The organism is Sphingopyxis sp. CR5 (assembly GCF_059693785.1).
Window position 1 is genome coordinate 55,450 of sequence record NZ_JCATIE010000004.1, and the last position, 56,590, is coordinate 112,039.

General features: G+C 67.6%; 54 protein-coding genes and 1 tRNA gene (2 of these 55 running past the window's edge). 41 read left to right on the top strand and 14 right to left on the bottom strand.

Features of this window, described 5'->3' with window-relative positions:
* Positions 1-1,258: the 5' portion of a thiamine pyrophosphate-dependent enzyme gene (locus tag AC58D2_RS07055; protein ID WP_497388694.1), read on the bottom strand. The gene continues 944 nt to the left of window position 1, outside the view; the window shows 1,258 of its 2,202 coding nt (coding positions 1-1,258); the start codon lies at positions 1,256-1,258; the stop codon falls past the left edge of the window.
* 163 nt (positions 1,259-1,421) lie between these two features.
* Here AC58D2_RS07055 and AC58D2_RS07060 point away from each other — a divergent pair, with 163 nt between their 5' ends.
* From AC58D2_RS07060 to AC58D2_RS07100, 9 genes are read left to right on the top strand one after another with little or no spacing between them, the layout of a single operon-like run.
* Positions 1,422-2,075 (top strand): DUF4129 domain-containing protein, encoded by a 654-nt coding sequence (locus AC58D2_RS07060; protein ID WP_497388696.1) that lies wholly within the window; start codon positions 1,422-1,424, stop codon positions 2,073-2,075.
* Positions 2,072-3,301: a DUF4350 domain-containing protein gene (locus AC58D2_RS07065; protein ID WP_497388698.1), complete on the top strand. Its 1,230-nt coding sequence runs from the start codon at positions 2,072-2,074 to the stop codon at positions 3,299-3,301. The genes AC58D2_RS07060 and AC58D2_RS07065 overlap by 4 nt, the downstream gene beginning before the upstream one ends.
* The gene (locus AC58D2_RS07070) at positions 3,252-4,256 is read left to right on the top strand and encodes an AAA family ATPase (RefSeq protein WP_497388700.1); all 1,005 of its coding nucleotides are present in this window, start codon (positions 3,252-3,254) and stop codon (positions 4,254-4,256) included. The genes AC58D2_RS07065 and AC58D2_RS07070 overlap by 50 nt, the downstream gene beginning before the upstream one ends.
* Positions 4,253-5,584: a DUF58 domain-containing protein gene (locus AC58D2_RS07075; RefSeq protein WP_497388702.1), complete on the top strand. Its 1,332-nt coding sequence runs from the start codon at positions 4,253-4,255 to the stop codon at positions 5,582-5,584. Before AC58D2_RS07070 ends, AC58D2_RS07075 begins: the two co-directional genes overlap by 4 nt.
* Positions 5,584-6,612, top strand: a complete 1,029-nt coding sequence (locus AC58D2_RS07080; RefSeq protein WP_497388704.1) for a stage II sporulation protein M — start codon at positions 5,584-5,586, stop codon at positions 6,610-6,612. The genes AC58D2_RS07075 and AC58D2_RS07080 overlap by 1 nt, the downstream gene beginning before the upstream one ends.
* Positions 6,609-7,478 carry an RDD family protein gene (locus AC58D2_RS07085; RefSeq protein WP_497388706.1) on the top strand — a complete coding sequence of 290 codons (870 nt, stop codon included), beginning with the start codon at positions 6,609-6,611 and terminating at the stop codon, positions 7,476-7,478. Before AC58D2_RS07080 ends, AC58D2_RS07085 begins: the two co-directional genes overlap by 4 nt.
* Positions 7,465-8,166: a nitroreductase gene (locus tag AC58D2_RS07090; RefSeq protein ID WP_497388708.1), complete on the top strand. Its 702-nt coding sequence runs from the start codon at positions 7,465-7,467 to the stop codon at positions 8,164-8,166. Before AC58D2_RS07085 ends, AC58D2_RS07090 begins: the two co-directional genes overlap by 14 nt.
* Positions 8,166-8,681 (top strand): hypothetical protein, encoded by a 516-nt coding sequence (locus AC58D2_RS07095; RefSeq protein ID WP_497388710.1) that lies wholly within the window; start codon positions 8,166-8,168, stop codon positions 8,679-8,681. Before AC58D2_RS07090 ends, AC58D2_RS07095 begins: the two co-directional genes overlap by 1 nt.
* A gap of 58 nt (positions 8,682-8,739) precedes the next feature.
* The gene (locus tag AC58D2_RS07100) at positions 8,740-9,237 is read left to right on the top strand and encodes a hypothetical protein (protein WP_497388712.1); all 498 of its coding nucleotides are present in this window, start codon (positions 8,740-8,742) and stop codon (positions 9,235-9,237) included.
* A 175-nt stretch (positions 9,238-9,412) separates the two neighbouring features.
* Here the strand turns inward: AC58D2_RS07100 and AC58D2_RS07105 are convergent, their stop codons facing one another.
* On the bottom strand, positions 9,413-9,859 hold the full coding sequence (locus AC58D2_RS07105; RefSeq protein WP_497388714.1) for a hypothetical protein: 447 nt from the start codon (positions 9,857-9,859) through the stop codon (positions 9,413-9,415).
* Positions 9,860-9,957: 98 nt separating this feature from the next.
* Between AC58D2_RS07105 and gyrB the strand changes: the two genes are divergently transcribed.
* Both gyrB and AC58D2_RS07115 read left to right on the top strand, forming a co-directional pair.
* Positions 9,958-12,510 carry a DNA topoisomerase (ATP-hydrolyzing) subunit B gene (gene gyrB / locus AC58D2_RS07110; protein ID WP_497388716.1) on the top strand — a complete coding sequence of 851 codons (2,553 nt, stop codon included), beginning with the start codon at positions 9,958-9,960 and terminating at the stop codon, positions 12,508-12,510.
* Between the two features lie 135 nt (positions 12,511-12,645).
* Positions 12,646-13,080: a septal ring lytic transglycosylase RlpA family protein gene (locus AC58D2_RS07115; protein ID WP_497388718.1), complete on the top strand. Its 435-nt coding sequence runs from the start codon at positions 12,646-12,648 to the stop codon at positions 13,078-13,080.
* 10 nt (positions 13,081-13,090) lie between these two features.
* On the opposite strand, the gene AC58D2_RS07120 is transcribed toward AC58D2_RS07115, so the two are convergent.
* Entirely contained in the window at positions 13,091-14,017 is a 927-nt protein-coding gene (locus AC58D2_RS07120; RefSeq protein WP_497388720.1) for a glutaminase, read from the bottom strand.
* 99 nt (positions 14,018-14,116) lie between these two features.
* On the opposite strand from AC58D2_RS07120, the gene AC58D2_RS07125 reads away from it, so the two are divergent.
* From AC58D2_RS07125 to AC58D2_RS07180, 12 genes are all read left to right on the top strand, one after another.
* Positions 14,117-14,590 (top strand): VOC family protein, encoded by a 474-nt coding sequence (locus tag AC58D2_RS07125; protein WP_497388722.1) that lies wholly within the window; start codon positions 14,117-14,119, stop codon positions 14,588-14,590.
* Entirely contained in the window at positions 14,587-14,916 is a 330-nt protein-coding gene (locus AC58D2_RS07130) for an ArsR/SmtB family transcription factor (RefSeq protein ID WP_497388724.1), read from the top strand. Before AC58D2_RS07125 ends, AC58D2_RS07130 begins: the two co-directional genes overlap by 4 nt.
* Entirely contained in the window at positions 14,913-15,380 is a 468-nt protein-coding gene (locus tag AC58D2_RS07135) for an SRPBCC domain-containing protein (protein ID WP_497388726.1), read from the top strand. The genes AC58D2_RS07130 and AC58D2_RS07135 overlap by 4 nt, the downstream gene beginning before the upstream one ends.
* 71 nt (positions 15,381-15,451) lie before the next feature.
* Positions 15,452-16,270 carry a hypothetical protein gene (locus AC58D2_RS07140; RefSeq protein WP_497388728.1) on the top strand — a complete coding sequence of 273 codons (819 nt, stop codon included), beginning with the start codon at positions 15,452-15,454 and terminating at the stop codon, positions 16,268-16,270.
* Positions 16,271-16,412: 142 nt separating this feature from the next.
* On the top strand, positions 16,413-17,108 hold the full coding sequence (locus AC58D2_RS07145) for an RNA polymerase sigma factor (protein WP_497388730.1): 696 nt from the start codon (positions 16,413-16,415) through the stop codon (positions 17,106-17,108).
* On the top strand, positions 17,105-18,067 hold the full coding sequence (locus tag AC58D2_RS07150) for a FecR family protein (protein WP_497388732.1): 963 nt from the start codon (positions 17,105-17,107) through the stop codon (positions 18,065-18,067). The genes AC58D2_RS07145 and AC58D2_RS07150 overlap by 4 nt, the downstream gene beginning before the upstream one ends.
* A 78-nt stretch (positions 18,068-18,145) precedes the next feature.
* Positions 18,146-20,860, top strand: coding sequence for a TonB-dependent receptor (locus AC58D2_RS07155; RefSeq protein WP_497388734.1), 2,715 nt, complete (start codon positions 18,146-18,148; stop codon positions 20,858-20,860).
* Between the two features lie 8 nt (positions 20,861-20,868).
* Positions 20,869-22,230 (top strand): hypothetical protein, encoded by a 1,362-nt coding sequence (locus AC58D2_RS07160; protein ID WP_497388736.1) that lies wholly within the window; start codon positions 20,869-20,871, stop codon positions 22,228-22,230.
* Positions 22,227-23,549 carry a family 1 glycosylhydrolase gene (locus AC58D2_RS07165; protein WP_497388738.1) on the top strand — a complete coding sequence of 441 codons (1,323 nt, stop codon included), beginning with the start codon at positions 22,227-22,229 and terminating at the stop codon, positions 23,547-23,549. Before AC58D2_RS07160 ends, AC58D2_RS07165 begins: the two co-directional genes overlap by 4 nt.
* The gene (locus AC58D2_RS07170) at positions 23,546-24,514 is read left to right on the top strand and encodes an alpha/beta hydrolase (RefSeq protein ID WP_497388740.1); all 969 of its coding nucleotides are present in this window, start codon (positions 23,546-23,548) and stop codon (positions 24,512-24,514) included. Before AC58D2_RS07165 ends, AC58D2_RS07170 begins: the two co-directional genes overlap by 4 nt.
* Positions 24,511-25,545 (top strand): alpha/beta hydrolase, encoded by a 1,035-nt coding sequence (locus tag AC58D2_RS07175; RefSeq protein WP_497388742.1) that lies wholly within the window; start codon positions 24,511-24,513, stop codon positions 25,543-25,545. The genes AC58D2_RS07170 and AC58D2_RS07175 overlap by 4 nt, the downstream gene beginning before the upstream one ends.
* Before the next feature lie 26 nt (positions 25,546-25,571).
* Entirely contained in the window at positions 25,572-26,921 is a 1,350-nt protein-coding gene (locus tag AC58D2_RS07180; RefSeq protein WP_497388744.1) for an alpha/beta hydrolase family protein, read from the top strand.
* Between the two features lie 56 nt (positions 26,922-26,977).
* Here AC58D2_RS07180 and AC58D2_RS07185 read toward each other — a convergent pair.
* A tRNA-Cys gene (locus AC58D2_RS07185) sits at positions 26,978-27,051 on the bottom strand.
* 275 nt (positions 27,052-27,326) lie between these two features.
* Between AC58D2_RS07185 and AC58D2_RS07190 the strand changes: the two genes are divergently transcribed.
* The 3 genes from AC58D2_RS07190 to AC58D2_RS07200 all read left to right on the top strand — a co-directional run bounded on the left by AC58D2_RS07190 (position 27,327) and on the right by AC58D2_RS07200 (position 30,051).
* Positions 27,327-27,989, top strand: coding sequence for a protein-L-isoaspartate O-methyltransferase family protein (locus AC58D2_RS07190; protein WP_497388746.1), 663 nt, complete (start codon positions 27,327-27,329; stop codon positions 27,987-27,989).
* A gap of 43 nt (positions 27,990-28,032) precedes the next feature.
* Entirely contained in the window at positions 28,033-29,547 is a 1,515-nt protein-coding gene (locus AC58D2_RS07195) for a TolC family outer membrane protein (protein WP_497389305.1), read from the top strand.
* 75 nt (positions 29,548-29,622) lie between these two features.
* Entirely contained in the window at positions 29,623-30,051 is a 429-nt protein-coding gene (locus AC58D2_RS07200) for a DUF2497 domain-containing protein (RefSeq protein WP_497388748.1), read from the top strand.
* A gap of 4 nt (positions 30,052-30,055) precedes the next feature.
* Here the strand turns inward: AC58D2_RS07200 and nudC are convergent, their stop codons facing one another.
* From nudC to AC58D2_RS07215, 3 genes are read right to left on the bottom strand one after another with little or no spacing between them, the layout of a single operon-like run.
* A complete protein-coding gene (nudC, locus tag AC58D2_RS07205; protein ID WP_497388750.1) occupies positions 30,056-30,934 on the bottom strand; it encodes an NAD(+) diphosphatase in 879 nt (292 codons plus the stop codon).
* Positions 30,934-32,220 carry a serine hydrolase domain-containing protein gene (locus AC58D2_RS07210; RefSeq protein ID WP_497388752.1) on the bottom strand — a complete coding sequence of 429 codons (1,287 nt, stop codon included), beginning with the start codon at positions 32,218-32,220 and terminating at the stop codon, positions 30,934-30,936. The genes nudC and AC58D2_RS07210 overlap by 1 nt, the downstream gene beginning before the upstream one ends.
* Complete coding sequence (locus tag AC58D2_RS07215; protein WP_497389307.1) at positions 32,217-33,224, bottom strand: A/G-specific adenine glycosylase; 1,008 nt, start codon at positions 33,222-33,224, stop codon at positions 32,217-32,219. Before AC58D2_RS07215 ends, AC58D2_RS07210 begins: the two co-directional genes overlap by 4 nt.
* Before the next feature lie 59 nt (positions 33,225-33,283).
* Here AC58D2_RS07215 and AC58D2_RS07220 point away from each other — a divergent pair, with 59 nt between their 5' ends.
* The 4 genes from AC58D2_RS07220 to smc all read left to right on the top strand — a co-directional run bounded on the left by AC58D2_RS07220 (position 33,284) and on the right by smc (position 38,950).
* Positions 33,284-33,859, top strand: coding sequence for a DUF721 domain-containing protein (locus tag AC58D2_RS07220; RefSeq protein ID WP_497388754.1), 576 nt, complete (start codon positions 33,284-33,286; stop codon positions 33,857-33,859).
* A 20-nt stretch (positions 33,860-33,879) separates the two neighbouring features.
* Entirely contained in the window at positions 33,880-34,596 is a 717-nt protein-coding gene (locus tag AC58D2_RS07225) for a thioredoxin domain-containing protein (protein WP_497388756.1), read from the top strand.
* Between the two features lie 35 nt (positions 34,597-34,631).
* Entirely contained in the window at positions 34,632-35,381 is a 750-nt protein-coding gene (locus tag AC58D2_RS07230; protein ID WP_497388758.1) for a thioredoxin domain-containing protein, read from the top strand.
* A 125-nt stretch (positions 35,382-35,506) separates the two neighbouring features.
* Positions 35,507-38,950, top strand: a complete 3,444-nt coding sequence (gene smc, locus AC58D2_RS07235) for a chromosome segregation protein SMC (protein ID WP_497388760.1) — start codon at positions 35,507-35,509, stop codon at positions 38,948-38,950.
* On the opposite strand, the gene ubiA is transcribed toward smc, so the two are convergent.
* The 4 genes from ubiA to AC58D2_RS07255 are packed head-to-tail and all read right to left on the bottom strand — an operon-like array spanning position 38,951 to position 43,165.
* A complete protein-coding gene (gene ubiA / locus AC58D2_RS07240) occupies positions 38,951-39,859 on the bottom strand; it encodes a 4-hydroxybenzoate octaprenyltransferase (RefSeq protein WP_497388762.1) in 909 nt (302 codons plus the stop codon).
* 44 nt (positions 39,860-39,903) lie between these two features.
* Positions 39,904-40,560 carry a TadE/TadG family type IV pilus assembly protein gene (locus AC58D2_RS07245; RefSeq protein WP_497388764.1) on the bottom strand — a complete coding sequence of 219 codons (657 nt, stop codon included), beginning with the start codon at positions 40,558-40,560 and terminating at the stop codon, positions 39,904-39,906.
* Positions 40,551-41,147 (bottom strand): TadE/TadG family type IV pilus assembly protein, encoded by a 597-nt coding sequence (locus AC58D2_RS07250; RefSeq protein ID WP_497388766.1) that lies wholly within the window; start codon positions 41,145-41,147, stop codon positions 40,551-40,553. The genes AC58D2_RS07245 and AC58D2_RS07250 overlap by 10 nt, the downstream gene beginning before the upstream one ends.
* Positions 41,144-43,165, bottom strand: coding sequence for a TadE/TadG family type IV pilus assembly protein (locus AC58D2_RS07255; protein WP_497388768.1), 2,022 nt, complete (start codon positions 43,163-43,165; stop codon positions 41,144-41,146). Before AC58D2_RS07255 ends, AC58D2_RS07250 begins: the two co-directional genes overlap by 4 nt.
* Positions 43,166-43,370: 205 nt before the next feature.
* On the opposite strand from AC58D2_RS07255, the gene AC58D2_RS07260 reads away from it, so the two are divergent.
* From AC58D2_RS07260 to AC58D2_RS07270, 3 genes are read left to right on the top strand one after another with little or no spacing between them, the layout of a single operon-like run.
* The gene (locus AC58D2_RS07260; protein WP_497388770.1) at positions 43,371-44,120 is read left to right on the top strand and encodes a 16S rRNA (uracil(1498)-N(3))-methyltransferase; all 750 of its coding nucleotides are present in this window, start codon (positions 43,371-43,373) and stop codon (positions 44,118-44,120) included.
* Between the two features lie 52 nt (positions 44,121-44,172).
* The gene (locus AC58D2_RS07265) at positions 44,173-46,161 is read left to right on the top strand and encodes a proprotein convertase P-domain-containing protein (protein WP_497388772.1); all 1,989 of its coding nucleotides are present in this window, start codon (positions 44,173-44,175) and stop codon (positions 46,159-46,161) included.
* Between the two features lie 49 nt (positions 46,162-46,210).
* Positions 46,211-47,584 carry a glutamate--cysteine ligase gene (locus AC58D2_RS07270; RefSeq protein WP_497388774.1) on the top strand — a complete coding sequence of 458 codons (1,374 nt, stop codon included), beginning with the start codon at positions 46,211-46,213 and terminating at the stop codon, positions 47,582-47,584.
* On the opposite strand, the gene AC58D2_RS07275 is transcribed toward AC58D2_RS07270, so the two are convergent.
* A complete protein-coding gene (locus tag AC58D2_RS07275; protein WP_497389309.1) occupies positions 47,581-48,957 on the bottom strand; it encodes a methyltransferase family protein in 1,377 nt (458 codons plus the stop codon). The genes AC58D2_RS07270 and AC58D2_RS07275 overlap by 4 nt on opposite strands.
* Positions 48,958-49,208: 251 nt before the next feature.
* Here AC58D2_RS07275 and AC58D2_RS07280 point away from each other — a divergent pair, with 251 nt between their 5' ends.
* Positions 49,209-50,417 (top strand): peptidoglycan DD-metalloendopeptidase family protein, encoded by a 1,209-nt coding sequence (locus tag AC58D2_RS07280; RefSeq protein ID WP_497388776.1) that lies wholly within the window; start codon positions 49,209-49,211, stop codon positions 50,415-50,417.
* Between the two features lies 1 nt (position 50,418).
* Positions 50,419-50,823 (top strand): bactofilin family protein, encoded by a 405-nt coding sequence (locus tag AC58D2_RS07285; RefSeq protein ID WP_497388778.1) that lies wholly within the window; start codon positions 50,419-50,421, stop codon positions 50,821-50,823.
* 9 nt (positions 50,824-50,832) lie between these two features.
* On the opposite strand, the gene AC58D2_RS07290 is transcribed toward AC58D2_RS07285, so the two are convergent.
* Together AC58D2_RS07290 and AC58D2_RS07295 are read right to left on the bottom strand one after the other, a co-directional pair.
* Positions 50,833-51,948, bottom strand: coding sequence for a hypothetical protein (locus tag AC58D2_RS07290; RefSeq protein ID WP_497388780.1), 1,116 nt, complete (start codon positions 51,946-51,948; stop codon positions 50,833-50,835).
* Positions 51,948-53,456: a YifB family Mg chelatase-like AAA ATPase gene (locus tag AC58D2_RS07295; protein WP_497389311.1), complete on the bottom strand. Its 1,509-nt coding sequence runs from the start codon at positions 53,454-53,456 to the stop codon at positions 51,948-51,950. The genes AC58D2_RS07290 and AC58D2_RS07295 overlap by 1 nt, the downstream gene beginning before the upstream one ends.
* Before the next feature lie 167 nt (positions 53,457-53,623).
* On the opposite strand from AC58D2_RS07295, the gene AC58D2_RS07300 reads away from it, so the two are divergent.
* From AC58D2_RS07300 to AC58D2_RS07325, 6 genes are all read left to right on the top strand, one after another.
* Complete coding sequence (locus AC58D2_RS07300; RefSeq protein ID WP_497388782.1) at positions 53,624-54,325, top strand: TetR/AcrR family transcriptional regulator; 702 nt, start codon at positions 53,624-53,626, stop codon at positions 54,323-54,325.
* Positions 54,326-54,395: 70 nt separating this feature from the next.
* Positions 54,396-54,827: a VOC family protein gene (locus AC58D2_RS07305; RefSeq protein ID WP_497388784.1), complete on the top strand. Its 432-nt coding sequence runs from the start codon at positions 54,396-54,398 to the stop codon at positions 54,825-54,827.
* Between the two features lie 26 nt (positions 54,828-54,853).
* Positions 54,854-55,273, top strand: coding sequence for a DoxX family protein (locus tag AC58D2_RS07310; protein WP_497388786.1), 420 nt, complete (start codon positions 54,854-54,856; stop codon positions 55,271-55,273).
* Entirely contained in the window at positions 55,270-55,401 is a 132-nt protein-coding gene (locus AC58D2_RS07315) for a hypothetical protein (RefSeq protein ID WP_497388788.1), read from the top strand. The genes AC58D2_RS07310 and AC58D2_RS07315 overlap by 4 nt, the downstream gene beginning before the upstream one ends.
* A 48-nt stretch (positions 55,402-55,449) precedes the next feature.
* Entirely contained in the window at positions 55,450-56,394 is a 945-nt protein-coding gene (locus tag AC58D2_RS07320) for an alpha/beta fold hydrolase (protein ID WP_497388790.1), read from the top strand.
* A gap of 28 nt (positions 56,395-56,422) precedes the next feature.
* Positions 56,423-56,590 carry the 5' end (the start) of a glutathione S-transferase family protein gene (locus AC58D2_RS07325; RefSeq protein ID WP_497388792.1) on the top strand. The gene runs 507 nt beyond the window's last position, so 168 of the gene's 675 nt are visible here — the first part of the coding sequence; the start codon lies at positions 56,423-56,425; the stop codon falls past the right edge of the window.

A 56,590-nucleotide genomic window follows, 5' to 3' on the forward strand; every position in this document is an offset into this window, starting at 1 on the left:
CGATGATCTCCCGGTGCGCGAGCATCAGGTCGGCGAGCGCCCAGGAAAGGAGGCGCGCCATGTGCATCGGCTTGTCCATCGCCGCGGCATCGCCGCCGAACATCGCGGCGCGATCGTCCGCAGACGGGGTGTTCGCGCGCGGGCGGGCGCATGTCGGCGGGACCAGGCTTTCCATCACCGCCGCAGCGGTCGTCAGCTTCGGTCGCCGGATCGCGGCTTCGGCCTGCCGCGCGAGCGTGGCGCCGATGTCTTCATAGGCCTCCGCGATTTCGGCCGCCGACATCCAGCCCTGCTCCGCCATCAACGCCGCGCCCGCAAGCAAGGGATCGCGCGCCTCGTCCGCCTCTATCAGCACTTTCGGCAGATAGGCGCCCTGTACGTCCGATCCCGCATGACCATAAAGGCGGACCGTCGCCATGTGCAGGAATACCGGCTTGCGCATCCGGCGCGCATGATCGGCCGCGTCTTTCGCGCCGGCATAGGCCGAGACGAGATCGGTGCCGTCGCAGCGAATATAGTGGAGACCGGCGCGCTGGCGGAACTGCGCCTCGATCCACCCCGTCGGGGTGCGCGTCGAGATGCCGATGCCATTGTCTTCGCACAGGAAGACGAGCGGCATCGGCGTACCCTGGAACGCCGCCCAGCCAGCGGTGTTGAACGCCCCCTGCGCGGTCGAATGATTCGCCGAGGCGTCGCCGAAACTGGCAAGGATCACCGCGTCGTCGGGCAGCGGCCGGCCGGTCATCCCCAGCCGGCGCGCGATGCCGACCGAAAAGGCGGCGCCGACGGCCTTGGGCAAGTGCGAGGCGATGGTCGAGGTTTGCGGCGGAATCGCGAGCGGCTTCGACCCGATGACCTTGTGCCGCCCGCCCGAGATCGGATCTTCGCTCGACGCCGCAAAGCTGAGCAGCATGTCCCAGTTCGGCGTCTGGCCCGGGCATTGACGGGCGCGGTGAAGCTGGAACGCGTTCGAGCGATAATGGAGGAACGCCATGTCGGTCACGCGCAGCGCCGCGGCGACCGCGGCGTTGCCTTCATGTCCCGACGAGCCGATCGTGTAGAACCCCTCCCCGCGCGCCTGCAGCGTGCGCGACAGGCGGTCCATCTGGCGGCTGGTCAATTGCGAGAGGAAAATGTCGACAGCTTCGGCGCGCGACAGGCCGGCGGCGGCGGGGTCGGGCGCATTGGCGCGGCGTGCGAGCCGCCCGTTGCCAAGCGCCGCCAGAAACTTTTCATGTACCGCCTGCGCCGCGTCCACGCCGATCCTCCTGCCCGCCACCTGGTTGCACCCGCAACCATTGTCCGCGCGCTAGAACGGGGCAGGAACCGGTGCAAGCATCTCTTGCCTTGTCACGGCGGCTCACGCTACCAGCATCCGTGATGATCAAGCGGGGCGAGGCCGGAATTTCAACATGATGCCAATGGGTCTCGCCCAGGCAGCCGCTGCCGCAGCACCGGACGAGGGCTGGCTGATCGATCCCGAGCTGGTCGGTCCCGGATATAGCCAGACCATTGCCGGCGGAACGATCCAGACCAGCCTGCCCCCGCCGCCCGAGGCGCCGAAGAATCCCGACTGGCTGATCGACCTGCTCAGATGGGCCGAACCGGCCTTTAAACCGGCAATGTGGATCGCGGGCATCCTGCTCGCCGCCTATCTCCTCTATCATCTGGTGCCGGCCTTTGCCGCGTGGATCGACCGCCTGACCGGCCGCGCGCGGCCCGAGGCGGACGATGGCGTCGGCGTGATCGAAGCCGGCGCCGCGCGCGCGCTGCTCGTCGAAGCCGACGCGCTCGCCGCGGCGGGACGATTTGCCGAAGCGGCGCACCTGCTCCTCTATCGCAGCATCGAGGATATCGAGGTCCGGCGGCCTGGCCTGGTACGGCCGGCGATGACCTCGCGCGACCTCTCCGCCACGCACGACCTGCCCGCCGTCGCGCGCGGCGCCTTCGCCAGCATCACGCGTGCGGTCGAGATCAGCCTGTTCGGCGGACGCGCGATCGATGCGGACGGGTGGGAGCGCTGCCGCGCGGCCTATGCCGAGTTGACGGTGCCGAAGAACTGGGCGCGCGGATGAGCGGAACGGCAGCCAGCGAGAGGGCATTCGACGCCCGGCTGATTGGTGCGGTGATCGCGATCGGTATCGCGGCCTTCATCGCGCTGTGGGCGCTGATCGCGCTCGGCCCCGACCTGAAGAGCGGCAACGACGGCAAGGGCCATGCCCTGTCGCGCGGGGCGCCGGGCTATGCCGGAATCGTCGACCTGATGGAGCGCGCGGGGGCCGACGTCACGCTGCGCCGGCAGGTCGGGAGCCGCTATGGCACCACCCGCCCCCTTTTGATCCTGACCCCGACACACCAGACGCAGCCCGGCGAGATCGAGGAGCTGCTCGACGCGCAGCGCGGCGGCGCGACGCTGATCATTCTGCCGAAATGGTTCACGCTGCCGATCCCCGGCGAGGCCGAAAAGCCGGGATGGGCCGGCCCGTCGGTCGCCGTACCGCCGTCCAGCCGGTTGCTGCCGTCGAGCCGCTTCGGAACGGTGGAGGTCGGCAATGGCAAGGGTGCGCGGCAGGTGCGCGGCGATGTCGCCGGACGGACCATCGTGGTCACCCTGCCCGGCGAGGTGCAGACCGTGACCGGAGAGGCGCTCGAGACGCTGGTCGCCGCACCCGACGGCAAGGCCGTGCTCGCGCGTAGCAAGGACGGCGACCGCTATGTGCTCGCCGATCCCGACCTTCTGGACAATTTCGCCTTTGCATCGCGCGACCGGGCGCGCGAAGCCGCGCTGCTCCTCGATGCGATCGGCGAGGATGCGAATGCGGACGGTTTCGCCTTCGACCTGACGCTGGACGGATTCGGCGGCGGCCGATCGCTGCTGCGCTTTGCTTTCGTACCGCCTTTTATCGGCGTCACCCTGTGCCTGATCGCCGCCGGATTGCTCGCGTTGTGGCAGGCCTGGATGCGCTTCGGGCCCGCGCTCAAGCCAGGCCGGACGATCGCGCTGTCGAAAGCGGCGCTGATCGCGAACAGCGCCGAACTGATCGAACGGGCGCGGCGCCAGCTCGATGGCGCGGGCGCCTATGTTCGCAGCCAGCGCAGCGCGATCGCGCGGCGGCTGCACGCCCCCGCGGGGATGACCGAAGCCGACACCGACGCCTGGATCGACCGGCATATTTCCGACGGGCGCGAATCCTTTTCGGCGCTCGCGCGGCGATTGCCGCTCGCGCGCTCTTCGCACGCGTTTCTCGACGATGCGCAGGCGCTCCACGACATCAGAAAGGACTTATTGCGTGACAGCTAATCCCATCGAAAGTGTGGCGGCGCTCGGCACGGCGATCGAAACGGAAGTGGCAAAGGCCGTCTTCGGACAAGGCGATCTGACCCGCATGGTCACGATCGCGCTGCTGGCCGGCGGCCATGTGTTGCTCGAAGGTCCGCCGGGCACCGCAAAGACCCTGCTCGCGCAAGCCTTTGCGCGCGCGGTCGGGCTCGATTTCGGGCGGATCCAGTTTACCCCCGACCTGATGCCCGGCGACATATTGGGCTCGAACCTGTTCAACTTCCAGACGTCGAGCTTCACCTTGACCAAGGGGCCGATTTTCACCGAACTGCTCCTTGCCGACGAGATCAACCGAACCCCGCCCAAGACGCAGGCGGCGCTGCTGGAGGCGATGCAGGAGCGGCATGTCACGGTCGGCGGGGAGGCGCATGCGATGAGCCCGCGCTTCACCGTGCTCGCCACGCAGAACCCGATCGAACAGCAGGGTGTCTATCCGCTGCCCGAAGCGCAACTCGACCGCTTCCTGTTCAAACTCGTCGTCGACTATCCCGCCGCCGACGAGGAGCGGCGGATCGTCGCCGATCACGGCGGGCGCTTCAAAAGCCCGGCGGTCGCCGATTTCGGGGTCGAACAGGTGGCCGACGCGGAGACGATCGCTGCGGCGATCGACGCGATAGCGAGCGTCCGGCTCGCCGACGAGATCGTCGATTATATCGTCCGCCTCGTCCGCGCGACGCGCGAAAGCGCCGACCTGGAGTGTGGCGCGAGTCCGCGCGCCGCCACCCTGCTCGCGCGTGCCGCCTGTGCCGCCGCCGCGCTCGACGGACGCGACTATGCGATTCCCGACGACGTCCAGCGGCTTGCCGGCGGGGTGCTGCGCCACCGCGTCATCCTGTCGGCGGCGGCGGAAATCGAAGGCCGCAGCGTCGAACAGGTCGTGGCCGCATTGCTCGAACGCGAGGACGTGCCGCGGTGATCTACCCCACCCGCCGCGCGATCTTTCTGTTGCTCGCGGGGGCACCGGCGGCGCTGGCGCTCGGGCTGGTCCGGCCCGATCTTTGGCTCGTCGCGCCGGCGTGGATCGGAGCCATCGCGGCCTGCCTGCTGCTCGACCTCGGCCTGGGGGCGAGCCCTCGCCGGCTCGCGCTGGACGTGCAGGCCCCGAATCAGATCGGGGTGGGCGACCCGTTCACGCTGAGGCTGGCGGCGCACGGCCGGACCGCGGTCCCCGCCCGGGCCGAGCTGGCCTTGCAGGTCGACGAGCGGCTTGCCGAGGGCGGACGCGTCGCGGGACATATGCGCGCCGCCGACGCGGGCGAAGGGGCGCGGCACACGCTGGTCCAGACGGTCGCGCTGACCGCCTCGCGACGCGGGGAGGCGTCGATCGGGGCGGCATGGCTGCGCTGGCGCGGCCCGCTGGGCCTGGTGTGGAAGCAGCGGCGCTTCGCGCTGGAGCGCGCCATCAGCGTCGTTCCCAGCCTGCGCGCCGCGACCGAGGAAGGCAAAAGACTGTTCCAGCGCAACAGCCTGTTCGGCCTGAGGCAACAACGTCTGCGCGGCGAAGGCAGCGAATATGAATCGCTCGCCGAATATCAGCCGGGGATGGACCGCCGCGCGATCGACTGGAATGCGTCGGCGCGGCACGTGAAGCTGCTCGCCCGCGAATATCGCGTCGAGCGCGACAATCGCGTCGTGCTGGCGATCGACGCGGGCCGGACGATGGCAGAGGCGGTGGACGGTCTGCCGCGTATCGACCGCGCGGTGTCGGCCGCGTTGCTCCTCGCCTATGTCGGCCTGAAGCTGCATGACCGGATCAGCTTTTTCTCCTTTGCCGCGAAGCCGCATGCGTTGACCCCCGCCTATATGCACACGCAGGATTTTCCGGCCTTGCAGCGCGCGGCGGCGCGGATCGACTATTCGCATGTCGAGAGCAACTTCACCCTTGCGCTCGCGACGCTCGGCGCCGCGCTCGACCGGCGCTCGCTGATCATCCTGTTCACCGAATTCACCGACGCGACGAGCGCCGACCTGATGATCCGCGCGGCGGGACGGCTGGTGAAAAAGCACCGACTGTTGTTTGTCGTCATCAAGGACGAAGAGCTGGAGAGCGAGGAACGCCGCCGCCCCGAAGCGGCGATCGACGTGACGCGCGCGAACGTCGCGGCGGCGATGCTCGCGGCACGCCAGCTCGTGATTGCACGGCTGCAGCGGCTGGGCGTCGATGTGATCGAAGTGCCCTCCGATGCCATGGGCGCCAGCGCCGTCGAGGCCTATCTGGGCATCAAAAGGTCGGGGAGCCTGTGATGGACCGCGCGCCTCCGGCCGGCGACACCCCCGCCTTTTCGACCGCACGCTTCCGCGCCGAACGCGAGGCCGACTGGATCGCCTTCGATGCCCTGCTCACGCGGCTGGAAAAGCGGGGTGCCACCGCATTGTCGAGCGACGAGCTGCTCCGGCTGCCCATGCTCTATCGCGCCACCCTGTCGTCGCTGTCGATCGCGCGCGCGACGAGCCTGGACAAGGCGCTGCTCGACCATCTCGAGGGATTGTCGATCCGCGGCTACTTCCTGATCTATGGCGTGCGCGAATCGCGGCGCGACCGGCTGAAACGCTATTTCCTTTACGACTGGCCCGCCGCGGTGCGCGAACTGTGGAAGGAGACGCTGATCGTCGCGCTGATCCTGATCCTGGGTGTCGCGACAAGCTGGCTGCTCGTCGCGCACGAACCCGAATGGTATTTCCACTTCGTTCCGGAGGGCATGTCGGGGGGGCGCGATCCGCGGGCGACGGTCGAATTTCTGCGCGGCACGATCGGCCACGGCAAGGAGGCTGGCGACCAGGAAGGCATGTTGCACGTCTTTGCGACCTATCTTTTCACCCACAACAGCCGCGTGTCGATCATGGCCTTCGCGCTCGGCTTTGCCTTCGGCATTCCGACCATGATCCTCGAATATTATCAGGGACTCGGCCTCGGCGCGATGCTCGCGGTCTTTTCGGCGAAGGGGCTCGGACTCGATTTCGGCGGCTGGCTGTTCATCCACGGCACGACCGAGCTGTTCGCCGCGACGCTCGCCGGGGCGGCGGGACTGAAGATCGGCACCGCCGTGGTATTTCCGGGTGCCCGAGGCCGCCTGGAGGCCGCGGCCGAAGCCGGGCGCACCGCGGGCAAGGTGATGGTCGGGGTGATCATCATGCTGCTCGCGGCCGGTCTGCTCGAAGGATTCGGGCGGCAACTGATCACCGACACCGGCGCGCGCTATGCGATCGGCGGCGTCATGCTGCTCTTCTGGCTGGGCTATTATTACATTCCGCGCCGGGACAAGGCAGCATGACCGCGGCACGCGCCAACGCCGAGCTGCGCAGCGCGCAAGCGAAAAAGGTCCGGCAATTCGTCACGCCCGAGGGCGTCGACCTGGAGCTGCGGATCGCGAGCGCGGCGTTGCGGTTCGGGGCCCTGATCATCGACCTTGTCCTCATCGTCGTCGCGTTGATCCTGTTCACGCTGCTGATGGCGTGGGCGGGCATTTCGTCGCGGTCGACCGTGATGCTGACGATCTGGATGCTCGGCGGCTTCGTGCTTCGCAATTTCTGGTTCATCGGATTCGAGCTCGGGCAGCGCGCGGCCACCCCCGGCAAGCGGCTGATGGGAATTCGCGTCGTCGCGCGCGACGGCGGGCGGCTGACCGCCGATGCCGTGGTGGCGCGCAACCTGATCCGCGAGCTCGAGCTGTTCCTGCCGCTGACGATGCTGTCGGCAAGCGCGGTCGAGGATATGGCGAGCGCGTGGACAGTCTTGGCCGGGGTCGCCTGGGCCCTGACGCTCAGCCTGTTTCCGCTGTTCAATCGCGACCGGATGCGGATGGGCGACCTGATCGCGGGGACCTGGGTCGTCATGGCCGGGCGGCGCAAGCTCGACCGCGACATGGCGAGCGGCGAGGCCGCGCATGCGATCGAGTTCGGCGACGCCGAACTGGCCGTCTATGGCATTTTCGAGCTTCAGCAGCTCGAACAGGTGCTGCGGATCGCCGATGCCAGGCAAATGCGCGAGGTCGCCGACACGATCCGCGTCAAGATCGGCCGCACGGCCGCCGAAGAGGACAGCGTTTTCCTGACCTCCTATTACCGCCAGCTGAAACTGCGCCTCGAACGGCAATTGCTGTTCGGCAAGCGCCGAGAGGATAAATATGCAAGCGACTGACACCCTTCCCCGCACCGTCGCCGACGCACTCGAGACGCGCCGGTCGGTCCGCGCCTTTACCGGCCGCGCGGTCGACCCCGCGCTGTTGGAAGAGGTGTTCGCCGCGGCGCAGCGCGCGCCGTCGGGCGGCAACCTTCAGCCGTGGCAGGCGGTGGTGCTGACCGGCGCGCCGTGGCAGGCGGTCAAGGATGCGGTCGCGGCGCGTATCGCGATGGGACGCGAGGGGCAGCAGGCGGAATATGACATCTATCCCAAGGGACTGACCGATCCGTGGGAGGCGCGGCGCTTCGGTGTCGGCGAGGGGCTGTACGCCTCGCTGGGCATCCCGCGCGAGGACAAGCGCGGCCGGCTGGCGCAGTTCATGCACAATTATACCGGTTTCGGCGCACCGGTGATGCTGTTCCTCCATTGCTCGCGGATCATGGGACCGCCGCAATGGGCCGATATGGGCATGTGGCTGCAATCGGTGATGCTGATGCTGGTCGAAAAGGGCCTCGCCAGCTGCCCGCAGGAATGCTGGGCGATGTATGGCGAGACGGTGCGTGCGACGCTCGGGATCGACGACGGGCAGATCCTGTTTACCGGGCTAGCGATCGGCTATGCCGACGACGACGCGGCGGTGAACCGGTGGCCGGTGCCGCGCGCCGATCTGGACGAGGTCATCGAATGGCGGGGATTTGGCAAGTGATGGGCAAGAAGAGTCTGTTTCGGTGGAGCGCGGCAATCCTGCCGATGCTTGCGATCGCCGCCTGTACCGCGATTCCGGTGCCCGACACCCCCACGCCGGCCCCCGCGCCCGCTGTCGTCCCCGAACCGCTGCCGCCGGCCCCGCCGCCCGCAAAGCCGTGGGACGAACGCAAACTGGATGGCGGCGCGTGGCATTACGACGCAAGCGCGCGCGCTGCGCGCTTCACGGCTGCCGGCAGCGGGAACGCCCTTGTCAGCATGGCGTGCGCGGGCGGCCAGATCCGCCTGACCGCCGGGCTGGGCGGACCGGGGCCGCTCGACGTATCGCTGCGGACGAGCGCAGGGACCGACCGGCTGCGCTTCGAGAACGATGCCGCAACGCTTCCGGCGCGCGATGCCCGGCTCGACCGCATCGCCTTCAGCCGCGGCCGCTTTGCGCTGGAAGCGAGCAATGGCAGCACGCTGACGCTGCCGGTCCAGTCGGAGATCGGGCGCGTGATCGAGGATTGCCGGTAGGCTTTCGACGGCGATTTTGGGGGTGGAAAGCTGCCACAACCCCATCTACGTTCAAAGAGTGAAACAATTGCAATCCACAGCCGCCTATGAGGTAGAAACCGCGGGCGAAAGTGGGGGCAAATGTGATTGCTGTGGCAATGAGAGCTGGAGCGTTTGGGGCTATATCCATGAAGTGGATGGCGCGACGGTTGCTGCCTACTTCATGCACTGGACGGTTGGGCATCTGTACGACCGGGGCGCTAATCTCGATTTGGTTCTGGGACCGTGGGGCGATGGCACAACTCGCACTGAACGCTACTGCGTAGCGCTTTTACATCGTGAGCAGCATGATGGCTCGCCATCACTCATGGTCATCGATGCCGCAAGCAGGCCAATCGCTGACGGAACCTTAGCTGCAACTACGCTGACAAGAGATGAAGTGATCGGTACGCCTCTCGCGCCACAGGTCTTCGCGATTGTCGACGCCATTTACGAGCAGGACGGTCGCTTTTCTGATTGGCGCGACCCAACCGGTCGATTGCCGCCATTGCATCCAGATCGGCGCCGAAAGACCTAAATGGGGTGGGGAGCAGCTGCTCGCTCACAATCTTTCGTCACCCCGGACTTGATCCGGGGTCCATTCTTCCAACGCTGCGCCTAGTGGACCCCGGATCAAGTCCGGGGTGACGATGTTGAATAAGTCCGCCTCCGGTCGCAAGCGGTCGGCCTATATTCCCGGGCCGGCGACCGGGTCAGGCCCCCAGCCGCACCGTGCCGCCGCGAATCCAGCCCCAGCGGCACGGCCCCTGATATTCGCGGGCGTTGGCGACCGATTTGCCGACCCCGCACATATCCTTGTCGGTGCCCGGCGCCGCAAAGACGATGCCGAACCAGGCGTCATCGTCGGCGGCTTCGCACAGCGACACCGGCGTGCCGCCGGCGAGGCGCGCCTTGGCGACGCGCGTTTCGCCCGGCGCCCAATAGACATCGGTGCCGCCGTCCTTGACCCGGCTGATGCTCGAACAGGCGGGCAAGGTCGGGCCTTCGGTGCCGATCATCACCGCGCGCGTCGCGATCGGCGCGCCGCCGGCGAGCTTCGCATTGTCGGGCGGCGGCGCCGGCTGGGAGCATCCGGCAAGCGCGAGCGCCGACAGGCTGAAGAGGGCACAGGTGGGGCGAAGGGCAAAAAGCGTCGTCATGCCGCCGAAACTAGCCGCCGCGGCGCGCCGGCGCAACGTCCCGTCTCATCGCGCCCGAAGGCGCATTTTCGCTTGGGTTTTGCCCCCCTGGACCCTATATGATCGGCATGACGGATACCCCTGAAACCCCGGCGCCCGCATCGAGCGCCAAGCAGCCCAATTCCAATGCCTATGGCGCCGATTCGATCAAGGTCCTCAAGGGCCTCGACGCCGTGCGCAAGCGTCCCGGCATGTATATCGGCGACACCGATGACGGTTCGGGGCTGCACCACATGGTGTTCGAGGTGTCGGACAATGCGATCGACGAAGCGCTCGCGGGGCATTGCGACCTCGTCCTGATCACGCTGAACAGCGATGGATCGGTCAGCGTCGAGGATAATGGCCGCGGCATCCCGACCGACATCCATGCCGAAGAGGGCGTTTCGGCGGCCGAGGTCATCATGACCCAGCTCCACGCGGGCGGGAAGTTCGAGAATACGAGCGACGACAACGCCTATAAGGTGTCGGGCGGCCTCCACGGCGTCGGCGTCAGCGTGGTCAACGCGCTGTCCGAATGGCTGGAGCTGACGGTCTGGCGCGACGGCGAAGAGCATTGGATGCGCTTCGAGCATGGCGACGCGGTCGCACCGCTCGAGGTTCGCGGCCCCGCGCCGGCGGGCAAGAAGGGCACCCGCGTGACCTTCTGCGCATCGACCGACACGTTCAAGAATGTCACCGAGTTCGATTTCGACAAGCTCGAGCATCGCTATCGCGAGCTCGCTTTCCTGAACTCGGGCGTACGCATCAAGCTCGTCGATGCGCGCCATGCCGAGCATGTCACGCACGACCTGTTCTATGAGGGCGGCATCGCGGCGTTCGTCAAATATCTCGATCGCAACAAGACCCCGCTGCTGCCCGATCCGATCGCGATCAGCAGCGAACGCGACGGCATCGGCATCGACGTCGCGCTCGAGTGGAACGACAGCTATTATGAAAATGTCCTCTGCTTCACCAACAACATCCCGCAGCGCGACGGCGGCACCCACCTCGCGGCGTTCCGCGCCGCGCTGACCCGCACGATCAACAGCTATGGCGAAAAGTCGGGCGTCCTCAAGAAAGAGAAGGTCAGCCTGACCGGCGACGACATGCGCGAAGGGCTGACCGCGATCGTCTCGGTCAAGCTGCCCGATCCCAAATTTTCGTCGCAGACCAAGGACAAGCTCGTCTCGTCCGAGGTTCGTCAGCCGCTGGAGAGCCTGATGGCCGACCGCATGACCGAGTGGCTCGAGGAGAATCCCGCGCATGCCAAGGCGGTGGTGCAAAAGATCGTCGACGCCGCCGCGGCACGCGAGGCAGCGCGCAAGGCGCGCGAACTGACGCGGCGCAAGGGCGCGATGGACATCGCCTCGCTCCCCGGCAAGCTCGCGGACTGCCAGGAGCGCGATCCGTCGAAATGCGAACTCTTCCTCGTCGAGGGCGATTCGGCAGGCGGCTCCGCGAAACAGGGCCGCGACCGGCACGTCCAGGCGATCCTGCCGCTGAAGGGCAAGATATTGAACGTCGAGCGGGCCCGTTTCGACCGCATCATCTCGTCGAAGGAAGTCGGCACGCTGATCCAGGCGCTCGGCACCGGGATTCGCGACGAATTCAACATCGGCAAGCTGCGCTATCACAAGATCGTGATCATGACCGACGCCGATGTCGACGGCGCGCATATCCGCACCTTGCTCCTCACCTTCTTCTATCGCCAGATGCCCGAGATCATCGAGAACGGGCATCTCTACATCGCGCAGCCGCCGCTCTACAAAGTCGCGAAGGGGCGGAGCGAAGTGTATCTGAAGGACGATACGGCGCTCGAAAATTATCTGGTCGATGCGGGGATTGATGCGCTGCTGCTCGAAACCCCGGGCGGGGCACGGTCGGGCCAGGACCTGCGCGGGCTGATCGAACATGGACGCCGGATGCGCGCGTTGATGCGCTATGTCCCGCGTACGCTCGATCATGGTCTCGTCGAGGCCCTTGCCCTCGCGGGCGCGCTCGATCCGGCGCTCGACACCGCGGGCCGGCACAGCGCCGCCGCGACGGCGGCGAAATGGCTCAACACCGCCGAACGTGCGCTGACCGGCGGGGCCGAAGCGGTCTGGACGGTCGAAGCTGTCGAAGGCGGCGGCTATACGCTCGAACGGCGTTGGCGCGGCGTGAGCGATCATCATGCGATCGATGCCGCCTTTCTGGCGAGCCAGGAGGCGCGCCGCTTGCATTTGCTGGCGAGCGAGCAAGCCGAAACCTATGCGAGCCCCGCGCGGCTGGTGAAGGGCGGCGCCGCCGCGGCGGCGATCGAAACCGAAGACGAGGGCGGAGACGGCGAGGCGATTGCGGCCGCGAGCGCCAAGGCCAGCCCGGTGACGCGCCCGTCCGAATTGCTGGACGCGATTTTCGCGTTCAGTCGCCGGGGCCTGTCGATCAGCCGCTACAAGGGACTGGGCGAGATGAATGCCGAACAGCTCTGGGAAACGACGCTCGATCCCGCCAACCGCTCGCTGCTGCGCGTCGAGGCCGAACAGGCCGACGTGGCGCACGAGATTTTCGAACGGCTGATGGGCGACGAAGTCGAGCCCCGGCGTGATTTCATCCAGACCAACGCGTTAAGTGTCGCGAATCTGGACGTTTAATGCCATTCGCATCCCGAAAGGCGCCGTTTCGGGTTCCGCCATTAGGCGCGGATTCGGCGCGGCCGGACGCGCTTTGCTTGCGCAAGGCCGCGCGCGCTGCTGTTGAGCCACTCACCTGATGAGGGGGAGGGCGACATGCGCCGGTCGATTGCCATCACGCTGCCGTTTCTGCTCGCCGCGCCGGCGATCGCACAAGATCAGTTCACCGCGCCCGACGGCACCGATATCGGCAGCGGCACCGCAAGCTATTATGGCGACGAACTTGCGGGGAACCGAACCGCGAGCGGCGAACGCTTCGACCCCGACGAGCTGACCGCCGCGCATCGCACCCTGGCCTTCGGCAGCCGCGTCCGCGTCACCAACCTTGCCAACGGGCAAAGCGTTATCGTTCGCATCAACGATCGCGGGCCGTTCAGCCGTGGCCGCGTGATCGACGTCAGCCACGCCGCGGCGCGCGAAATCGACATGGAGCGTGCGGGTACCGCCAGGGTCAGCATGACGCTGCTCGACGACGACACCCAATTTGCGTCGGCGGACGACACTGGCGTTGCCGTGGGCGCCGCCAACTAGGGCCGGGCCCCTAGTCGAACACCGACCAGCCTGCCGCATAGGCGAAATGCTCGAGCGCGAACGCGCCGACGAGCGACGTGCCCGCCTCGTTGAGCCCCGGCGACCACACCGCGATCGATCCCTGTCCCGGCGCGATGCACAGGATGCCACCGCCGACTCCGCTCTTTCCCGGCAGGCCGACGCGAAAGGCGAACTCGCCCGAATTGTCGTAATGGCCGCAGAGCATCATGATCGCGTTGATGCGCCGCGCGCGGTGCGCGTCGATCAGCTGTTCGCCGGTTCGCGGGTCGCGACCCTCCATCGCGAGGAACAGCCCGGCGCGGGCAAGCTGGCGGCAGCTCATCGCGATCGCGCATTGGCGGAAATAGACGCCGAGCGCGGTTTCGACCGGATGGTGCAGATTGCCGAACGCCTGCATGAAATAGCCAAGGCTGCGATTGCGCGCGCCGCTGGCTGCCTCCGACCGCGCGACCTCATGGTCGATCGCGACCGAATCGTCGCCGGCGCGGGCGCGCATGAAGTCGACGATCTCCGCGATCGTCGCATCGGCGTCGCGCCCGTCGATCAGCCGGTCGGTGGTCGCGATCGCGCCGGCGTTGATCAGCGGATTGCGCGGGATGCCGCGCTCGCTTTCGAGCTGGACGATCGAGTTGAACGCGCTGCCCGACGGTTCGCGCCCGACGCTGTCCCACAGCGAACTGCCGACCCGGCGCAGCGCGAGGGCCAGCGTGAAGACCTTCGACACCGACTGGATCGAGAAAGGGATGTCGGAATCGCCCCGGGCATGGACGGTGCCGTCGGGAAGCGCGAGGGCGAAACCGAAACGGTCGGGATCGACCCCGGCGAGCGCCGGGATATAGTCGGCGACCCTGCCCAGTCCGCGGTGCGGCAGGGCGGTTTCATAGGCTTCGGCGACGCAGCGGGCGAGATCGGGCATGGGGCTGTTTTTAGCAACTTCGCTCACAATTGCATTTATTTTCATTTTTTCGAAAATGTTGTAGAAATGCAAAACGAATCGCAGCGAAGGAGAGTGGACATGGCCGAGCAGCATCGCCCGAAGGGGCTGGCGAGCGCGATCAGTTACCGGGACAGCAAGGCGGCGTTCCGCTGGCTGGAGCAGGCGTTCGGGTTCGAGCCGCTGTTCGTGCTGCTCGACGAGGACGGCAATCTGGCGCACAGCGAAATGGGCTATGGCGCGTCGGTGGTGATGGTCGGCAACGAATGGTCGGACGACCACAGGAGCCCCGCCTCGATCGGCGGCAAGAATACGCAGAGCGTCCACGTCCAGCTGGACGCCGGCGAGGATATCGACGCGCATTGCGACGCGGCGCGCGCCGCGGGCGCCGCGATCCTGGCCGAACCCGAGACGCAATTCTATGGCGACCGCACCTATCGCGCCAAGGACCCCGAAGGCCATATCTGGACCTTTGGCGTCACGGTCGCGGCGAAGACCGCCGCCGAGTGGGACGCCGAGGGCGGCTTTACCACCAAGACGCGGCTCGACGATTGAGCGCCGCGCTCGACCGCACCTTTGCCGCGCTCGCCGACCCGCGCCGGCGGCGCGCGGTCGAGTTGCTCGGCCGGCGGCCGCACAGCGCCGGCGAGCTCGCCGGGGCGCTGGGCCTCGCCCCGCCCGCGATGAGCCGGCACCTGAAGGCGCTGAAAGAAGGCGGGCTGATCGAAGACAGCTATCCGAGCTTCGACGCGCGCGTCCGCGTTTATCGGCTGAAGGACGGCGCGACCGACGCGTTGAAACGCTGGCTCGCGGAGACCGAGCGCCTGTGGGCCGACCAGCTCGCGGCCTTCAAGGCGCATGCCGAACGCGACCGGCCGTGAGCGCCGCGGTGATCGTCGCGCTGCGCGTCGCCGCGTCGCCGCTGCACGCCTTCGAGGTCTTCACGCGGGAGATCGGCGCCTGGTGGCACAGCCATCCGCTGTTCGAGCTGGCGCGCGGCGGCGACGGGGTGCTGCGATTCGACCCCGAGGGGGCGGACGGACGCCTGGTGACGCGCCTTGCCGACGGCAGCGAATGGGAGATCGGGCGGGTGCGCGCATGGCAGCCCGGCGAACGGCTCGCCTTCGACTGGCGGATGCCGAGCTTTGCGGAGGGCCAGAGCACCGCCGTCGAGGTACGGTTCGAGGCCGTGGGCGCGGAAACGCGCGTCACCGTCGAGCATCGCGGCTGGGACACGATCCCGCAGCGCCACGCCGCTCGCCACGGCTTCCCGCTGCTCCCGCTCCAGCAGCGATTGGGCGAGCATTGGCGCGGCCTGCTGGCGGCGATGGCCGGGCGGCTTTAGCGCCCCAGGTCCGGCCGCAGGGTCGCAGCGGGTCCTTGCCAGCGGCGCGGGGCGAGCCTATCCCCGCGCACATGTCGCCGCCGGGCCCCACGATCAGCGCTCGCCGCCGGAATTTCCTGTCCCTGATCCCGCTCACATCGACGCGCGACGCCGAGCCCGCCGACATCGGCGCGGGACCGCGGACGCTGGCGATCGCGCTGGCGCTGCTGATCACCGCGGGGCTGTTGGTGGTACTCCTGTCGTTCCAGCTTGGCGGGCAGGCCGACCATCGCGACGAAGTGGTCACGGTCGTTCGGCTGGAGGCCGCGGGCGATTCGGCCGAATCGCCCGAGCCCGACGCCCCCGAAAGCGCGCCGGCCGAAACGGCGCCGACGCCGCAACCGGCCGAAACCGAGCCGGAACCGGAAACCCCCACCCTGCCGCCGCCGCCGATCCCCCAGCCGGCGGCCGCAGCGCCGCCGCCGCCCAGCGAGCAACCCCCCGCGCCGCGGCGCCCGCGCGCGGTACTGCGCCCGTCGAACGGCCAGGTCTATGGCCCGCCGGGCAGCGGCGGGGCGTCGTCGGGCGACACCGAGCAGGTCGGGACCGCACCCAACGGCGAACCGCTCTATGCCGCCGCCTGGTACCGCGAGCCGAGCGACGACGAGCTGCGCGGCTATCTGTCCACCGCCAGCGGTCCGGGCTGGGGCCTGATCGCGTGCCGCACCGCGCCCGAATATCGCGTCGAGGATTGCGTGGGGCTGGACGAATATCCGACAGGATCGCAGATCACCCGCGCGATCCTGGCCGCCGCCTGGCAATTTCGTGTCCGCCCGCCGCGCCGCGGCGGACGGCCGATGGTCGGCAGCTGGGTCCGCATCCGCATCGATTACGCCACCGGGCGGCGATAGCCGCGGGCAACGCCCCACGCGCCGCGCGCCGCGGCTCCAGTCTGTGAGGCGACCGGAATGCACCGGGCAGACGTGCACCGCGTCATGGACAAGCGTCTGCGAAACAGTCGGCAGCGCCCCCAGATCAGGATGAGGTCCCTGCTTGCGCGCCCCCACCACCGGGTGTTCAACGGACTGGACGGCATCGTCGCATATTTTGCACCATCCGTGTTACGGCTTTCGCTGGTTCGATGGTCTTTCAGGAGGATGGAAGTCTTGGCCGCCTGCTGTCGCGATGATTGACGACGACGAACTCGAGCACTGGTTTTGCCAGGAGGTGTTGCCGCGCGAGCGGGCGCTCATGCGCTACGTCCGCCGCAACTGCCGCGATCCCGAGGAAGCCGTCGACGTCCGGCAGGACGTGTATGTCCGCGCGCTCAACGGGGCGCGGCGCGGCTTGCCGGACGAGCCGCTGTTCTATCTTCTCACCATCGCGCGTAATATCCTGATCAATCGCGCGCGCCGGGCGAAGATCGTCTCGTTCGAACTTGTCGCCGACGTCGAAAGCCTGAACTGGGACGACATGGCCTATTCGAGCGAACGCCAGCTGGACGCCCGCGACGACCTTCGGCGGGCGCAAGCCGGCCTCGACCAGCTGCCGCCGCGGTGCCGCGATGTGGTCCGGCTGCGTCGTGTCGAAGGATTGTCGACGAACGAGGTCGCCGACCAACTGGGGGTCAGCACGCACACCGTCGAGCGTCAACTGACCCTCGGGATGCGCGCGCTCGTCGATTTCATGCTGGGCGGATCCGGGCGCATCGTCCGCTGGGACGGCAAGCGCCGGAAGATATCGTCATGAACCGTGCGGCGGATATCGAAGCGCGCGCGGCCGAATGGCTGGCGCGCCGGAGCGAGCCCGGATGGTCGTCCGCCGAGCAGCTCGCGCTCGATGGCTGGCTGGCCGAAGCGATGGAGCATAAGGCGGCGTTCTGGCGCCTCGATCACGGCATGCGCCAGTTCGACCGCGCCGTCCCGGCCGCCGAACCGGCCCCGCCGCCCCCTTCCCGCGAGCGAGGTCGCTGGCGGCACCGGGTCGTGGCGGCGGCAGCGTCGATTCTGATCGTCGTCCTGATCGGCTGGTCGATCTGGCCGGGCGGAGGCCCCGCCGAACCCCGCACGCTTGTCGCCGAAACGGTGGTTGGCGGCCGCGGATCGATGAGCTTCAGCGACGGAAGCAAGGTCGAACTCAATACCGCGAGCAAGGCGCGGGCGCGCTTTGGCGAACGGCGCCGCGAGGTCTGGCTCGATCGGGGCGAAGCCTATTTCGAGGTGGCGCACGACGCGAGCCGGCCTTTCGTCGTTCACGCGGGCGATGCCCGGGTCACGGTCCTGGGCACGAAATTCAGCGTGCGCCGAGACGGCGACCGGCTTCGGGTAGCGGTTACCGAAGGGCGGGTGCGGCTCGACGGCGGAGCCGTCGACGATAGCGGCCGGCCAACGCTGATCGTTGCGGGAGACACCGCGATCATGCGCGACGATGCGGTGCTCCTGACATCGCGATCGATGCAGCGCGTCGAAGATGAGCTGGCCTGGCGACGCGGCTTGTTGCGCTTCGACCAGGAGAGCCTGGCCGGCGCTGCCGCCGAATTCAACCGGTACAATCATCGCCGGATCGAGATCGCTGATCCCGATGTGGCCGCGATCCGAATCGGCGGTTCCTTTCAGGCGCGCAACGCCGACGCGTTCGTGCGGTTGTTGCAGGATGCCTATGGGCTGCGCGTCGAGCGCAGGGAGGACCGGATCATAATTTCCGACTGACCCGTTACGGGAATCGGGCGGCCGATTGTCCTTCCTGATCGGGGGCCTCAAAAAGAGCTCCGAAGACAGGGGACGATTATGTCGGAGAGGATTCGAGCCGCGCTCGTCGCGAGTGCCTGCATTTACAGCTGCATCAGCGCGTCGCCGGCAATGGCGCAGGTGCGGGATTACAATATTGCGGCAGGCAGCCTGCAAGCGGCGCTCGATAGCTGGAGCCGGCAGTCGGGCCGGGATATCATCTATCGCAGCGAGGATATGCGCGGGCTGCGCAGCAAGGGGCTGCACGCCCGCATGGCTGCCGACCAGGCACTTGCGGCGCTGCTTTCGGGAACCGGCCTGACTTCGCGGATCGATGCCAGCGGCGCGGCCGCTGTCGTCCGCGCCGGTGCGATGCAGCCCGAACCCGCTACCGACGATGCCGGTGGCGGCATCGAGGACATCGTCGTGACAGCACGCCGGACCGCCGAGCGGGGACAGACGGTACCGGTGTCGATCAGTGCCTTCACGCAGGACAATCTGCGTGAGAACGGCATATCGAACGGAACCGACCTCCAGAATTTCACGCCGTCGCTGTCGGTGCTTGGCGACGTCGCGCGCAATCAGGAAACCTATACGATCCGCGGCATGGGCGGCAATGGCGGCCCCGGCACCGGCAGCGGCCCCGGCGTCGTCGGCTATTTCGCCGAAGTGCCGTCGAGCGTGAGCGGTCCGGGCAATTTCTATGACCTTGCCTCGTTGCAGGTGCTCAAGGGGCCGCAAGGCACGCTGTTCGGTCGCAACACCACCGGCGGTGCGGTGCTGATGGAGCCCGCGCGGCCGAAGCTGAATGCGGTCGAAGGCTATGTCGACCTGACGCTCGGCAGCCTCGACCGCAAGAGCGGCCAGGGTGCGCTGAACATTCCGCTCGTCGACGATGTGCTGGCGATCCGCGTCGCCGGACAGTTCGACGACCGCCGCGGCTATGTCCGCGACGTGGCGACGGGCCGCGACTATCTGAACCGCAACAATTACAGCCTGCGGTTCGGCTTGCAGTTCAACCCGACCGACGCGTTCCGCAGCTACACTGCGGTCAGCTATGTCGACGTCAAGGAACACGGCGGCGGCAGCATATTGCTGGCGGTCAATCCCGCCCGCCCCTATGCCGCGTTGCTCGAGCCCTATCTGCTCGCCCAGCAGGCGCGGGGCGTCCGCGAAACCGAGCTCAGCGTGCCGACGCGCGAGGTCGCAAAAAGCCTGCTGATCCTCAACAACAGCGAATGGCAGGCGAGCGATACGCTGACGATCAAGAATATCGTCAGCTACGCCCGCACGCGTTCGACGAGCGCGACCGACCGCGATTCGACGCCGCTGCCGATCGCCGATCTGCTCGGCGCCTATCCCGGCAGCTACAACAATAATCTGCGCACGATTACCGAGGAATTGCAGCTCCGCTACGACGACGGCACGCTGCGCGTCCAGCTCGGCGGCTTCTTCCTCGACCAGAAAACGCCGTCGCCGCTGACGTTCCAGACGGTGAATCCGTTGCAGACGCTGGGCATATTGGGCGGCGGGCCGCTGATCCTGCCGCCGGCGTTGCAAGCCGCGCTCGGCGCCGACGGCCCCCTGCTGCCGGCGCTCAGCCTGCAACCGAGCGCACATGTCGACGGGCGCAGCAAGGCGCTCTATGCGCAGGCGCAATATAAGCTGACGCCCGAACTGACCGCGACCGCCGGGTTTCGCTGGACATGGGACCGCTTCGGCGGCGACATCCAGGCCTATCAGGCCGCCGAAAGCTATGATGTCTTCAACCAGCTCGCGGCGCTTGGCGTGATCAGCACCGCACAGGCGGCGCAGGTCATCGGGCTCAACGCCGACCTTTGCGTCTACGACGCCTATAAGGCGGTCGCGGCGGGCGGGTTTCCGACCCTCTATTATCCCGATTGCACGGCCCCGACCTTCAGCGGCAAGAGCGACGGGCCGACCTGGCAGCTCGGGCTCGACTGGCAGCCCGATTCCAGGACGCTGCTCTATGCCGTGTCGCGCCGGGGGTATAAGTCGGGCGCCAGCAACCCGATCGTCTCGCTGTTCCTCGGGCAGGACCATCCGCTCTTCGCGGTCAAACCCGAACAGGTCACCGATGCCGAAATCGGCGTGAAGCGCGACTGGACGATCGGCACGGTCCGCGCGCGGACGAACATTGCCGCTTTCTACACATGGTTCAGCGACATCCAGGTCATTCAGCGCGCCGCCATCGCCGGATCGGACATATTGACCAACGCCCAGCGCGCGCGGGTGATGGGCGTCGAGTTCGAGGGGATGCTGATCCCTTTCGACGGGCTGACGCTGAGCGGCGTCTATTCGTATAATTCGCCCAAATATCTGAAATACGACACGATCGCGATCCCTGCGATCCCCGAAGCACTGACCGCGGAGCAGCCGAGCCGCGACCTGTCGGGCACGCCCTTTTCCTTTGTGCCGAAACACAAGTTCAGCGTGAACGCAAAGCTCGACCTGCCGATCCCCGAAGCCGAAGGCGAAATGGCGATCAGCGCCAACTGGTCCTATCAATCGAGCCAGCGGGTGACGCCCGAGACGCAGCCGTTCGATACGATCGACGGCTATGGCCTGCTGAACCTGCGCTTCGAGTGGAACGATGCGCGTGGAATGCCGATCGATTTCGCCCTTTACGGGACCAATGTCCTCGGCCGGAAATATCGCGTCACCGCGAACCCCAGCTATAATAATTCGGGGTTCATCAACTCGATCTACGGCGAGCCCGCGCAATATGGCGTGCAGCTCCGCTACCGCTTCTGAGGCCCGCGATGAAGAAACGCCTCTTCCTCGCCGCGGGTCTTGCGCTGACCTGCGCCGGGTGCCTCCCCCCGGCGCAGGTCAGCTCTCCAGGCGATGCCGGAGCGCATGTCCCGGATGCAGCCCAAGCGGTGCTTTTGGCGAAGGCCGGCGCCGCAGGGGCAACCGACCTGGTCCCGAGCGCCGGACCGGGAGGCGGGACCATAATGAACGGCAGGCTGTCCGGACGCCGGTTCGTGCTTGCCGTGCCGGCGAACTGGACCGGCGAGGCGGTGTTGTTCGGACAGGGCTATGCCACCCCGGGGTCGGAGCCGACCGTGCCCGACGATCCGATCGCCAAGGATCCCGGCGGCGGGATGCTGCGGCATATCTATGCCAAGGGCCTCGCCGTCGGAATCGCCGCCTTCGACAAATCGGGAATCGCAACCGAGAGCGGCGCAAAGAACACGCTGCTCCTGCACGACCTCGTCGTCAAACTCGATGCGACACGCCAATATGTCGCAGGCGGGTCGATGGGCGGCAGCATCGTGATGGCGCTGATCGAGCGCTATCCCGACGCGTTCGACGGAGCCTTGTCGATGTGCGGCGTTACCGAGGGATGGCTGCCGCTGATCGCGCGCCTTGCCGACATGCGTGCGACCTATAATGTGCTCACCGAAGGCACGCCCTACGCGCTGCCGGGCACGAAGGACGTGACCCGGTCGGCGTTGCCGACCGTCCCGCCGGCAGGCGATGCGACGCCGGGAGATGCCTTTCGAGAGCAACAGAAGATGAAGCTGCTGATGCCCGTCTTCGCCCTCTTCACCGCCGCCAGCGACGATCCGGACGGGCGCGAGGCGAAGATCGCAAGCCAGCTTGCCGCGATCACCGGCTTTGCGCCCGATCCGGCGGCGATCGGTGCCCCTCTCTATACCGCGGCGCTTGGCATGGACGACATCGTCGCGACAATGGGCGGCCTTCCCGTCGGCAATGTCGGCAAGGTCTATGCCCCGCCGCAGATGACCGACGCCGAAACCGAAGCCTTCAATCGGACCATCCAGCGCTTTGCCGCCGCACCGCAAGCCATTGCCTATGCGCGCCGCTGGCACCAGGCGACGGGGCATTTTCGCGTGCCGCTCGTCACGGTCCACCAGACGCTCGACTCGCTCGTTCCCTTCTCCCAGTCCGAAGGACTCGGACGCGCCGTCGCCAGCGCCGGAAACGGCGCGCGGCTTGCGCAATATGAAGTGCCGGCCACGCGTTTTGCACTGCCCGGCGGGCTCGAAGGCTATACCCACTGCGGCTTTTCGCCCGACCAGAATATCGCGGCATTCGAGGCGATGCGCCAATGGGTCGTGACCGGACGCCGGCCGGGGCCGGAGGCGGTGCGATGACCGAAGGCGGCATGATCGACCGGCGCGAGATACTGGGCCTCGGCGTCGCGGCATCGGTGGCCGCGGCCATGCCCGCGCGGGCGGCGGCAAGCGGTTCCGCGCCCTTCCTGTGGGGCGCCGCGACGGCGGGGCACCAGATAGAGGGCAATAATGTAAACGCCGATATCTGGCTGCTCGAACAGGTCGAGCCGACCGTCTTCGCCGAACCTTCGGGCGACGCCTGCGACAGCCTGCACCGCTGGCGCGAGGATGTGGGCATCGTCCGGTCGCTGGGGCTCAACGCCTATCGCTTTTCGGTCGAATGGGCGCGCGTCGAGCCTGCGCCGGGCGAATTCAGCCAGGCCTATCTCGATCATTATGCCCGCATCGTCGATCATTGCCGCGCACAGGGATTGGCGCCCGTCGTCACCTTCAACCATTTCACGACGCCGCGCTGGTTCGCCGCCGCGGGCGGGTGGGAGCAGTCGGGGGCGCCCGAACTGTTCGCGCGGTACTGCGACCGGGTCTCGCGCGCGATGGCGGACGGAATCAGCCACGCATTGACCTTCAACGAACCCAATCTCGCGCTTGGCGGACGCTGGGCCGCGGAACCGCCGCCGCCCGCATTCATGGAGCGCATGATGGCGTGCCGTGCCGCGGCAGCGAAAGCGAGCGGGTCGGACCGCTTCTCGCTGCTCAACGGCGGCGATCCCGCGCCGATGATCCCTGGCGTCACGCAGGCGCATGTCCTCGCGCGCGCCGCGATCCGGGCGGCGCGTAGCGATCTGCCGGTCGGGCTCAGTCTCGCGATTCCCGACGAGGTCGCAACCGTTCCGGACAGCGCGATCGAACGCAAGCGCACCGATGTCTATGGTCCTTTCTTCGCGGTGATCGGCGACGATGATTTCCTCGGCATCCAAACCTATGGCCGCGACTATATCGGTCGGGACCGCGCGGTCCCGATGCCTGCCGACGCTCCCAGGCGCGCGGACGGGCGGGAGTGGTTTCCGGCCGCGGTCGGGCATGTCGTGCGCTATGCGCATCGGGCGACGGGGCTGCCCATCCTCGTCACCGAAAATGGCATCGATGCCGCCGACGACAGCGAGCGCGTCCGGTTCCTTCCCGAAGCGATCGCCTCGGTCGAGGCCGCGATGGCCGACGGGGTGCCGGTGCTCGGCTATCTCCACTGGTCGCTGCTCGACAATTTCGAATGGATGTCCGGCTATGAGCCCCGCTACGGCCTCGTCGCGGTGGATCGCAAGACGTTCAAGCGCAGCCCCAAGCCGAGCGCCCGCCTGTTCGGCGACATCGCCCGCGCGGGAGGGACAGGCGTTCGATGACGTTCCATAGCGCCCTCGCCGCTATCGCGCTCCTGCTCGGCCCACTGGCGCCGGCGGTGGCCGGGCCCGTCGACCTGCCTGCCGCGACAACGCCGTCAGCCGAAGCCAGGGCCGGCCTCGCGGCGAACGACGCCCGTACGCCGCCACCTGGGACGATCGAAGGGCGGCGTGCCTGGTCCGAGGCGGTCCAGCAGGAGATCGGCAGGCCGCGCCTCGCGCGTTATCGCGTCGCGATGGCCGAAAGCCGCCTCGCCGGCGTATCCGTACGGATCTTCACGCCGCCCGGCGCCCGCGACGACGGCCCCGTCCTGCTCAACCTGCACGGTGGCGGCTTCGTCGTCGATGCCGGATCAATCACCGAAAATGCCGCACTCGCAGCATTGACCGGCTATCGCATCGTCGCCGTTCGTTACCGGTTAATGCCCGATCATCGCTTCCCGGATGCGGTCGACGATGCACTCGCGGTCTATCGCGCGCTCGTCACCCGGCATTCCGCGGATCGGATAGCGGTGTTCGGCACGTCGGCCGGCGCGATCCTTTCGGCCGAACTGGTTTCGCGCCTCAAGGCCGAAGCACTTCCGCTTCCGGCGGCGCTGGGCTTCTTCTCGGGCAGTGCCGACCTGATGCGGCCGGGCGACAGTATGATCCTGTTCGGCGATCCCCAAACCGCGGCGGCGCTCGGGCGTGCCTATGCGGACGATCCGGCCGACCCGCTCGTTTCGCCGCTGCGCGGATCGCTGGCCGGATGGCCGCCGACCCTGTGCATCAGCAGCGGACGCGATTTCCTGCTCAGCGCGACCGCCGATTTCTGCCGGGCGCTCGACAAGGCCGGCGTTTCGGCCAATCTGATCCTGTTCGACGGCCTGCCGCATGCGTTCTGGAGCTATATCGATGCGCCCGAAACCGATGCCGCTTTCGAGGCGATGGCGCGCTTTTTCCGCGCACGATTGGAGAATGGGACATGAAATATCTGTTTGCCGCCGCGATGCTGGTCGCTCCCGCCATGTCCTCGGCGCAGGAGGTGGCGGTGCCGGCGTTCACGCTGCCCGCATCGAACCAGCTCAGCGAGGCGGCGAGGCAGGTGCTCGTGCGGATGAAGGCGGCGACCGCTCCCGCCGAGATCGCCGGCGACGTGGCGAAGCAGCGCGCCTATTATCAATCCTATAACGACGACCGGCTGGCCGAGATGCGCCGTCATTTCGATACGACGGAACGCCACACGAAACTGGGCGGCGTTCCCGTCGATATCGTCGAGCCGTCGGCGGGCATTGCCGACGCCAACCGAAACCGCGTTCTGATCAATGTTCACGGCGGCGCCTTCATGTGGGGATCGGGAAGCGGCGCGCTGGTCGAAGCAATTCCCATCGCGGCGACGATGGGCATCAAGGTGGTAACGGTCGACTATCGGCTCACCCCCGAGCATCGCTATCCCGCGGCATCGGAGGATGTCGCCGCAGTATACCGCGCCTTGCTGAAAGACTATCCGGCGCAGTCGATCGGCATCTATGGCTGCTCGGCGGGCGGCGTGATTACCGCGCAGGCGACCGCATGGATCCGCAAGCAGGGACTCGCACCTCCCGGAGCCATCGGGACCTTTTGCGGCACCGGAGCGTCCTATTCGGGCGACAGCCCCTATCTGGCCGGGCCCACGACGGGCGGCGAGCCGCTCGCGGTGCCCGCGCTGCCCGCAACTTTGCCAACCCCCTATCTGGCTGGTGTCGCTGCGAACGATGGCGCGGCGTATCCGCTGCTATCCGACGAGGAAAGTCGGGCAATGCCGCCGACATTGCTGCTGGCCGGAGGGCGCGATTTCGCGGTCAGTGCGCTCACGCTCGCACACCGCCGTCTCGCCCGGCTTGGCGTCGAGAGCGAATTGCAGCTCTTCGACGGCCTGCCGCATGCCTTCTTCGTGTGGCCCGACATGCCCGAATCGATGGAGGCCTATGCGATCATCGCGCGCTTCTTTGACCGTCATCTCGGTCGCAAGGACCGGTGACTTCCCCGCGACCGAAAGGACCCGCCATGCGTTCCGCCTCCCGCCTGCTTGCCGGTTTCGCCGTGTTGGCGTTGCTGGCGCCCGCGCCGCAAGCCGCCGCGCGCAAGATCGACGGTTCCGCCGCAACGCAGCCGTCGCTCTTGCGGCAGGCCGAAGCTCTGGGAGCGACCGACGTCACCGTGCATCCCGCGCCCGACGGCGGGACCCGGCTCAACGGCGAACTTGGCGGTGCGCAGTTCGCGATATCGATGCCGGCCGGATGGACGGGCGACGGCCTGCTCTATGCCCACGGCTACACAACGCCGGGCACGCCGGTCGCGGTGGCCGACGATCCGGTCGCCAAAGGCACGAAATTGCTCGGACAGGCCTATGGCGAAGGTCTGGCGGTCGGGCATAGCGCCTATGACAAGGACGGGCTGGGCGTCGAAACGGGCGTCCGCAATACAACCCGGCTGCGCGACTTCCTGACCGCCCTGGGAGGTAAACGGGTCTATCTGCTCGGCGATTCGATGGGGGGCGGCATCGTTGTCGCCGCGCTCGAGAAGCATCCCGGGAAATTTGCGGGCGGGCTTGCTCGCTGCGGCGTCGTCGATAGCTGGCAAACGCTGCTCGGCCAGATCGTCGACATGCGCCTCGCCTATAATGCGCTTACCCAGGGAACCCCCTATGCATTGCCCGGTGAACAGGACGTGCGACACGATGCGATCGACCCCCGCCCTCCCGTCGGGACCAACGATGCCGCCGCCCAAGCCTATGTCTTCGGGCAAATTGCGAAGGTAGGCCTGCCGCCGCTTGCCCTTTGGGCGGCCGCACAGCAGGATCCCGACGGACCAGAGGCCCGGATCGCGCATCAGGTGACGATGATCGGCGGTTTCGACTATGATGCGGCGGCGCTCGCCTTTCCGCTGGTCACCGCCGCGCTTGGCGCCGACGACATGGCCGCGACCGCCGGCGGGTGGGTCTATGGCAATGTCGGCAAGCCTTATTCGGCGCCGGGCATGACGGCAGAAGAAGAAGCGGCTCTTAACGGCAATATTCAGCGCGTGGCAGAGGCTCCCGCCGCGACCGCCTATCTTGCGAACTGGCACGAAGCGACCGGGCGAATAACCGTTCCGCTCGTCACGCTGCACAACCGCATCGACTCGCTTGTACCTTACGCCCAGGAGGAAGCTCTCGCGCATAAGGTGGCTCAGGCGGGCAACGCACACTGGCTTGTTTCTTATGCCGTTCCCCCCACGCGCGCCGCGCTGCCGATCGGCGGTGTCGAGGGCTATACGCATTGCGGGTTCAGCGACGCCCAGAACAGCGCGGCCTGGGCAGCACTACGCAGATGGGCGGAGACGGGGGATCGTCCAGCCGAGGATCTGATTCAATAGGGTCGGGTCCCATTGATTTGATGGGACGGCTGTGATTGAGGGTCGATGATTATGGTTGGAGGCCCGAGCCGGAATCGAACCGGCGTATACGGATTTGCAGTCCGCTGCGTCACCACTCCGCCATCGGGCCTCATGTTCCGCGAACCGGCCGCGCGGAGCGCAGCGGGTGGGAAGGGTGCGAGGCGCCGCTAGTGATGGCGTTTGCCGTCGTTGTCAAGGATTCGCCTGATCGCCCCGGCCCGCGGGCGCGATGCGGGGTTGGCGGCGGGGCCGCGCACGGCTATGCGCGGCCGCAGCGTGCGGACACGGCGTAGCGCCATTGGGCTGTATTACTATTGCAATACAGCATGGCTTGGGCTAAAACGGTCCCCGCAAGGTCGAAACTCCAGGAACCGGATTGCACCCATGGCGACGAAATTCAGCGAAATAAGTGCAGCAGACATGCGCGCGGCAATGGTCGACAGCCAGCTTCGCCCCAACGACGTCATCGACCCGGCGGTCGTCGCGGCGATGGCGGCGGCCCCGCGCGAGGCGCATGTGCCCGCAGCCCTCGCCAGCGTCGCCTATATGGATCGCGCGATCGCCCTGGGAGGCGGGCGCGTCCTGAACCCGCCGCTCGTCGCCGGGCGGATGCTCGTCGCGGCGGCCGTCCGTCCGGGCCTGCGCGTGCTGCTGATCGGCAGCGCGACCGGCTATCTGGCCGGCCTGCTCGCGCGGCTGGGCGCCGAAGTGCATGCCGTCGAGGAACAGGCCGACCTGATGGCGGCGGCGCAGGCGGCGACGAAGAGCGACACGATTCGCTGGACCGCGGGGCCGCTCGCGGCCGGCGATCCGGCCGGCGCGCCGTTCGATCGCATCATCATCGACGGCGCGATCGACATCCTGCCCGATGCCATTGCCGACCAGCTTGCAGACGGAGGCCGGATCGTCGCCGCGCGCCGCGACGGATCGGTGACGCGGCTCGTCCAGGGGGTCAAGACCGGCGGCGCGATCGCGCTGCGCAGCTTTGCCGACATGGACGTCGCGCCGCTGCCGGGCTTTGCCGCACCGGCGGGCTTCCGCTTCTAACGACGCCCCTCTCCCTCCCTCGTTTTTCAGGCTGGACGCGATGATGCAGACCAAGAACCCGACCCCGACGCTCCGCCGCAGCCACTGGCTTGCCGGGCTTGCGTCGGGCGCGCTGGCACTGTCCTCGCCTGCGGCGGCCGAAACCTTGCAGGGGGCGCTTGCCAAAGCCTATGAAAACAACCCGACGCTGACCGCGGCGCGCGCGGGACAGCGGGCGAACGACGAAAATGTCCCGATCCAGAAAAGCTATGGCCTGCCGTCGCTGGGTGCGCAGGGCGAATATACCGAGAATCTGATCCGCCCGGGCAACAGCTTTTCCTCGCCGACGCGCCTGATCACCGGCGCCGGCCAGCTGTCGGTTCCCATCTATCAGGGCGGCGCGGTGCGCAATGCGGTGAAGGCCGCCAAATATCGCGTCGAAGCGGGACAGGCCGACCTGCGCGCGACCGAAGCGAGCATCTTTTCGCAAGTCGTCGGCGCCTATATGGACGTGATCCGCGACCAGGCGATCGTCCAGCTCAACCAGAATAACGTCTCGGTGCTCAAGACCAATTTGCAGGCGACGAGCGACCGGTTCGAGATCGGCGACCTGACCCGCACCGACGTCGCGCAATCGCAAGCCCGGCTCGCACTGGCCGAGGGCGACCTGCGCGGTGCGGAAGCGAATCTGATCGCCAGCCGCGAATCCTATATCCGGCTGGTCGGCGAAGCCCCGGTCGACTTGCAGCCGCCGCCGCAGCTGCCGAACCTGCCCGCGAGTGCCGAGGACGCGGTTGCGGTCGCACTAAGCGACAATCCCGACATCGCAGCCGCCGACGAACGGCTGAGCGCGTCGCGCGCCGACATCGGCGTCGCGCGGTCGTCGCGGATACCGAAGCTCGATGGCACGGTGAGCGGCAGCTATACGAACTTCCTGGGCTCGCTGTCGAGCGGGGTGCCGGGTGTCGGCGTGTCCCAGACGCAGAAGACCGCCGCAGCCGGGGTGACGCTGACCGTGCCGCTGTTCCAGGGCGGACGCCCGTCGGCGCAAGTCCGCCAGGCGCAGGCGCGCACCAGCCAGGCGATCGAAACCTATGTTGCGACCGAGCGCGACGTGATCGCGCAGACGCGCGGCGCCTATGCCGCGTGGCAGGCGAACGAACGCGTGATCGCCGCCACCCAGCAGGCGGTGAGCGCCAACTCCCTGTCGCTCGAGGGGGTTCGCGCCGAAAACAGCGTCGGCACGCGGTCGATCCTCGACATATTGAATGCCGAGCAGGAATATCTGAACGCGCAGGTCCAGCTCGTGTCGGCCAAGCGCAATTCCTATGTCGCGGCCTTTTCGGTGCTCGCCGCGATGGGCAAGGCCGAAGCGCGCGACCTGGGGATAGAAGGCGGGCCGCTCTACGATCCCGCCGCCAATTACGAACGCGTGAAGGGCCAGATCTGGGACTGGGCCGACGATCCGGCGCCGCAGCAGCAGACGACGTCGACCCGCGACGTCCCCGCCGCCGATGCCAGCGTGCCGCCGGGCGACAATCCGCTGATCGGCCCGGTCGATCCCGAGCGCGGACAATAGGACTTGGCAAAGCGCGCCCCGACCCGGTAAGACATGGTTAACCGCCCGCTTCCGGGCGCGGTTTAAGGGGGCCATATGGGCGACATGTCGCGAGAGCCGTCGATGGAAGATATCCTGTCGTCGATCCGGCGCGTGATTGCGCGCGACGAAACGCCGGGCGCCGCCCGCGGCGAGCGGGCAGCCGACGATATCCTGGACCTTCAGGACGAACAGGCCGATGCCGACCCCGCCGCCGAACCGGCGGACCCGGATACCGACGAGCTGGTATCGGCGGCGAGCGCCGATGCGGCGCGCCAGTCGCTCGAGGCGCTGACCGCCGCGATCGCTCCTGCCGCGCCCGCCAACGCCGCCGCTCCGGCGGGTCCGGGCGGCCGCACGATCGAGGATGTCGTCGTCGATGCGCTGCGCCCGATGCTGAAGCAATGGCTCGACGCGAACCTGCCCGACATGGTCGAAGCGATGGTGGCGAAGGAAATCAGCCGGATCACCGGTCGGCGGCTCTGACGCCTCAGGCGTCCCAGTCCGCCCAGTCTTCGAGCAGGTAACGCGCGATCGCGAGCGGCGGCGGCACCATGAAGAGCGCATCGCTGTCGCCGCCGAGCGCCGCACGCACCTCTGCCCGGTCGACCCACATCGCAGCCTCGATTTCGGTTTCGTCGAGCGTAAGCGCGGAATCGCCCGCCATCGCGTGGCAGCCGACCATTAGCGACGAGGGGAAAGGCCAGGGTTGGCTGGCCACATAGGTCACGTCCGACACGTGAAGCCCGGCTTCCTCGAACAATTCGCGCGCGACCGCTTCCTCGAGCGATTCGCCGGGCTCGACGAACCCCGCGAGCGCCGAAAACATGCCCGGCGGGAATTGCCGCTGGCGCCCGACGAGCACGCGCCCGTCATGTTCGGCAAGCATGATCACGACGGGGTCGACGCGCGGAAAATGCTCGGCACCGCAGTCGCCGCAGCGGCGCCCCCAGCCACCGCGGAATATCTCGGTCGGCGCGCCGCATACGGCGCAGAAGCCATGCCGCGCGTGCCAGTCGACGAGGCTGCGCGCGCCGCCATAGAGCGCCAGATCCTGACGCGAAAGCAGGGGCAGGAGCCGCATGACGGTGCGCGATCGGGCATCGATGCGCGCGCCGCGCGGCGCCTCGCGCACGAAATAGGGAATGCCGCGTTCGTCGCGCCCGAGCAGCATCAGCGCCCGGTCGTCGGCGGGGTCGAGCGCCTCCCACCGCAATCCGCCGCCGTCGCCCGGCACGAAATCGATCCCGTCGAGCGCGAGGCTGCGCGCGCGCGGATCGGCGCAGGCCGCCGCATAGGCGTCGGGATCGGTGCGAAGCTGGTCGGCGCGGTCGAGCCACGCCCCCACGAAGCCGAGCGGATTGGGCATCAGCTCATCACGTCGAGGTAGAAGTTTTTCCCGAAGTCGGCCTGAAACGGCAGCGCGTTGGAGGGCATATATTGCGTGTATCCGCCGACGCGATAGCCCCGCCTGCGATCGACGAAGCCCACCGTGCCCGCGGCGCCCGCCCAGCCGTAAAGCCCTTCGCCCGTCGGCGATGTCGCGAGCGAGACGCGGCCGCCGGCGCCGAAACCTTCGCCTTCGATGAAGGTGCCCTTGCGGTCGATCGCATCGTCGATCAGGTTCGACATCGCGAGCCGCGCCGTTTCCACCTCCATGACGCGCACCCCGTCGGTCTCGCCCTCGCCGAGCAGCATCGCGAGGAAGCGGTCGTAGTCGCGCGCGCTCGACACCAGCCCGCCGCCGCCATAGGGCATCGGGGGCGGGTCGAGATAGATCGAGCTGGTCGCCGGGTCGATCGGGATCAACACCCCGCCGACCGGCGCATAGTTGGTCGTCAACCGGCCGACCTCGCCCGCTGGCACCTGGAACCAGGTGCTCTTCATGCCGAGCGGATCGAAGAGCCGGGCCTTCAGGAAGGCGTCGAAGGGCTGGCCGGACACGACTTCGATGACGCGGCCCATCAGGTCGAGCCCGACCGAATAGCTCCAGTGCGTGCCGGGTTCGTAGACGAGCGGCAGTTCGGCCAGGCGATCGGCGAAGGCCGCGAGACCGGGCGCGGGCGTGACCTTGGGCAGACCCGGAATCGGCAGGCGGCTGACCTGCCCGCCGACGATCCCGGCCTTGTTATAGGCCTCGCGGATCGGTCCCTTCTGGATGATGTCGTATCCGAGCCCCGCGGTGTGGGTGAGCAGGTGCCGGACGGTAATCTGCGTCTTTGCCGCGTGCACCGCAGTGATCGAACCGTCGGGGGTGTCCTGGACCTTCATGTTGCGGAAGGCAGGGAGAAAGTCGGCGATCGGCTGGTCGAGCCCCATCTTGCCGTCCTCGACGAGCAGCATCGCCGCCATCGCGGTGATCGGCTTGGTCATCGAATAGAGGCGCCACAAGGTGTCCGGCCCGACCGCCTTCGTCGAATCCATCGCCTGTGTCCCGGCGCCGAAACAGACCGGCGCCTCCTGGCCCTTGCCGATACAGGCGAGCGTGCCTGCGAGCTCGCGGCGGTCGACGAAACCCGTGATGAAGGCGTTGGTCGCCGGAAAGAGCGCGGCGCCGTCGGCGCGGAACGCAAAGGCCGTGCCGGGCAGGAAGGCCGCGGCGCCGCCGAGCGCCATTCCGCCAAGCAGCCCGCGGCGCGTAATCGTCATCGTCATTCGTCTCTCTCCCGCATCTTGTCGACGAGCTTGCGATAGAGCGTCGGGAGCCCCGCCGCGTCAAGCCTCGCGAGCGGCCACCATTCGCCTTCCGCTGCGGCATCGGGGACTTCGTGACGCACGAGCGCGAGCCGCAGGTTGAAATGGGTGAAGCCGTGGTCGACCGCGACCAGCCCCGACTCGGCGGGCGCGGTCTCGGTCCAGTCGCCGCCGGGCAGCGCCCGCATCCCGCCGAGCATCCCCTTGCCGGGCCGCCGTTCGAGCCAGAGCCGCCCCTCGCGCTCGATCCAGTGGGCGAGGCCGTAGCGTTGCGGCTTGGCCCTTTTCGGCGGCTTCACCGGCAGGTGGTCGATATCCGTGCGTCCGCGCGCGCGGCAGTCGGCCATGACGGGGCAGATCGCGCACGCCGGGACACGCGGCGTGCAGATGGTCGCGCCGAGGTCCATCAACGCCTGCGCGAAATCGCCGGGCCGGGCAGCGGGCACCCACGGCGCCAGCGCCGCCCGGATCGGGCGCTTCGCGGCGGGGAGCGGGGTTTCGATCCACCGGTGGCGCGCGATCACGCGTTCGATGTTCGCATCGACGACGACCGAGGCGCGGCCGAATGCGATCGCCGCGACGGCGGCGGCGGTATAGTCGCCGACCCCCGGCAGGCCGCGCAAGCCCGCCTCGCTGTCGGGAAAGCGGCCGCCGTGAACGGTCACGACCGCGCGCGCGCAGGCGAGCAGGTTGCGCGCACGCGCATAATAGCCGAGCCCCGCCCACGCCGCCATGACGTCGGCATCGTCGGCGGCGGCGAGATCGGCGACGGTGGGCCACCGCGTCGTGAAGCGCAGGAAATAGTCGCGAACCGCCGCGACGGTCGTCTGTTGCAGCATCACCTCTGCCAGCCAGACGCGATAGGGGTCGGGCACCGCGTCGCTGCCCGGCGGCACCCGCCACGGCAGGACCCGCGCCGACCGGTCGTACCAGCCAAGCAGGCGGCCGGCGAAGTCGTCGTTCATCGTGTCGGCAGTGTCGGAAGTCTGGACGCTCACCCCCCGCCTATGGCATGGCGACGCGCATGGCGAAAGCTGGCAGCGAGGACACGCCCGTAAAGAAGGCGAAGGCGAAAGGCGGCGCGAAGGGCCCGAAAAAGGCCCCCGCGCGCGCCTATGAGCGCCCGCGCGGCGGCGAACCGCGCGCGATCGCCGACCTGGTCCCCGAAATCGGCCGCGCCGCATTCCGCAAGTTCGGATTCATCCAGTCGTCGGTGGTCAGCCGCTGGCGCGAGATCGTCGGCGACAGGCTGGCCGCAGTAACCCAGCCGGCGATGATTCGCTTTCCGGCGGGCCAGAAGGCGGGCGGCACGCTGCACCTGACGATCAGCGGCGCGCACGCCCCGATGCTCCAGCATGTCGCACCCGACATCATCACCGCGGTCAACCGCTTCTTCGGCTATGCCGCGATAGCCAATGTCCGCATGACCCACGGCCAGATCGAGCGCCCCGCGCCCGTTCAGCCTGCCGCAATGCTGAAACCCGTACCCGCGGAGCTGGGGGACAGTCTGCGCGACATCGGCGACCCCGAGCTTCGCACCGTGCTCGAACGCATGGCGGCGGGACTCGCGGCGCCGCCGAAGCTCCCCCGCATCAGTTGATGGAAAGACCCGTCCCGATCATGTCGACCCCCTTCGCAAGCAGATTCCGGCGCCGCGTCGCGATGGTGCTGCTGCCCGTTTTCGGCCTTGCCCTGCTGACCGCCGCCGCACCGGTCAAGCCGGGCTGGTCCGCGACGATCGGTGAAAGCGGCATCGGCGCCTATAGCGTCGGCAACCCGCAAGCGAAGGTCAAGCTGGTCGAATATTTCAGCTATACCTGTTCGCATTGCGCGGAGTTCGCCAAGGAAGCGAGCGCGCCGTTGAAGGCCCAATATGTCGACAAGGGCAGCGTTCTTTTCGAATATCGCAACCTGATCCGCGATCCGGTCGACATGACCGCGGCGATGCTCGCGCGCTGCGGCGGAACCAAGGCCTTCGCTGCCAATCACGAGGCGATTTTCGCCGCGCAACCGGCGTGGCTCGGCAAGGCCGCGAAATTGTCGAAGGAACAGCAGGCGCCCTGGTACAAAGGATCGCTGGGCGACCGGACGACGCGGATCGCGGCCGATGTCGGCCTGGACACGCTGATGCGCGGCCGCGGCTATAGCGCGGCGCAGATCAATACCTGCCTTTCGAGCGGGGTCGCCGAGGCCGAGTTGATGGCGATGACGAATATCGGGCTGGGCGCCGACAAGGTGATGGGAACCCCGACCTTCTTCATCAACGGCCGCCGTGCCGAAGTCGGTCACTGGGCCGATCTGAAAACCCTGCTCGACGCCGCGATCAAGGGCTCCTAATACTCCCCCACTCGATGATGTTACCGGAGAATGCCGTGAAGACCCTGCCCGTTCTGCGCCTCGCCCTTCTGTCCTCGCTCGGCGCGCTGGCGCTCGCCGCGTGCGGCGACAGCAAGACCGACACGGTCGAACAACAGGCGGCGATCGCCAAGGTCGCGCCGCCGGCGGACAAGAGCTGGTCCGACGTCGTGGCGAAGACGCCCGACGGCGGCGTCGTGATGGGCAATCCCGACGCCGCGATCAAGATCGTCGAATTCGGTTCGCTGACCTGTTCGCATTGCGCCGATTTCGCCACCGAAAGCCACGACGAACTGAAGCGCGATTTCATCGACACCGGCCGCGTCAGCCTGGAATTCCGCAACTTCGTGCGGGACGGCATCGACGCCGCGGCCGCCGCGATCACCCATTGCGCCCCGACCGACCGCTATTTTGCCCTGACCCAGAGCACCTTTGCATCGCAGGGCGACCTGTTCGCCGCGGCGCAGGCCAATCAGAAAGGGTTCGAGGCGGCGATGAATGCCGCGCCCGCCGCCCGTTTCCCGGCGCTCGCAAAAGCGATGAAGCTCGACGAATTCTATCAGGCGCGCGGGCTGACGGCGGACCAGGTCAACAGCTGCCTGTCGGATCTGGGCAACATCCAGAAACTGGAAGAGAGCACCAACGCCGCGGCGAAGAAATATAATATCCAGGGCACCCCGACCTTCCTGATCAACGGTCAGGTTGCCGAGGGCGTCGCGACGTGGCCGCTGATGCGCGACCGGCTGCGGACGATGGGCGCGCGCTGACGCTCGCGCGTCGCCCCGCTACCCCCTTGCGACTCCCCGGCCCGCGCGGCATGACGGAGCCAAGGGGGATATGTGACGACACGGTTACACGGCCTGCGATTCGCTGACCTGCACGGGGGCATTCCGTGCAGATAAAGCGGTTGCGCCTGACCGGTTTCAAAAGCTTCGTCGAGCCCACCGAGCTGCGTATCGAGCCGGGGCTGACCGGTGTCGTCGGTCCCAATGGCTGCGGCAAGTCGAACCTGCTCGAGGCGATCCGCTGGGTCATGGGCGAATCCTCCCCCAAGTCGATGCGCGGCGGCGGGATGGAAGACGTCATCTTTGCGGGCACATCGTCCCGCCCGCCGCGCGATTTCGCCGAGGTCGCGCTGCATTGCGACACGCAGGGCGCCGTCGTCGCGGGGCTGGCGGGCGAAGGCGACCGCGACGACCTGGAGGTCATTCGTCGCATCGAGCGTGGCGCCGGCAGCGCCTATCGCGCCAACGGCCGCGACGTGCGTGCGAAGGACGTCGCGCTGATCTTTGCCGACGCGGCGACCGGCGCGCACAGCCCCGCGCTCGTCAGCCAGGGCAAGATCGCCAATGTCATTGCGGCGAAACCGACCGATCGCCGGGCGATGCTGGAAGAAGCGGCGGGAATCGCCGGCTTGCACGTGCGGCGCAAGGATGCCGAACAAAAGCTGCGCGCGACCGAGACCAATCTGGCGCGGCTGTCCGAAATCGTCGCCGACATGGAGCTGCGCGCCAATGCGCTGCGGCGGCAGGCGCGCGCGGCCGAGAAATACAAAAGGCTGAGCGACGATATCCGGATCGCCGAAGGGCGGTTGATCTATGCGCGGTGGCGCGAGGCCGCCGCCGCCGCCGACCAGGCACGCCGCGAGGCGGACGCCGCCGAAGCCGCCGTGAAGGCCGCGCAACACGAGCTGGAAACCGTATCGACCGCGCAGACCGAAGTCGCGACCCGCGTCGCCGCCGCACGAAGCGACGCGCAGGCGCAGCGCGACGCGCTGGCCGACGCGACCGCGACCCAGGTCCGGCTTGCCGGGGAGGAGCGGGCGGCGCGCCAGCGGATCGACGATCTGGCGGCGCAGCAGGCTCGGCTCGCCGACGACCGTGCCCGCGAAGGCGAGCTGGCGCGCGACGCGCATGGCGCGCTGACCGCGCTCGACGGCGAAGCGAAGGAGCTTGCGCGGCAAATCGCGACGCACGACGCGGGCAAGGCGGAGCTTGTCGAGGCGAGCCAGTCGGCGCAGGGGCGGCTGCGCGACGCCGAAGTTTCGCTCGCGCAGGCGCGGGCGAAGGCGGCGAGCGAGGCCGCCGACCGGCGCGTCGCGGTCAACGCCCGCGACGCCGCCGAAGCCGCGGTGCGCCGGATCGACGCGCAGCGCGAGAGCGTCGAGGCCGAAGTGGCGGCGCTCGGCGACAGCGACGCGCTGTCCGCGACCGTCGAGAGCAGCGGCCGGGCGGCCGCCGAAGCCGAAGCGCGAATCGGCATCGCCGAAGCCGCGCTGACCGAAGCCGAAGCCGACCGCGAAGCCGCGACCGCCGACCTGGCCCGGCTCGACGCGGCGCTCGCCGAAGCGCGCGCCGCACTGGCCGCGCTCGAAGGCGAGGCGGCGACGCTCGAACGCGCGCTGGCCGCCGCACGCAGCGATGCCGACCGCATCCTGGACCGGATCAAGGTCAAGCCGGGATATGAAGCCGCGCTGGCCGCGGCGCTGGGCGACGACCTCGACGCGGGGACCGGCGAAGACGCGGCGCGAAGCTGGCGCGGCGCCGACACCGGTCGGGACGATCCGGCGCTGCCCGCCGGGACGCAGCCGCTCGCCGGAGTTGCCGACGCCCCCGCAGCGCTAGCGCGCCGGCTGGCGCAAGTCGCGGTCGCCGAACAGGATGGCAGGCAGCCGCTGGCGGTCGGCCAGCGCCTGGTCACCCTGGACGGCGTGATGCGGCGCTGGGACGGTTTCGTCACGCGCGGCGATGGCGCGACCGCCAGCGAGCGGTTGATGCGGCAGAACCGCCTCGACGCGCTCGCGGCGCAGCGCCCCGAAGTCGAACTCGGCGTGCAGGAGCTGCGCGACCGCCGCGAGACGATGGCGACGACGCTTTCCGAACGCACCGCGGCCGCGGGCGCGGCGCGCAAGCGGCTTGCCGAAGCCGACGAGGCGCGGCGGACCGCCCTGCGCGCCGCCGACCAGGCGCAAGCGGCCCTCGATCGCCACCGCGACGCCACCGCGCTGTTCGACCGGCGGCGCCAGGAGATCGCCGCCGCGGCGCACGAAGCCGCCGAGACGCTGGCGGCGCAAGCGGCGGCGCTCGCGGCGCTTCCCGACGAAGGCCTCGCCCGCGCGGCGCTCGAGCGCGAGGAGCAAGCCACCGAAAGTGCGCGCAGCGATGCCGGCGCCGCACGCGACGCCTTGGCCGCGCACGAGCGCAATCTCGCCAGCCTGAGCGAACGACAGGCGGTGGTCGCCGCCGAGACAAAGAGCTGGAAAGCGCGCGCCGGCGAGGCGGCGCGCCGCGTTACCGACATGGACAAGCGCCACGACGCGCTGGGCGCCGAAGCCGCCAAGATCGCCGGCCTGCCCGACCGGCTCGCCGCCGACCGCATCGCCGCCGAAGTGCGGCAGGCCGAGCTGCGCGATCGGGTCGCCACCGCCGAAGCGCAGGAGCGCGACGCCGAAGCGGCGCTACGCGAAGCCGAAGCGGCGCTGACCACGATCCGCGAGCGCGTGGCCGCGGCCCGCGAGGCGCGCGCCGGGGCGGTCGCCCGTTCCGAAAACGCCGAGCAACGCCGGATCGAGATGGGCCGCGTGTCGGGGGAGCGTTTCGAATGCCCGCCTCCGCTGCTACCGCAGAAAGTCGGGTTCGAGAGCGACGGCGTCGGCGACGCGCCGACCGAATCGGCGGCGCACGACCGATTGATCGCCGATCGCGAACGACTGGGTCCGGTCAATCTGGTCGCGGCGGACGAACTCGCCGAGCTCGACACCCAGCGCGAGAAAAGCGCCGCCGAGATCGACGAGCTGCAACAGGCGGTGAACCGGCTGCGCGGGTCGATCGGCAATCTGAACCGCGAAGGGCGCGTCCGCCTGCTCGCCGCGTTCGAGGCGGTGAACGGTCATTTCCAGCGGCTGTTCACGACGCTGTTCAACGGCGGGCAGGCGCATCTCGAGCTCGTCGATTCGGACGATCCGCTCGAAGCCGGGCTCGAGATCATGGCGCAGCCGCCGGGCAAGCGGCTCGGCTCGCTGACCCTGTTGTCGGGGGGCGAGCAGGCGCTGACCGCGGTCGCGCTGATCTTTGGCCTGTTCCTGACCAACCCCGCGCCGATCTGCGTCCTCGACGAGGTCGATGCGCCCCTCGACGATGCGAATATCGAACGATTTTGCGACCTGCTCGACCGGATGACGCGCGAGACCGATACGCGCTACCTGATCGTCACGCACAATGCCGTGACGATGGCGCGCATGCACCGGCTGTTCGGCGTCACGATGGTCGAAAAGGGGGTCAGCCGCCTTGTCTCGGTCGACCTCGGCGGTGCGGAGGAATTGCTCGCGGCAGAATAGTCAGCCCGCGCTGCCGACCACCAGCATGGCGGCGAAGACGAGCAGCCCGGCGAAACGATTGCTGCGGAACTTGGCCAGCGCATCGGCGTGGTTCGCGGCATCGAGCGTCGCCACCTGTCCCGTCAGGTGCACGGCGGCGGGCAGCAGCGCCACGAAGACCAGCGGGTCGGGCCGCACGTTCCACAGCGCCCCGGCCCACAGCGCAAGCGCGAAGGCATAGCAGAGCGCGACCCCGCTGCGGACGTGCGGTCCCAGCGCCCGGGCGGCCGATTTGACGCCGACGAGCGCGTCGTCCTCTATATCCTGGAGCGCATAGATGGTGTCATAGCCGATCACCCAGGCGATGCAGCCGGCGTAGAGCAACGGGAGGGCAAGTCCGGGGCCGCCACCGACCGCGATCCAGCCGACGAGCGCACCCCAGCTGAAGACGAGCCCCAGCCACGCCTGCGGCCACCAGGTGATGCGCTTCATAAAGGGATAGGCGGCGACGAGCGCGAGGCTCGCCAGTGCGACGACCTGCGCCGGGCGCGGCAGTTGCAGCAGCACGACCAGCCCGATGAGCGCGAGCAGGCCGGTCCACACAAGCGCCGCCCCGACCGACACCGCTCCGCTGGCGACGGGGCGCGACGCGGTGCGCGCGACTTTCGCATCGAGGTCGCGGTCGACGATGTCGTTATAGACACAGCCCGCGCCGCGCATCGCGATCGCGCCGAGCAGCATCCAGAAGAAGAGCGTCCAGTGGCTGCGCGCGCCGCCGCCGAGCGCGAGGCCCCAGGCGCAGGGCCAGTAGAGCAGCCACCAGCCGATCGGGCGATCGAAGCGCGCGAGCAGCGCATAGGGCCGGGCGCGCGCGGGAAGCAGCGCGAGGAAACCCTGGTGCTGGCTGTCGGGCGTATGGGTCGCGGTCATCGCCCGCGCGATAGCAGGGCCGGCACGACGGATAAATGGGCGAATTAGCTGCAGCTGGCCTTCGTACCCGGGCCATAGACCTTCGACAGGTCGCGGCCCTCGCGGATGTTGAAGGCCGCGGTCGAGCGAATGGTCCGGGGGCCGAGCCAGGCGCCGTAGAGCAGTGGCTGATATTCATAGGCGACTTCGATGAACATGACCGCCGTCCCCGTCGCCGCGGTGACTTCATGGTCTTTCGGTCCCATGCCCTTGAAGCTCGTCCCGGTCTTGCCCTTGCCCTCGGCGCCGTAGCTCGAGGAGACCGGCAGGTTTCCGTAGCAGCGCTGCCAGTGAATCCACTGGCCCCCGTCCGAATTGCGCTCGAGGCTCGACAGGATGATCCGGCCGTGCTGGGCGAAGTCGAGCCCCCGGGCCTGTTGATCGACCCCGGTGAAGACCTCGTTGATGTCGAGTTCGCGCACCTGCGGCTGCGCGAGGTTGCTGCCGAACGCGATGCGCGACGCGTTGTCGGCGGCGCTGAGGCCGATCTGGCTGATGCGCGTGTTGACCAGCGTCAGATTGGCGATCTCGAGCCCGGCAAAGCCGACGAGCACCAGAAAGGGAATGGCAAAGGCCATCTCGACCAGGACGGCCGCGCGGCTGTCGCGGACCAGCCGGGCGCCGACGGCCCCCGCCCGGATCGGAAACGATCCTAGTCGCATATGACCTCGCTCGTCTCTGTGCTTGTCGTATAGGGCTGGTTGCGCAGCACGGTGGTCGAGGTCAGGGTTACCTCTTGCGACTGGCCGAGCATGCGCCACACGGGCAGCACGCGGTTGATCTTCATCGACGCGGTGTAGAGGACGACGTCCTCGGCCCCGCCGTTGTTGTCCATCCCGCGATCGGTGTCCCAGCTGCCGTTTCCGTTGACGTCCTCGAAGCATTCGCCGCTGTCATAGGCGCCGTTGCCATTCTCGTCGGTAAAGGCTTCGGGATCGCCGACCTCGTCATAGCTGTTATACGCCTTGCGCACGAAGGTGACGTTGGCGTCGCGAAAGACATTTTGGACCCGCTCGCGCACGACCGCGTCGAGCGCCGACTGGTCGGCGGCATTGCCTTCGAGCGTCGCGTCGCGCGCCGCCTTGCTGACCGCGCCCTGCAGGACCTGGTTGGCGTACATCTGCCACGAATAGTCGAAGATCCCCATGAGCAGCAGCAGGAACACCGGGGCGGTCAGCGCGAACTCGACCATCGCGACGCCCCGTTGATGGCGCCGTAGCCGGCGCAGGATCGACCGCGCGCGGATCACTGCGACAACCTCAGCTTCGAAATCTGCCGCGCGATCGCCTGGAAATTCTCGTTGAGCGCGTCGGCATCGTCAGCCTGATACGCCTTGCCCGGGCTAGCGCAGTTGGTCAGCGATGTGCTGAGCGAGGTGCCGAAACTGACGACCCAGACGGTGATATTCTTGTTCTTCGCGGCCGAGCAAAGCTGCTGGAAGCGGTTGTTGTGGCGCGACGTCAGGTCGTTGTCGTCGCTGCCCCCGACGCGGTGCATCAGATATTCATAGCCCTGGAACGACAAATTGCCCATGTTGGGGGCCATCTGGCCGTCGGTCATGAAGACGATGTGGCGACCGATCGGCCGCTTGTTGGGCGCTTCGGCGTTTTCGTCGGCGAACATGCCGTCGGGCGACAGGAAGCGCACACCCCATACCATGCCGGCATCGTGATAGGTGCCGCCGAGCGGCTTCAGCGAGCCGATATAGGTGTCGAAGCTCGACCGGTCGGCCTTGGTCATCGTGGTCAGCTTCATCGCGGGAGCGGGGCAGACGCCCCAGCCGTCGGCCCAATATTTCGAATAATTCTGCCAGCTGCCCTTTGACTTGTCATTGGTCGTGACGTTTTTAGCATCAACCACTTGCCCGTCCTTCGAAGTGTTGGACGGCGAATAGCTGGGGTGTGATGCCCGTGCGAACGCGATTTCAGGGATCAGCAGTTTCCATTTGGTCACGTCGTCGCTGGTCGGCGCGGTGTCGACATCCATGTCGAGCGCCTCGTCAGGTGCCGTCTCGTCCGAATCGAAGTCGGCCGTCTGCCGCTCGATGACGCAGCCACCCCAAATATTGCTCTGCTCGGTTCCATAGTCACCGACGTTCGTCACGACCGAGGTGACGCCATCCTTGGCGTCCGCCACCGGAAATCGCCGGTTGATATAGGTGTATTTATTGTCGAACACCTTTTTGAGAATTTCGGTCTTCGTTACCTTGTACGTGCGCGTAAAAGTCCAGCGAAGCCTTTCGATACGGCAACTTCCACCCCACCGGCTGGACACCCAGTTGTATCGATAGCTATAATAACGATAGGTTCGTTTCGAATCATAGACGGTAATCTTGGTGCTTCCGTTGACCTCCTGATCGTAATTCTGATCGGTCGTGTCGATCATCTGCGGATTGCCGTTGTCGGTCCAAGGTTCAAGCGCGTTGCATTTCGACTTGGAATTGGCGCTGCCATATGTTCCCGCGCTTTCCCAGTCAGGATTGCTGTTGCCCCCATCGGGAACCGGATCGGTCGCGGTATAGTCGTCCGATACAACGGTCGATTCATCCTCCCAGACCTCTTTCATCTTCGGGTCTCGTGACGGAAGATCGGTGAAGTCCGACAGCCAGTCGGGATCCTTGGCATAGAGGATCGCGCCGACGTTCGCCGACGAGCTATACGGCACGACGCCGAAGCGGAGACGCCCGTCGCCCATGTCGGCGTTGGTGAGCGTATCGAAAAAGTCCATCGTCGCGTTCTGGAGCGCCGTGATCCGGTTCACCGAGTCGCCCGAGTTCGTGCTGTCCATCGACCCGGTGACGTCGAGGACGAGCATCACGTCGGTGTTCGAGATTTCGAGCTTTGCCGTGCAGTTCACCGCCAGGTCGAAATCGGCGAAGCCGAAAATCTTCATCAGCGAGGTCGGCAGGCTGGTGCTCGCGGTCCCGACGACGTCCGAAGTGCCGCTGGCCTGCGACGAAAAGGTCACCCCTTCGCTGCCGTAGGTCCCCGCGGGAAAGTTGTAGTTGAACATCTTGTCCGCTTCGGCCTCTGCCGCGTCGGTGTAGGTGCCGGCGGCCATCGCGCGGCGCCCCGCGAGCACGCCCGCGTCGCACGCCTGCTGAAGGCGAAGCTGGGTCATATAGGCGCGGCCGATATCGACCGCCGAGCCGACGATGCCGATCAGCGGCACGACCGCGGCCGCGGTCAGCATGAAGGCATTGCCGCGCTGGTCGCGAAGAAGCGTCCTGGCGCCCTGGGCGACGCGGCGAATGATGGTCCCTCGCATGGTCACTAATCCCCTCTACGACCAGGTGCGCGGCCCACACAGATGCGCGTCTGGTACGCTGCACCTACGGGCAAACTGCTTACCAAATGGCTAATCGGGCGCGCGCCGCAGCGACCGAAACGGGCGCATCTGACCCAAAAAGGGACGTTTTCGATTCCCACCGCGCGCTATGGGCGCGCCTGCGCGCTTCTGCTATCGCCCGGCGATGCCCGCGACACCCGCCTGGCCGCCCGCCAGCACGCCCCGCCTGTTCGTCGACCAGCCGCTCGGCCCGGATTCGGCCCCCGCGATCGAAGGCGCCGCCGCGCATTATCTGCTCAACGTGATGCGGACGAAGCCCGGCGATCCGCTGCTGCTGTTCGACAATCGCAGCGGCGAGTGGCTGGCGACCGTCGCCGATACCGGCAAACGATCGCTCGCGCTGCGCATCGATCGGCAGACTCGGCCGCTGGAAAGCGTGCCCGACCTCTGGCTCTGCTTTGCGCCGGTCAAGAAGGCGCGGCTCGACTGGATCATCGAAAAGGCCACCGAGCTCGGGGTGCGACGGCTGCAACCGGTGATCACCGATCGCACGATCGTCGAACGCGTCAAGCGCGAGCGACTGGAGGCGCAAATCGTCGAGGCCTGCGAACAATGCGGTCGCACCGCACTCCCCGAACTCGCCGACCCGGTGAAATTGCCCGCGATGCTGGCGAGCTGGCCGGTGGCACGCGCGCTGCTGTTCGCCGACGAAGCCGGCGGCACCCCGCTCGCGCGCCTCGCCGCCCCGGCCCCGGCTGCGATCCTGACCGGGCCCGAGGGCGGGTTCACCGACCGCGAGCGCGACCTGTTGCTGCAAAGCCCGGCAGTGCGCCGAATGACGCTGGGCCCGCGCATCCTGCGCGCCGAAACGGCGGCGGTCGCCGCCATCGCCGCATGGATGGCCGGCCGTGGCGATTGGCAGACGGGCACGTGAACACGGGGCCTGCTTAACCCGTCGTTAGCCATATCGGGCGCATAGGGGCCGCATGATAGGGCGGGACCAGAGCCTCTATCGCCGGCGTGGGGGCTGGCGAAAATCGCTGTTGCAGGTGCTGGCGAGCCTCGCCGCGCCGGCGCTGATATGCGCGCCTGCACCGGCCGCAGCGCAGACCACGACGACCTATAGCAACACAAGCTCGGGCACGATCAATTCCTCGACGCCCTGCTCGTCGCCGCTCGTGCGGACCTTCTCGGTCGGAAGCAGCTTCCTCATCGCTGACGTCGATATCGGCGTGCTGGCGACGCACAGCTGGCGCGGCGATCTGCGGATCACGCTGCAATCGCCCACGGGAACGCGGGTCCAGCTGGTCAACGGCGACACGTCGAACCTGTCGGGCGACAATTTCAACGTCCGCCTCGACGATGAAGCGGCGCAGACGGTCAACACCGACGGCAACACGACGACCCATTCCACAAGTGCGCCGCCGTATCAGAACCAGTTCAGCCCCAATGCCGCCTTGTCGGCTTTCGACGGGGAGAATGCCGCCGGCACCTGGCGGCTGGAAATCTGCGACCAATATCCGTCGGCGGACAATGGCAATTTCCAGCGAGCCGACCTCTACCTGACCAGCCTCCCGTCCAACTATGCCGACCTGTCGCTGACGAAAAGCGTCAGCAACGCCAGCCCGACCGCCGGCGCAAGCATCAGCTATACGCTGTCCGTGACCAACGCGAGCGGGTCCCCCGTCACCGCCACGGGCGTCGCGGTACGCGACGTCCTGCCGGCAGGCTTTACCTTTGCCAGCGCATCGGGGTTCGGCACCTACAACAGCGGCACCGGCCTCTGGACCGTCGGCAGCGTGCCGCCCGGAACGACGCGCACGCTGACGATCAGCGGCAGCGTCAACGCGACCTCGGGCGCGACCGTCGCGAACGACGCGGAAATCGTCGCCTCTTCGGCGCCCGATGTGGATTCGACCCCCGACAATGATGCGGCCGGCGAAGACGACCAGGCCAGCGCGAGTTTTACCGTGTCGGGAAGCCGCGTCGCGGGCGTTCCGCCGACCCTGACCTGCCCCGCCGGCACCGCGCTGTGGGACTGGGACAGCATAAGCTGGTCCGCGGGAACGACGAGCGCCAGCACGACGTTGACGGGCATCGGCACGGCGTCGATCGACATTGCGATCAGCGGCGGCAGTTTTCTGAGCAACGCCACCTATGGCGGCCAGTCGCCGACGCGCCAGAACGTCGTCACCGGCGGCTATTCGCCCGCGCAATATTCGATCTTCCAGCTCGTCGATTTCACCAGCCGCTCGGGCAGCGTCACGTCGACCATCAGCCTGGCGACGGCGGTCCCCGGCGCGCAGTTCCGCCTGTTCGATATCGATTATGCGTCGGGCCAGTTCGCCGATCGGGTAACGGTGACCGGGCGCCTGGGCGGGACGACGGTCTATCCGACGCTTACCAACGGAGGCGCGAATTATGTCATCGGAAATAGCGCCTACGGCGACGTCCTGTCGGCCGACGGCGAGGCCGCGGGCAACGTCGTGGTCACCTTTGCCTCCGCGATCGACACGATCGTCATCGATTATGGCAGCCACGGCCTTGCCCCGTCGAACCCCGGGCAGCAGGGGATGGCGCTGCACGATATCAATTTTTGCCGGCCGACGACCACGCTCGCCATCACGAAGACGAGCAGTGTCGTCAGCGACCCGGTCAACGGCACGACCAACCCCAAGGCGATCCCGGGTGCGACGATGCGCTATTGCCTGCTGGTGACGAATACGGGCGCGGCGGCCGCGACGAGCGTCGCGCTCGGCGACACGCTGCCCGCGACGCTCGCGTTCACGCCGGGGTCGCTGCGCAGCGGGTCGAGCTGCGCCGGCGCGACCACGGTGGAGGACGACAACGCCGCCGGGGCCGACGAGAGCGACCCGTTCGGCGCGTCGCGCAGCGGTGCGGCGGTGAGTGCGTCGACCGCGACGCTGGCGCCGGCCGCGAGCATGGCGATCACCTTTGACGCCATCGTAAATTAACCGCCAATCCCCCTCTGGTAAGACGGGCAGCGGCCGCCTACATGGCGCCATGAGCACGCGAACGGTTTCGGATCAAAACGATCCCATCATCGAGCACCGCGACCAGCTCGCGGCGCCCATGATAGAGGGCGAAAAGCCGCGCGAGACCTGGCGCATCGGCACCGAGCACGAAAAGTTCGTCTATCGCACCGACGACCATCGCGCGCCCGCCTATGACGAACCCGGCGGTATTCGCGACCTGTTGATGGCGCTGACCCGATTCGGCTGGGAACCGGTGATCGAAGGCGGCCAGGTCATCGCGCTTTCGGGCAGCGACGGCACGATCAGCCTGGAACCGGCGGGCCAGCTCGAACTGTCGGGCGCGCCGCTCGAGAACCTGCACCAGACCTGCGCCGAAACCGGCCGCCACCTGAAGCAGGTGAAAGAGGTCGGCGCCGAACTGGGCCTCGGCTTCCTGGGGCTCGGCATGTGGCCCGACAAGACGCGCGCCGAGCTGCCGATCATGCCCAAGGGCCGCTATGGCATCATGCTCCGCCACATGCCGCGCGTCGGCAGCCTGGGCCTCGACATGATGCTGCGCACCTGCACCATCCAGACCAACCTGGACTATGGGTCCGAGGCCGACATGGTGCAGAAGTTCCGCGTCTCGCTGGCGCTCCAGCCGCTCGCGACCGCGCTGTTCGCTTCGTCGCCTTTTACCGAGGGCAAGCCCAACGGCTACCTGTCCTATCGCAGCCATATCTGGACCGACACCGATCCGGCGCGCACGGGGATGCTGCCCTTCGTGTTCGAGGATGGCTTCGGATACGACCGCTATGTCGACTATATGCTCGACGTGCCGATGTATTTCGTCTTCCGCGACGGCAACTATATCGACGCCGCGGGGCTCAGCTTCCGCGATTTCATGAAGGGCGAGCTGTCGGTTCTGCCCGGCGAGCTGCCGCGCCTGTCCGACTGGACCGACCATCTGTCGACCGCCTTTCCCGAAGTCCGGCTCAAGAGCTTCCTCGAGATGCGGGGGGCCGACGGGGGGCCGTGGAACCGCATCTGCGCGCTGCCCGCGCTATGGGTTGGCCTGCTCTATGACCAGGGCGCCCTCGATGCCGCATGGGACCTGGTCAAGGACTGGTCCATCGCCGAGCAACAGGCGCTGCGCGACGCGGTGCCGCGCGACGGACTGTGCGCCGCCGCACCGGGCGGGGGCACCGTCCGCGATCTGGCCCACCGGGTTCTCGATATCGCCGCGCAGGGCCTCGCCGCGCGCGGCGAGGTCAATTCGATGGGCGACAACGAGGTCGGATTTCTCGAACCGCTGCGCCAGATCGCCAAGAGCGGCAAATCGCCGGCGCACGACCTGCTCGACCGGTACGAAGGCCCCTGGGGCGGCGACCTCTCTCGCCTCTATGACGAGCTGAGTTTCTAGGCGACGGGGCCGACCCGCGGATCGGGTTCGAGGCGAATCACCGGCGTGCTGCGTCCTGTCAGCCGGGCAAAGATGCGCGGGACGAGCGCGTGGCTCTGGGCCCAGGCCCAATAGGCCTGGTAGGCGGGATCGCCGAGAAGATGTTTCTCCTCGGTCTTTGCCCGCCAGTAATAGACCCCGCTGACGAGGCCGAGGAGCACGGTGTTGCGGACCGCCTCGACCCAGCCGCCGCTGGTGACGAGGAAGGGCAGCGAGCCGACCCACCAGCTGAGGTTCTTCGACACATAGGCGGGGTGGCGCGTGAAGGCATAGGGACCGTGCGTGATGACGCCGCGGTGGGTCAGATTCGAAAAGCGGATGCCGAACGCCATCGTCGCCCAGGCATAGACCGCGATCAGCAGCACGAGGGTCACGCCCCAGAACGCCATCAGCGTATCGTGCCCCGCGAGCCAATGGCCCCAGTCCGACCCCCCGACCTGATAGTCGAGCGGGCCGCCGTTCATCAGGATGAAGGGCGGGTAGCAGATCAACGCCGCGACCCACGCCATGCCATAGGGGTTGGCGGTGCGGATATGCGCGTCGAGCGGCTTGAGGGTCAATATATAGCCCACCGTCGCGATATGCACGTCGACGAGGTAGAGCAGGTTGATCGTCCACAGCCCGGTCATATAGGGATTGGCGAGGACCTCGCTTATCTGCACGGTCACGAGCGACGAGAAATTGCCCGGCACGATCGACAGCATGAAAGCGGTGAAGAACCCCTTGACCGTCCAGGCCCGCAGGTGGTGCGCGATCGCGCGGCGGTCGACGGCCTGCCCCGGCGCGATCAGCCAGCGCCCGAAGGCGTAGCAGCCGTCGCGCGGTTCGACCATGCGGCGATCGAGCCACAGCATGTACGGGACCGAGACGAGCAGCAGCCACGGCGCGGCGTGCGCGAGCAAATTCATCGAAAAGGCATAATTGCCCGTCCAATAATAGCGCATCACGCCGTAAGCGAAGGCGATCAGGCCCCAGGTCGCCCACAGGCCGGCGAGCTTCGTAAGGCTGATATCGACGGTCTCGCGCCACGGGCGCCGCAGCGACCAGTCGATCCCGGTCGACGGATTGCGGTGAACCTTGTCGACAAGGATCGACCAGAGCACCATCGGGATGCCGCAGGCGAGGACGCTGGCGATCGCCGACACCGGCCCGCTCATCGGGCCGCGATGGCCCCAGTCGACCCCTGCGAATTCGGCAATCCGGGGCGCGTAGCGTGCAATCAGCAGATAGGCGAACAGCCCGATCAGACCGACGATACCGACGCCCGCGCTGACCGCGGAACGCGGCCGCGTTTCGGGCACGGCGACGTCGTCCGAAGAGGCGGTCGAAGCGATGGAGGGTTGATAGGTCACAGGGTCGATCTAGTCGAAAATGGTAAGCAAGCCGTCAATGATAATAGCATGATTCGGCCCCGCCGATTTTGGCGGAAAAGCCGCCATTTTGGCACTGTTCCACCGTTCATCGCACGATGGTTTCGATTCACCCCGACTCGCCCCGTAAGGATTCGCCTCGCGCTGACACGGCTGTTAAGTGCGCTCCCCAGTCGGGGCGGAGGGCTCCACAAAACATAAGACGGGGTCGTAGCTTGTCTTCGCAATCGACGGGTCTGCGCCATTGGCGCCAGCGCTTCAACGCGCTGTTCCAGGACCATGAAATCTTCATTCGCACGCACGGTCATGTGCGGTTCCTGCGCATCAGCGCGGTCTGGCAAAAGCGCGTGGCGCTAATCGCCGGAATCGTGCTGTTCGCCTGGGCCGCGGTGACCGTCGCGGTTTTCGTCAACCAGCTTCTGACCGCCGGCGAACGCGCGGAGGTCGCGCAAAAGGAGGCGGCCGCCGCGGCCTCCGAAGCGCGGATCGCGAAATATCGCGATCGCGTCGCCGAGATCGCCGCCGACCTCGACGAGCGGCAGGCGCAGCTGGAGGATTGGCAGAAAACCTATTTCGGCGGCGAAACGCCGCCTGCCGCTGCCACGACGGCGACCGACGGCGACACCCCCGCGGCCGCCAAGCCGGTCGAAACCAGCGCGATCGATCCGCGCCTGCCGCCCGAAGCCCAGGCGCTCGCCCGCATCGAAGCACGGCAGGAATCGCTCGCCTCGCAGCTTCTCGCCGCGGTCGATGCACGCGCGGCCAAGGCCGAGACCGCGGTCGCCAAGCTGGGGCTCGATCCCAAGTCGCTGGTCCGCAAGGCCAGCGTCGGCCAGGGCGGTCCCTTCATTCCGTGGCGCGGACGCACCGGCCGCGCGGGCGCGCTCGGCAAGAGCTTCGCCGCGCTCGAAGGCGCGCTGTTCCGCATGGAGGTGCTCGAACGCACTCTCGTCGCCATTCCGTCGGGGCAGCCGGCGCATGTGATGATGCTGTCGTCGAGCTATGGCTATCGCCGCGACCCGTTCACCGGTCAGAGCGCGATGCATTCGGGACTCGACTTCCCCGGACCGCTCGGCACGCCGATCCTGGCCGCCGCACCGGGCAAGGTCGTCTTCGTCGGTCGCCGGTCGGGCTATGGCAATGTCGTCGAGGTCGATCACGGCCAGGGAATCCTGACCCGCTATGCCCACCTGTCCGGCTTCACGACGAAGGTCGGATCGCAGGTGACGGCGGGGCAGCAGATCGCCAAGATGGGCTCGACCGGCCGTTCGACCGGCAGCCACCTGCATTTCGAAGTCCGTTTGAACGGCGTCGCGGTCAACCCGCGCCGCTTCCTGGAGGCCAAAGCCGATGTTCTCGAAGTCAAAGCCGACGCCCGACAGCGAGTCGGCGCCCTCGCTGCCGCCCGCACAGGTGCCCGCTAAAATGGCGACCGGCGCGCGCCATACGACCTTTTCGATCCTGGGGTCGGACGTGGTCATCACCGGCAACGTGTCGGCCAGCGTCGACCTGCACGTCGACGGCAAGATCGAAGGCGACCTGAAATGCGCCAACCTGGTCCAGGGCGAGGCGAGCGAGATCAAGGGCGCCGTCGTCGCCGACACCGCGAAGCTCGCCGGGCTGCTCGACGGATCGATCGAGGCGAAGACGCTGATCGTCCACGCGAGCGCGCGGATCACCGGCGACGTGACCTATGAAACGATCACGATCGAGAATGGCGGCAAGGTCGACGGCAAGCTGACCCACCGCCGCGCCGGCGCCCCGGGCATGGCCAAGGCTCCGCCGCCACTCGAGGTGGTGGAGAACAAGAGCGCGTCGACCGGGATCTGACGCGACCGGTCAGCGCAGACCGACCAGCAGATATTGTGAGCCGTCATACACTGGCCCCTTGTCCGGCCACATATCCGGCGGCCGGGATTGCACGATATATATTTCTGGCAAGACCTCCGCGATCCCGAAGCCACTCATATTGTCCGGTCTTGGCAGTGGCGCGATCTGCGGCTTCGTGGGGACGGCAAAGCGATATATGCCGTCGAACCCCAGCGCCACCAGCTCGCCGCCATGTCTTGCGAAGCCATAAAAGCCGACGGTCAGCGCCGGCTCGCCGCCAATCATCGGGTCATGCTTGATCCAATCCCACATGTCATCATTATCGAGGCGCCTGAAATATAGACGCGTGACCCGTGTGTCGCAGACTTCCAGCAGCCGTCCGTTCACGGTCAAATGTAACGAACCGACCGCCGCTACGATGCAATCCGCGCGCCAAGGGCTCGGCGCCAGCGCGAAGACGGAATCGCAATCGGCAGAGAGCGGGCCGGAACAAATCCCCGGCCAGGTCTCGCTGGAAATGACCTGGACCGCCCCGCTGTTCGGGTCGATCCGGCGAATGGCGCCGCCCCACTCACCGGCATCCACCCCCACCCATAGCGCACCGGCGTGGGACAAGAGATGATAGTCAGCGAAATCGGGTTCGATGGCAGGCGCCAATCGAAGTTTGCGCGGCTTGCCTTCTTCGACTTCCAGCAATTGTTCGGGAGTCGAGATATAGATTTTGTCGTCACAAGCGAGTCCGGGAGGCGAGCGATACCGTATCCGCTCAGGGGGGACCTCAAGCGATACAGCCACCCCCACGGCCCACTTCCCGCCCTTCCATTCATCGACCCGAACAACATCTTCATCGAGCTTGACGAGAGCAAAAAATCCTTGGGCGTTCGGAGGCGCACAAAGATCAACGATGTTACCCGGCGCGGCGGCAAGCCTTTCCGCCGTCGCGTGAGTCGGATCAATCGTCCACAGGTCGCTATGGCGGTCCAGCACGATGAGGCGGTCGCCAAGCCCGATCGCCTTGGTGGCAAAGCGGGTCGCCGGACTTCGATCGACCGCATCGGATGTCATGCAACCGGATAGGGCACCGACGGCCAACAGCATCACCGCAAAGATAAGCAGATACCGCATCAATTCCGCGGCGCCTGCCGCCGGTAGCTGAGCGCCTCCGCCACATGGATGCGTCCGACGCTTTCGGCGCCCGCGAGATCGGCGATCGTGCGCGCGACGCGCAGAATGCGGGTATAGCCGCGCGCCGAGAGGCGCATCGCCTCGGCCGTCTGCGCGAGCAGCTTGCGCCCGGGCTCGTCGGGGGTCGCGACCGCCTCCAGAAGTTCGCCATCGATTTCGGTGTTGGTGCGCGCCTTTTGCCCCGCATAGCGCGCGGTCTGGAGCGCGCGCGCCGCGGCAACGCGCACCGCGACCTCGGCGCTGCCCTCGGCGGGCGGCGGCAGGACGAGGTCGGCGGCGCTCACCGCTTCGACTTCGACATGCAGGTCGATGCGGTCGAGCAGCGGCCCCGACAGCTTCGCCTGATAATCGGCGGCGCAGCGCGGCGCGCGGCTGCACGCGAGCGCCGGATCGCCAAGATGGCCGCAGCGGCACGGGTTCATCGCGGCGATCAGCTGGACGCGCGCCGGGAAGGTGACGTGCGCGTTGGCGCGCGCGACGCTGACCTCCCCGGTTTCGAGCGGCTGGCGCAACGAATCGAGCACCCCGCGCTGAAATTCGGGCAGTTCGTCGAGGAACAGCACGCCGAGGTGCGCGAGGCTGACCTCGCCCGGCCGCACGCGCAGGCCGCCGCCGACGAGCGCGGGCATCGACGCCGAATGATGCGGGCTGCGGAACGGACGCGCCCGCACGAGCCGCCCGCCCTCGAGGCGCCCGGCGACCGACGCGATCATCGACACTTCGAGCGCTTCGGCCGGGGTCAGGTCGGGAAGGATGCCGGGCAGGCACGCCGCCATCAGCGACTTGCCCGCGCCCGGCGGTCCCGACATCAGCAGATTATGCCCGCCCGCCGCGGCGATTTCGAGCGCGCGCTTCGCGGTTTCCTGTCCCTTGACCTGCGACAGGTCGGCGGCGCGCAGCGGCTCTTCGACGGTGCCGGGCTGCGGCGCGGCGAGCAGCGCCGTTCCCTTGAAATGGTTTAGCAGCGAGAGAAGGTCGGGCGCGGCGAGAACCTCGACATTGCCCGCCCACGCCGCCTCCGGCCCCTGGGCGACCGGGCAGACGAGTCCGCGCTCCACGGTCCCCGCGTGCAGCGCGGCGAGGAGGACGCCCGGCGACGGCGCGACGCGGCCGTCGAGGCCGAGTTCGCCGACGACGACATAGGCGGCGAGCGTTTCAGGATCGACGACGCCCATCGCGCCCAGAAGCGCGAGCGCGATCGGCAGGTCGTAGTGCGAACCCTCCTTGGGCAGGTCGGCGGGCGAAAGATTGACGGTGATCCGCTTTGGCGGGAGTGCGAGACCGATCGCCGAGAGCGCGGCGCGGACGCGTTCGCGGCTTTCGGCGACCGCCTTGTCGGGCAGGCCGACGACCGCGAAGGCGGGCACGCCCGGCGCGATCTGGCACTGCACCTCGACCGCGCGCGCGTCGAGCCCGAGATAGGCGACGGTGGATACGATCGCGACCATGACTTCCCCCCGCGGCGGACCCGTCGGCATTGTGCCCGCTTTGTTCCCCTGCCCTTTTAGGGCAAGGTACGGGGAGGTCGAGTCTTTTTCCCGAAGTTTTCGAAGGTGCCGCGCAGCGTCACCGTGCGACGTTGACAACATACCAACTGGTCGGTATTTAGATTCGCATGACGACGAATCGCCCTTCGACCCCCACGGCCTCCCCCGCGAGCGCCGCCGCCCGCGCAGTCCCCCCGGCGGGCGGCGGTAGCGGCCGGCAGCGGGCGGCGCGCGGCAGCGCGCGCGCCAAGTTGATCGCCGCGGCGCATGCCACGGTCCGCCGCAAGGGCTATGCGGCGACGAGCGTCGACGAGATCTGCACCGCCGCCGGGGTGACCAAGGGCGCCTTTTTCCATCATTTCGAATCGAAGGATGCGCTGGCCGTCGCGGCGGCCGAAGGCTGGACCGAACGCGCCCGCCCGATGTTCGAGATGCCGCCGCACACCCGGCTGGAGGACCCGCTCGACCGGCTGCTGGGCCATATCGATTTCCGCCTGTCGATGCTCGAAGGACCGGTCGAGGATTTCACCTGCTTCGTCGGGACGATGGTGCAGGAAGCCTATGCCACCAACGACGCGATCCGCGCCGCGTGCGAGGCCAGCATCACCGCCTATTGCGAGGCGCTGGCCCCCGACATCGAGGCGGCGATCGCGCGCCACGGCATTGCGCACGGCGTCGGCGCGATGAGCCTGGCGCGGCATGTCCAGGCGGTGTTGCAAGGCGCGTTCATCATGGCGAAGACGACGAACGACGCCGACATCGCGCGCGACAGCGTCGCCCATCTGAAACGCTATATCGGCATGCTGTTCGGCAGAGGAGAGCCGACATGACGCGCCCGGGCCATTGCGCGGCCCGCCGCGCCGCGACCAGCTGAAGATCAACCCCCCAGGAGAGAGTGCCATGACCAAGATGATTTTCGTCAACCTGCCCGTCGCCGACCTTGCCAGGTCGAAGGCCTTTTACGAAGCGATCGGCTTCACCAACGAACCGCGCTTCACCGACGAAACCGCCGCCGCGATGGTGTGGTCCGAGTCGATTTTCGTGATGATCCTGAGCCATGACAAGTGGAAGAGCTTCACCGACCGCCCGATCGCCGACCGCGGATCGAGCGAGGTGTCGCTGGCGCTGGCGATGGACAGCAAGGAAGCGGTCGACGCGATGGTCGACGCCGCAGCCGCCGCCGGCGGTACCGCCGACGTCAACCCGGTGCAGAATCACGGCTTCATGTACGGGCGCGACATCCTGGACCCCGACGGCCATGTCTGGGGCCCGTTCTGGATGGACCCCGCGGTCGCGAACGGCGACGCGCCGGTTCCCGAAGTCGCCGACTGACCCGCGGACACAGAGGAGACGAAGCGATGACGATGATCACCCCCTCCCCCAAGGCGCTGATCGCCGGCCGCATATTGAGCGGCCTCGTCATCGCCTTCCTGCTGTTCGATGCCGGCGTGAAGATCGCGAAGCTGCCGATCGTCGGCGAGACCGCGATCGCGCTCGGCTGGCCCGGCGACCCCGGCCTGTGGGCCGGGCTCGGCTGGCTGCTGCTCGCCTGCACCGCGCTTTATGCATGGCCGCGCACCGCCTTCGTCGGCGCGATCCTGCTGACCGCGTGGATCGGCGGCGCGGTGGCGACGCATGTCCGCATCGGCAACCCGCTGTTCAGCCACACTCTGTTCGGCGTCTATCTGGCGCTGATGCTGTGGGCGGGACTGTGGCTCCGTTCGCCAGCGCTGCGCTTGCTCGTCGACCCGCGTCCGGTCCGCGATGACCGGTCATGAGCTTTCAGACCTACCTGGACAATATCAAGGCCAAAACCGGCCAGTCGCCCGCGCAATTGCACGCGATGGCGCTCGACGTCACCGAACCCGACGCGATCGCCGCCTTCATCAAGGGCAGGAGATCCTGAGGTCCGACGCCCGGGACGCCGTCTTTACCACCAGAGAGGAACCCACCGATGTCCTATCGCCCTTCCCTGATCGTCCTCGCGTTTGCGATCACCAACGTCCAGCCCGCACAGGCCGCAGAGCCCGCCGCCAACCAGCCGTCCATCGTCACCAATGCCAAGACCGATGCCGCGAGAACGGGCTATGTCGATGTCGCGGGAACGCGCATTCATTATCTGTTAGCCGGCGATCCGACTGACGGCCGGACCCCGTTGCTGGTGCTGCACGGCGCCTTCATGTCCGCCGACGCGATGAAGCCGCTGATCGACCCGCTCGCCGCGACGCGGCCGGTGATCGCGATCGACGCGCGCGGCCACGGTCGGTCGGAAGGCGTCGACGGGCCGCTGAGCTATGACCGTATGGCCGACGACGCCGCGGCGGTGCTCGCGGCCCTGCACGTCGCGGAGGCCGATGTCCTGGGCTATTCGATGGGCGCGTCGACGGCGATCGCCCTGGCGGTGCGCCACCCCAACCGGGTCGGCAAGCAGGTGATCCTGTCGGGCACGGCACGGCTCGATGGCTGGTATCCCGAAGTCATCGCCGGAATCGAAAAGCTGACACCCGAGATCTTCGCCGGCAGCCCCATCGAAAAGGGATATGCGAGCCTGTCTCCGACTCCCGGCAAATTCCCGCAACTGGTCGAAAATATCAAGCGGCTCGACGCGACGCCCTTTGCCTATTCGGATGAACAGATTCGCGCTATCCCGGGCAAGACGATGGTGATCATCGGGGATGCCGACGGGGTCAGGCTGGAGCATGCGATCCATCTGTTCAAGCTGCGCGGCGGCGGCGACATCGCGGCCGCGACGCAAGGCTTCCTGACCGAAGCGCCGCGGGCCCGGCTCGCGATCCTTCCCGCAACCTCGCACATCGGCGTGATGGCGGAAGCACCCGCAATCGCGGCGATGACGACCGCCTTTCTGGACGATCAGGCGCCGCCGCCTCCCGCGTTCTGACCCCCCGGACAATGAAGAGGAGAGTATGATGCCGATTTCCCCCGATAGCCCGATCACGATCACGTCGCTCGACTGGGTTCCCGATTTCGCGCGTGGATTCGTCCGCGACCTGCGCCCGCGCTGGGCCTGCGAGGAAATGGGGATCGATTATGCCGAGCGGTTGATCAGCACGGTCGACCGCCCCGCCGCGCATTTC

Bases quoted from the DNA above. Each gene is read 5' to 3' on its own strand.
- AC58D2_RS07060 (WP_497388696.1), top strand. From the start codon at position 1,422: ATGGGTCTCGCCCAGGCAGCCGCTGCCGCAGCACCGGACGAGGGCTGG.
- AC58D2_RS07065 (WP_497388698.1), top strand. From the start codon at position 2,072: ATGAGCGGAACGGCAGCCAGCGAGAGGGCATTCGACGCCCGGCTGATT.
- AC58D2_RS07070 (WP_497388700.1), top strand. From the start codon at position 3,252: ATGCGCAGGCGCTCCACGACATCAGAAAGGACTTATTGCGTGACAGCT.
- AC58D2_RS07080 (WP_497388704.1), top strand. From the start codon at position 5,584: ATGGACCGCGCGCCTCCGGCCGGCGACACCCCCGCCTTTTCGACCGCA.
- AC58D2_RS07085 (WP_497388706.1), top strand. From the start codon at position 6,609: ATGACCGCGGCACGCGCCAACGCCGAGCTGCGCAGCGCGCAAGCGAAA.
- AC58D2_RS07090 (WP_497388708.1), top strand. From the start codon at position 7,465: ATGCAAGCGACTGACACCCTTCCCCGCACCGTCGCCGACGCACTCGAG.
- AC58D2_RS07095 (WP_497388710.1), top strand. From the start codon at position 8,166: ATGGGCAAGAAGAGTCTGTTTCGGTGGAGCGCGGCAATCCTGCCGATG.
- AC58D2_RS07105 (WP_497388714.1), bottom strand. From the start codon at position 9,859: ATGACGACGCTTTTTGCCCTTCGCCCCACCTGTGCCCTCTTCAGCCTG.
- gyrB (WP_497388716.1), top strand. From the start codon at position 9,958: ATGATCGGCATGACGGATACCCCTGAAACCCCGGCGCCCGCATCGAGC.
- AC58D2_RS07115 (WP_497388718.1), top strand. From the start codon at position 12,646: ATGCGCCGGTCGATTGCCATCACGCTGCCGTTTCTGCTCGCCGCGCCG.
- AC58D2_RS07120 (WP_497388720.1), bottom strand. From the start codon at position 14,017: ATGCCCGATCTCGCCCGCTGCGTCGCCGAAGCCTATGAAACCGCCCTG.
- AC58D2_RS07125 (WP_497388722.1), top strand. From the start codon at position 14,117: ATGGCCGAGCAGCATCGCCCGAAGGGGCTGGCGAGCGCGATCAGTTAC.
- AC58D2_RS07140 (WP_497388728.1), top strand. From the start codon at position 15,452: ATGTCGCCGCCGGGCCCCACGATCAGCGCTCGCCGCCGGAATTTCCTG.
- AC58D2_RS07150 (WP_497388732.1), top strand. From the start codon at position 17,105: ATGAACCGTGCGGCGGATATCGAAGCGCGCGCGGCCGAATGGCTGGCG.
- AC58D2_RS07155 (WP_497388734.1), top strand. From the start codon at position 18,146: ATGTCGGAGAGGATTCGAGCCGCGCTCGTCGCGAGTGCCTGCATTTAC.
- AC58D2_RS07160 (WP_497388736.1), top strand. From the start codon at position 20,869: ATGAAGAAACGCCTCTTCCTCGCCGCGGGTCTTGCGCTGACCTGCGCC.
- AC58D2_RS07165 (WP_497388738.1), top strand. From the start codon at position 22,227: ATGACCGAAGGCGGCATGATCGACCGGCGCGAGATACTGGGCCTCGGC.
- AC58D2_RS07170 (WP_497388740.1), top strand. From the start codon at position 23,546: ATGACGTTCCATAGCGCCCTCGCCGCTATCGCGCTCCTGCTCGGCCCA.
- AC58D2_RS07175 (WP_497388742.1), top strand. From the start codon at position 24,511: ATGAAATATCTGTTTGCCGCCGCGATGCTGGTCGCTCCCGCCATGTCC.
- AC58D2_RS07180 (WP_497388744.1), top strand. From the start codon at position 25,572: ATGCGTTCCGCCTCCCGCCTGCTTGCCGGTTTCGCCGTGTTGGCGTTG.
- AC58D2_RS07190 (WP_497388746.1), top strand. From the start codon at position 27,327: ATGGCGACGAAATTCAGCGAAATAAGTGCAGCAGACATGCGCGCGGCA.
- AC58D2_RS07195 (WP_497389305.1), top strand. From the start codon at position 28,033: ATGCAGACCAAGAACCCGACCCCGACGCTCCGCCGCAGCCACTGGCTT.
- AC58D2_RS07200 (WP_497388748.1), top strand. From the start codon at position 29,623: ATGGGCGACATGTCGCGAGAGCCGTCGATGGAAGATATCCTGTCGTCG.
- nudC (WP_497388750.1), bottom strand. From the start codon at position 30,934: ATGCCCAATCCGCTCGGCTTCGTGGGGGCGTGGCTCGACCGCGCCGAC.
- AC58D2_RS07210 (WP_497388752.1), bottom strand. From the start codon at position 32,220: ATGACGATGACGATTACGCGCCGCGGGCTGCTTGGCGGAATGGCGCTC.
- AC58D2_RS07215 (WP_497389307.1), bottom strand. From the start codon at position 33,224: ATGAACGACGACTTCGCCGGCCGCCTGCTTGGCTGGTACGACCGGTCG.
- AC58D2_RS07220 (WP_497388754.1), top strand. From the start codon at position 33,284: ATGGCGAAAGCTGGCAGCGAGGACACGCCCGTAAAGAAGGCGAAGGCG.
- AC58D2_RS07225 (WP_497388756.1), top strand. From the start codon at position 33,880: ATGTCGACCCCCTTCGCAAGCAGATTCCGGCGCCGCGTCGCGATGGTG.
- ubiA (WP_497388762.1), bottom strand. From the start codon at position 39,859: ATGACCGCGACCCATACGCCCGACAGCCAGCACCAGGGTTTCCTCGCG.
- AC58D2_RS07245 (WP_497388764.1), bottom strand. From the start codon at position 40,560: ATGCGACTAGGATCGTTTCCGATCCGGGCGGGGGCCGTCGGCGCCCGG.
- AC58D2_RS07255 (WP_497388768.1), bottom strand. From the start codon at position 43,165: ATGCGAGGGACCATCATTCGCCGCGTCGCCCAGGGCGCCAGGACGCTT.
- AC58D2_RS07260 (WP_497388770.1), top strand. From the start codon at position 43,371: ATGCCCGCGACACCCGCCTGGCCGCCCGCCAGCACGCCCCGCCTGTTC.
- AC58D2_RS07265 (WP_497388772.1), top strand. From the start codon at position 44,173: ATGATAGGGCGGGACCAGAGCCTCTATCGCCGGCGTGGGGGCTGGCGA.
- AC58D2_RS07270 (WP_497388774.1), top strand. From the start codon at position 46,211: ATGAGCACGCGAACGGTTTCGGATCAAAACGATCCCATCATCGAGCAC.
- AC58D2_RS07285 (WP_497388778.1), top strand. From the start codon at position 50,419: ATGGCGACCGGCGCGCGCCATACGACCTTTTCGATCCTGGGGTCGGAC.
- AC58D2_RS07290 (WP_497388780.1), bottom strand. From the start codon at position 51,948: ATGCGGTATCTGCTTATCTTTGCGGTGATGCTGTTGGCCGTCGGTGCC.
- AC58D2_RS07295 (WP_497389311.1), bottom strand. From the start codon at position 53,456: ATGGTCGCGATCGTATCCACCGTCGCCTATCTCGGGCTCGACGCGCGC.
- AC58D2_RS07300 (WP_497388782.1), top strand. From the start codon at position 53,624: ATGACGACGAATCGCCCTTCGACCCCCACGGCCTCCCCCGCGAGCGCC.
- AC58D2_RS07305 (WP_497388784.1), top strand. From the start codon at position 54,396: ATGACCAAGATGATTTTCGTCAACCTGCCCGTCGCCGACCTTGCCAGG.
- AC58D2_RS07310 (WP_497388786.1), top strand. From the start codon at position 54,854: ATGACGATGATCACCCCCTCCCCCAAGGCGCTGATCGCCGGCCGCATA.
- AC58D2_RS07315 (WP_497388788.1), top strand. From the start codon at position 55,270: ATGAGCTTTCAGACCTACCTGGACAATATCAAGGCCAAAACCGGCCAG.
- AC58D2_RS07320 (WP_497388790.1), top strand. From the start codon at position 55,450: ATGTCCTATCGCCCTTCCCTGATCGTCCTCGCGTTTGCGATCACCAAC.